This window comes from Methanospirillum hungatei JF-1 (genome assembly GCF_000013445.1).
In the GTDB taxonomy this organism is placed as follows: Archaea; Halobacteriota; Methanomicrobia; order Methanomicrobiales; family Methanospirillaceae; genus Methanospirillum; species Methanospirillum hungatei.
The window spans coordinates 1,785,438-1,840,366 of sequence record NC_007796.1 but is presented as its reverse complement, the minus strand read 5'-3'; the positions used below and the strand labels follow the sequence as shown (position 1 = coordinate 1,840,366).

Genomic DNA, 54,929 nt, shown 5'->3' with positions numbered 1-54,929 from the left:
GCCGACGGTCATTCCCCGGTCCTTAAATGATCCGGAGGGATTCATCCCTTCGTGCTTTGCATACAACTCCTTAATGCCAAGTTCATCTCCGATACGCTTGAGATGGTACAGGGGAGTTCCTCCTTCCTGCAGGGTAACCGGTTCACCAGCTACGGGAAGCAGTTCACGATATCTCCAGACCGAAATCGGGCGTTTTTGCCAGTCCTTCCTGGTAATATTGATATTGGCAAGGTCATACCTGACCTCAAGAAGGTGTCCGCACTTTTTGCAGGTGTATATAACGGCATCAGACTGGTATGTTGCACCACAACCGATGCACACGAGATCAAACATAGAAGAAGAGGTTAGCTTGTATTCTTACTTCATAGTGTGGGAGATGTCAGGAAGAAGTGGGGTGAAGAAGAGAGTGTCAGGCAGCTCCTGAAAATATCTCGCGGATCTGGATCAGGCGCTGCTCCTGAAATTTCATATTGGTTTCCATACTTTTTATGGCGATATTGATATCATCAGAGAACTTCATCGACGGGTCTGAGAGGTCATAGGTTGATGAGAGAAGTTTCAGGAGCCGTTTGGTGATCTCGGTACTCTTCACAAGCCTCCCATATTCATTGATGAGAGCATCCTCAAACCCACCTTCTTTTGCCCTGGTCATATCTTCGGCTATCTGCTTCCTCCGGTTGATGACCCCTTCAATTGCAGCGTAGAGTTCGGAATGCGTGACCGGTTTTAAGATATAGTCCTCGATATACATTCCATACTCCTGTGCCTCCTGTGGAGTCAGCTGTTTTGCCGTCAGCATCATGACCGGAATGTCTTTTGTTGCAAAGTTCTGCTTGATGGCGACAAGGGTCTCCCATCCGTCCATGGGTTCCATCATAATATCAAGCAGAATCAGGTCAGGTGTTACGGTTTTTAACAGATCAATTCCTTCAGGGCCGCTATTTGCCGAGTATACTGTATAGCCCCCTCTTTCCAGCATGGTTACAAAAATATCGACGATAAACGGGCTGTCATCGATCACCAGTATTGTTGACATCAGAACGTTCCTCCCACGTCTTCCGCAATCTCCCGGAGCATTCCGGTCATATGTTTCAGGTCCCAGGCAGGGTCTACCAGCGCTGCTAACAGTATCTTTTCTCCGGCTCCTATAATGATGAGTATCCCGTCAGAAGAATGGATGGTCACCATATCAGGAGACTGGACTTTCACGATGACGGCTGCTGACTCTGCAGAGGCGAGGAGCGTTGCACACATCGCAGCAAACCATGCTTCATTAAAGTCGCCGGCAGAGTACCGGCCAAGCATAATACCGTCACGGGATACGAGTGCACATAATCTGACCCCTTCAATCAACCTGATACTCTCAATTATTCCTGCAATCTTCTCTTTTAGCATACCCGGCTCCCGCTACCTGCTGATAATACGATATAGTCACAGAGCTATATTATTTAATGGTTTGTTGTTTTGCCTTATGAGGATATCAGCGGTGACATGATACAACTCCCATAGGGCGTATGCGTACCAGCGATCTTTCCCCCTTGGAATCCTGCTCCTGCCTGTTGGAGTGTAGAATACTATGGTTAAGTACATATGGGACAGCTGAGAAAATAGTATGGAACGGGGCCATAGGGTAGCCTGGCATCCTAGGAGACTGGGGGTCTTCTGACTCGAGTTCGAATCTCGATGGCCCCATTTTGTTTTTCGGGTAATGATATGATACATGACCCACGTTGTTATGACTGCCTTTTATCCAGAGTTGATCTGGAGATTGAACTGGCAAATGTTGATAAAAAGAAATATTCTGATATTCCTGAGCACGCAGAGGAGATTATCCGGTTTTTGCACAAAACTCCCTGGACCCATCCGATGGTTGCGTCTGCTCTGCATCGTGTTATCTATCAGCGGTTGAATAACGATGACCCTTTTTATGCGCTCAAGCAGGCATCCGAAGAAGTTTCAATTCAGATATTACAGGCTGTATCCGGGCGTCTTATCGGTTTTCGGGAGCATGTTATTGCCAGCGTAATCGGCAACATGTTTGATTACGGGGTGAAGGATCACGAAGTCAGGAGCGATTTTGTATCATACTTTGATGAGGAATTTACAAAGGGCCTTGTGGTTGATGATACTGATCGGATATTCCCGCTCTGCAGTGATATTGTCTATTTTACGGATAATTGCGGGGAGATTGTCTTTGACCAGGCTCTAATCTCCTGGCTTACTGCACATGGCAGCCGCATAACGTTGGTCGTTAGGGACAAGCCGATTCTCAATGATGCAACCATGGAAGATGCCATCCGTCTGGGTCTGGACAAGAAGGTTGCCCGGTTGCTTACAACTGGTGCAGGGGTTGAACACGGGATTCGGTTTGATCTGATGTCAGATGAACTCCTGCTCGCGCTTGACCGGTGTTCGCTTATCATATCAAAGGGCATGGCAAATTACGAAAGCCTTCGGGAAGAGCAGGGTCTTCCTCCCGTTGCGTATCTCCTGGCAGCGAAATGTGATCCGATTGCTGAAGAGCTCGGAGTGAAACGAGGGGATAAACTGGCTCTCCTGAGAAATTGAGATTCCAGTCTTAAATCACATATACACAACTTTTTCTTCCATCCTGACAAGAATACCATATGGTTTTTGAAGATTTCTCATATGGATGGATCATCGTCCTCTTTGGTGCATTGTTCTTTGTCCTTGAGGTCTTCTCGCCGGGTTTTTTTCTCCTGGTCCCGGGAACGGTCCTGCTCATTATCGGCGTGCTGGTGATACTCGGGGTAGATATCTTCTCATCCACGTATGGTATTGTATTGGGCATAGGTATCGCCCTTCTGGCAGCCATAGTGACGGTATATCTGTACAGCCGTCTGACCCCGGGGGATGAAAAACCCCTGACTATCAGTATGGATTCACTGGTAGGAAGAACCGGCAGGGTATTAAATCCTGCGGATGAAGAAACCCTGTCTGGAAAAGTATCTGTTGAAGGTCAGATATTTAGTGCGAAATCAAAGTCCGGCATCATCCCTGAAGGGGCAAAAGTGAAAGTTATTGCTTCGCAGGGTGTGCATATTGTTGTGGAGGAGGAATAAATGGCAGTTTTTGAAACTCTTGTAACCCTGTTTCTGGTAATTGTAATTCTGATCATCTTTGCCCGCGGTGTGATTATTGTCCAGCCATATGAGCAGGGCCTGCAGATCCGTCTGGGGAGATATATCGGGAGGATGAACCCTGGTTTCCGGTGGGTTATCCCGCTCATCACCCAGGTCGTCAAGCTGGATCTCAGAACTCTGGTGATGGATGTTCCAAGCCAGGAGGTGATTACGAAGGATAACTCCCCGACAAATGTTGACGCAATTGTATACATCCGTGTGGTTGATCCTGAGAAAGCTTTCTTTGAGGTTTCAAATTACCGGATGGCAACCGTTGCCCTTGCACAGACAAGTCTTCGTGGCATTATTGGTGACATGGAGCTTGATGAAGTGCTCTACAACCGTGAAAGCATCAATACGAGACTTCGTGACATTCTTGACCGTGAGACTGATCAGTGGGGTGTGAAAGTTGAACGTGTTGAGATCAAGGAAGTTGATCCGGTTGGGACGGTCAAACAGGCCATGACTGAACAGACCGCAGCAGAACGGGAGCGGAGAGCTGCAATTCTTCGTGCGGATGGAGAAAAACGCTCTGCTATCCTGAAGGCTGAAGGTCTGAAGAAGAGTATGATCCTGGAGGCTGAAGGAGAACGGCAGAGTAAGATCCTGAAAGCTGAAGGAGAACGGCTGTCACAGATCCTGCGTGCACAGGGAGAGTCACAGGGTCTGCGGATACTGGCACTCGGGTCCAGGTCTCTTGATAAGCGTGCAATTACGGTCCTTTCCTTTGATGCATTAAAAACGATGGCAAACGGCCAGGCAACCAAGATCATCTTCCCCTTCGAGATATCAAGTCTCATTAAGCAGGGAGCGAAGTATCTGGGTGCGACTGAATCCATGGATGACAAGGAGGTGTATGATGTTCCGCTAGACGAGAGTCTTCTGGGAGATATTCCCACTGCAGAGCGGATCATGGAAGTTGTCAAGTCCATTGAGGATGAGACCCGTGCCATCATGAAGGAGGATGTCAACCCTGATCAGGGTGTGGGACTCACCGATGTTGATGAGAAAAAACTGATATCATGATCGCGGACAATACTGTCTACAATAATACCGGGGTGCGGTGAACCGTATCAGGTCCCAGGGGTGGTGAACGATTGTGGGGAAAAGACTGAAAGTCCTGTATGTTGATGACGAAGCCCTCCTCAAGATGGCCTTTGTCGAAACCTTAAAGCAACAGGGGTTTGATGCCCGTGGTGCACTGAGTGGGCAGGAAGCCATTACTATGGTCTATGAGGATGTGCCTGATATCATCATCCTCGATGTCATGATGAAGCCGATGGACGGGTGGGAGACCCTTCTGCATATCAAGGAACATGAGCAGGCACGGACTGTTCCGATTATTATGCAGACCGGGAAAAGCCTGACAATAAAGGATGTCCTCCGGTATGGTGACCAGATTGATGATTACCTTATAAAACCTGTACGCCTTCCAGACCTTATCAGATCGATCGACGGAGTCGGAGCAAGGAATGCCGAGATAAATCGTGAAAAGGAGCGTGCCCTGCAGAATGGCGGTAGTCCTGCAGATGTTGACGAGTATGGGGAACTCTTAAAACGGGTGCAGGTAGAGCAGCGCCTTATTGAGATTCTGGGAAGAATATACCCGATTCAGCGGGACGGGACTATTGAGACTGATCTTGAGATTCCGGAATTGCATGAATTCGTCCACCGGTTTGAAACCCATAAGGCCCGGTGTGAAGAACTTAAAAATAAATTATTTTCCGGTTCTTAAAGAGGCCGGATATTATTTCATCTCTTTTAATCGTTTCTGCATAGCCGATCGGACGGTTTCCAGAACTGCTATTCGTGCATAATACTTATTGTTTGCAGGAATTATCGTCCAAGGGGCCTGTATGGTTGTTGTCCGACGGATCATGGCATTTACTGCACGTTCATACTGGTCCCATTTTTCCCGGTTTCTCCAGTCTTCTTCAGTTATTTTCCAGTTTTTCTCCGGGGTATTCTGACGTTCCTCAAATCGCCTGAGTTGTTCATCTTTGTCAATATGCAGCCAGAATTTTATGAGGATAGTTCCTTCTCTGGTAAGTTCATCCTCCATGACATTTATTTCATGGTATGCCCGCTGCCATTCGGACTCAGAACAGAATCCCTCAACCCGCTCCACCAGTACCCGGCCGTACCAGCTCCGATCAAAGATGGTGATATGACCTTTCCTTGGGAACCGTGTATAAAACCTCCACAGGTAATGATGCATCTTTTCCCAGTCATTTGGGGGACCGATGGGCTCTACAATATATCCCCTGGGATTAAATGACTCTGCAAGCCGGATAATGCAGCCTCCTTTTCCTGCAGCATCCCATCCCTCGAACACAATAGCAACCGGAATTTTGTGATTATATATCTCAACCTGAAGATTACGCAGTTCTTCCTGAAGATTCTGAAGGATCGGTTTATACTCAGGACGAGTATAGCTCTTTGTCAGATCAGTTTTTTTCAGAATCGACGATTCTTCGGTCTCTGCCATCGTTTTAATAAGGTAGGTCTGACCCAGCTCTTTCTTTCCTCCTTCTTTTTCAGTTAGCCAGCATTCCACTGCCGAATTAAAGGTCTGCAAAACTCTTACATACCCATACTTCATCGACTCTGCTTCAACTATGGTCCAGGGTGATGCCGGCATGTCTGTCTTCATCAGCATCCGGTCAATCATGAAAAAGTCACGATTTAAAACGTAGATGCCTTCTTTTCTGCGAAGATATCTGGCCTGCATGGTGAAGGGACTGTCTTTAATGACATTAAGACGCCTTTTCTGCTCTTCCTTACTGATATGGAGGAAAAATTTCAGAATGAGATTTCCATCACTGATAATCTGGGCTTCAAAATTATTGATATCTTCAATACATGATCCGGGGATCTCATCCATCCGGTCAGATTCATACCGCTCGACGATGGTTGAGGTATACCAGGACCGGTCAAAGATGGCGGTCTGACCATATGACGGAAGCCGTGACCAGAACCGCCAGAACATATCATGATCACGTTCGATGTCATTCGGTTCGGCGATTGGGTGAATACGGGTTCCACGGGGGTCAAGGACCGGCTGTAACAGGTTGATTATCCGCGTAATTCCTGATCCCCGCCACCCCTCCATCACTATGATGACCGATTTCCCCCGTTTTCTTACTTCCCGCTGCAGTTCTGCAGTCCGTGCTTCCAGGGGTTCGACGATCGATGAGTATTGTCCCTTTGGTATCCTTCCGGCAAGGTCAAAGGCTTCAAGCATGTAATTTCTGATTAGTGAATCTGGCTCTTATAGATTCGCCAAGGGTACAAAGGTGATTGGTCATCGTCACTACTATGCATCAGAATGGCTGAGTACTGAGAAATGTCTGATTCCTATATCGATCGGGAACTCTCCGGTCTCATGGTCGAGCAGGATCTTCTTCTGAAATGGCATGAGCAGGATCTGGCAGACATTATCAGCGATGTTGGATTTTCCTGTCTTTTGTGTGGCAGATGCTGTACGACGGAATTTAACTGTCATGTATTTTTACTGGATGCCGATGCAGAGCGGGTCATGGCCATGAATCCCTCCCTCCTGATACCGGCACCTGAATTTGAGCTGGCCGATGAAGAAGGGAATTTTTACGTATCCGGCTATGCCCTCAGGGTACGGGAAGACGGGTCCTGTATCTTTCTCACTGATACCCGGTGCAGGATATATGATGAGCGCTTTACTATCTGCAGGATTTATCCGTATATGCTTCACCGGGAACCAGACCGAAGGAAGAACCTGGAGTTCAGACAAATCAGCGGTCTGAATGAGCATGGTGAGTACCATTGTCCGATATCAGAGGATGATGCTCTGACTTTTGCCAGGGAGACCATCGCCTATGAGAAGGCCTATCTGGCACAGATGATCGGGTTTTACAGGGCAGTCCGGGCTCTCTTCGAGCAGAAGAATACCCGGCATATCAGGGCAGGGTATGACCGCCGGATACAGGAGTTTCGAAAGGGTGCACCTGTGGTAGTGAATGTCTGGTTCCAGGGAACGTTTGTTCCGGTAACCGTGCGCCGCGAGGACTATCTGGGTTTTGGATGGCCATAAGGGCATGAGACGTGTGGGATACTGGATAACCTTCTTATAGGTCGATGTATAATTTCATACATAGATGACTCAATATGTCCATCATCGTCGTCGGGGTGCATGTCCGGGTTCGCCCCGCTCTTGGCGATGACACCAAATTCTCATGTTTACGGTATTGCTTTTCTGAATAAATTCTGATATACATTCACGATAATTGATACTATGAAATCACAGGATATTGCCATTGTCGGCATTTTACTTGCGGTCGGTGCAATTGCACGGTTTGCCGCCTTATACGCACCATTACCGCCATTCCTTGTACCGAACTTTGTCATCGTTTTCTACTGTCTGGCTATCATGCTGGTTGTCCCGAAATTCTCCCAGGCTCTTGGGATTGGGTTTATTGGTGGCATCATCAGTGCTCTTATCAGTCACTCGATATTCCCGCCAGGAAATCTTATCAGTGAGCCAATCGGAGCCGTTGCCTGTCTGCTCGTCTTCCAGGCACTCAAAAACCGGTTTGCTGCAGCACCATCCGTTGCAACTCTGGTCGCAACCTTTGCAAGCGGGATCTCCTTCCTCTGTGTGGTTATGCTGCTGGTGATGGTCGCACCTGGTCTGCTGTTCAAGGCATTCAACTATGAAAGCCTGTATGCCTTCTTTAGTGCCATGATGGTTATGATAGTCATACCGACTGCAATTATCAACACCATTATCGCACAGATTCTGTATGTTCCTGCATCACGGGCATTATCCCGGAGATCATGATACTCGCAACAGCGCTCAGTTACACGTACCCGGTGGGAGTCCGCCCGGCCCTCCGGGACATCACTCTTTCTATCGGAGCCGGAGAACTTGTCCTGGTGACCGGTCCGACTGCAGCCGGAAAGACAACGCTTTGTTATGCCCTGTCCGGCATCCTTCAGCATGAGTTTGGCGGAACCTGTTCCGGGTATCTTGCTCTGAACGGCAGGCCGGTGACTGAGTATGCAGGTGTCGGTGAACTGAACCGGTATGTCAGCATGGTCTTTGATGATGCAGACTCCCAGCTCATCTTCACCAGTGTTGAGGAAGAACTGGCATCAGGCCTTGAGACAAGGATCGATTCGAAACAGGAGATAGAGGATCGGGTCAGAGATGTCATGGAACTCTGTGGTATCACCCATCTTCGTGAACGTCCACCCTATGCCCTCTCCGGCGGTCAGAAACAACGGGTTGCCATTGCCGCAGCCCTTGCGATGGATACTGATATCATCATCCTGGACGAGCCGACCTCAGAGCTGGATGTAGTGGCAACATCCCGAATTATTGAGATCCTGCAGGATCTGAAGGCCAGGGGGAAGACCATCATCATCGTGGATCATTCCCTTGAAGGATACCGGAATGTTGCAGACCGGGTTATCGTCATGGAAGAGGGTCATATCAGCAGGGAAGGGACATTTAATGAGATCTTCCCTGAGCAGCAGGGCTCGATGAAAGCCCTCTATACCGATCCTGATCTTGAGCCATATTCTCCGGTGAATCGTCCGGTTATCGCAACCATTGATTCCCTGATCAAACGATATGGCACAATAGAAGCGCTCAGTGGCGTCTCACTGACCCTCTATGAAGGTGAGTTTATTGCAATCCTTGGTGAGAATGGTTCAGGGAAGACGACTCTGGTGAAGCATTTGAACGGTCTGTTACGACCTGACGAGGGATCAGTGCATGTGCGGAGCCTGGATGCAGCTACGGCACCGGTCATCGATCTTGTCAAGCAGACCGGTCTTGTGTTTCAGAACCCAGATACCATGCTCTTTGCTGACAGTGTCAGAGATGAGATCATGTTTGGCCTTGAAAATATCGGAGCAGACTCCCCTGATCAGGTCATTGGAGGTGTGCTTGCCATGGTCGGGCTATCGGGCTCTGAAGCAACCTATCCCCGGCACCTTTCACGGGGGGAACGGCAGCGGCTTGCGGTTGCCTGTATTCTTGCCATGAAACCCGGACTTATCATTCTGGATGAACCGACCACCGGACTTGACGAGAAAGAGTCTGACCGGATGATGGATCTCATGCTGACTTTGCAGAAGAGCGGGCATACCATCATCATGGTTACGCATAATATGCGGATTGCCGAAGAGTATGCCAGCCGGATCATTGCGATGGAGAACGGCAGGGTCATCGGGGATTATCATAACCTGAAGGGGCGTGCATCATGAGTGAGATTCTGCAGTATATACCGGGTAACAGCCCGCTTCATCATCTGAATCCGGTCACCAAGCTGCTCCTGGTAATTCTTATCGTCGGGTTATGTGTAATGTCGGCCCAGGTGCCGTTTCTCTGTTTTCTCATTGGTGTTCTGGTGCTTGGTGCCCTTTTTTCTGGTCTTATCAAAGAGATAATCAATCAGGTACCGTTCCTTATCCTGTTGTCATTCTTCCTCGTGATACTCACCAGTCTGACGGTCCAGGAAGGTGACTTGTTACTCACCATTCTTCAGTCTGGTGAACCCGGAGGTCAGGGATATGGGATCACTCTTGGGGGACTTCTCTTTGGTATTATCCTCTCCCTCCGGTTTATCGTGATGATAACGGCATTTCAACTCTTTGTCGTGACTACAAAACCCAGTGATCTGGTGACCGGACTTTTGGCATTCCGCCTTCCGGTCGATTATGTTCTCATGCTCCTAATAGCGCTCCGGTTTATTCCAAGTCTTCAGCTGGAGGCCAGGCGGATCCATGAAGCACAGCTCTGCCGGGGTTATAACCCGGGAACTGGTATATCCGGAAAGATCAGAAGCATGAAACCGATTATGATACCACTCGTTGCAAATTCACTTGCAAAAACTCAGGTCCTTGGTCTTACTCTTGATATGCGGGGGTATCGGGCCCGAAAAAATCTCCCCCTTCATAAACTGGTCTTTGGTTTTGGTGATGTTATCAGTGCGGTGCTGATTGTGGTAATTCTTGTAGCATTTGCATATCTTCACTTTTTTAATGCATAGGGCAAGGGCAGACCTGTACCGCCCCTTTTTTGATCCTGCATCGCCATGATTAAAGTCCTTGAATGGCAATAAGTCTCTATTTATGATATCCGTCCTGCTTGTTGATGATGAACCCGTCATTCTGGATATTGCCCGTGCTTTTCTGGAAAGGCATGGGGAGTTTTCCGTAACCACTGTGCTTTCCGCCGAGGAAGGGCTTGCATTGCTGAATGAGCGGGGCTTTGATGCCGTGGTCTCTGATTATGAGATGCCGGTTATGAACGGGCTGGGTTTTCTCAAGGCAATTCGGGAAAAAGGAAATCATATCCCCTTTATCATCTTTACCGGAAGAGGCAGGGAGGATGTGGTTATCGAGGCCCTCAATGCCGGAGCTGATTATTACATTCAGAAAGGCGGGGATCCGCGTGCTCAGTTCACTGAACTTGCATATAAGATCCGTGAATCAGTACGAAAGAAAAAGGAGGTCCAGCCCCCGGCCGAACATGATATTATCAGGTCCAAGATTATCGGCCATCTTCATGCTCTTGAGACTCAGGTATCCATGCTAAAGACAGCAGGGGTTACTCCGTCACAAGAGCCCCTCATCAGGGAATGTGACTCCCATATCAGAGATCTGCTCATGCTCTTTGGAGAGTATAAATAGAAAATAAATTTTAATTTCTTTCAATCAGGCTTTTTGCCATTGCGAAAGCTTCATTTGCTTCATTGATCTGACCGAGGGCCAGGTGAATTTCTCCTTTTTTATTCCAGAGTTCCGGGCTGTCTGGTTCTAATCCAGTCATAACCTCATAGCATTTCAGGACTTCCATGTACCTGCCTAACTTTGTCAGGGTGTAAGCCTTATGCTGCCAGAGATCCACCCGTTTTGGATCTATCTCGATAGCCTTGTCAAACCTCTGCAAGGCCTCTTCATACTGTTCAAGCCGGTTGTATGCAAATCCAATCAGCAGCCATGAGTTCTCCTTTTTATCCTGGGGTCCTGCCAGTTCCAGTGACCGCTCTGCAGATTTTATGGCAAGTTTATACTGACCACTCTCTATATATGAGGATGCTTTCCCCTGCCAGGCGCCACTCTCATCAGGATTAAGCCTGATTGCCTCATCGAAGTCATTCATAGCCTCCTGCTGCCGACCAAGATGCTGAAGTGCAATGCCACGGTAGGTCCATACCTTTGGGTTTATCGGGTCAAGCCGGATTGAATGACTATATGCATCCACTGCCTCTGTATAGAGTCCGTCTTTTGCAAACCGGTTTCCCTGCTCTATCCAGTCCTGTGCACTCCATCCCTCAGTTCCCAGACATCCGCACAGGAGAATAAGCATCAGCACAGACAGGGCCAATACAACAGTTGAAACGAACTTCATGAAGATACACATTCCAGGTGCCTGAATGCACAATTCTCTCTAAAGGTTGTCAGAGAAATATGAAATGTCTTCCTGCCGGGTCAGGGAATAACTGTTATAGGAGTTTTTGGGATTTTACGGGCAATAACCTCTCCCTGCTTTTTATAGAGAAGATTTGCCTGACTTATGGCGATATCAGCCTCATCAGTTCTTCCCAAAACCCGCAGGACTGATGCCTTGTTTATCCAGTTCTCTGCATTGCCTGGATTTATCTTCAATGCTTCCTCAAATGAATCCAGCGCATCATTATAGTTCTTTTCCATAACATAGGCATACCCGCGTGAGCTCCAGGCCTTCTCCAGCGATGGGTTCATCTGAAGTATCTTATCAAAATGAGAGATGGCAAGATCATATTGTCCCCGGCCTGACAGAGCAAGGCCCCGATGATACCAGTACTCGGTGTTGGTCTCATCAAGTTCGATTGCCTTATAGAATGACCTGACAGCCTCATCATAATCACCCATCATATAACTGGCCCTGCCTTTCATGAACCATGCCTCAGGATAATCCGGTTGTATTCGTATTGCTGCCGTAAACGCATCTATTGCGTCTTTATATCTGACTAGTTCAAAAAGGGCCTGCCCTTTCAGGTAGTAGAGCTGACTATTGCTTCCTGACAATTCGATGGCCTGGTTATAGAGTGATACTGCCTCGGCATACCTTCCAGAATTATACGCGGTCTTTGCTTCGTCTGAAAGGCGGTCAGTCTCTGTGCATCCGGATATCAGAACGACGGCAATCAGAAGAGATACAAGGATACAGAGTGAAGTGATTCTGATCGTCCGGTTTTCTGAGTTCATTCCAGGTCACCAGTCAGATACTATTTTACTTCTTTTGTATTGAAACATCTGTTCAATGAACCGGAATGGAAAAAAGATGGTAAAACCAAAAAAAAATTATTCGTAGAGGTACTGTTCATCTATCCGGGTATATGAAACAAGTTCTTCCGGTTTGAAATGAATAGCAATCTCGCGATTTGCAGTTTCAACAGAATCAGAGCCATGGATGACATTCATCCCTATCTCAAGGGCATAGTCTCCACGAATCGTACCTGGTGCAGCACCGGCCGGATTGGTTGCTCCGATCATATCCCTGCTTATCTTTACGATATCTTTTCCTTCCCATACCATAAGGAAACACGGTCCGGACGTGATGTATGCCTTCAGACCTGGGAAGAAGGGTTTCTGCACGTGTTCAGCATAATGCTCCATGACCCGTGCATCAGGAAGTTTTTCAAATCGTGAGGCAACCATCTTGAATCCGCGGCGTTCAAACCGGGTGATAACCTCACCGATCAGTCCGCGCTGAACTCCGTCTGGCTTTACCATCAGAAATGTCCGTTCCATTGTTATACCTTGCCAAGAGCTTTCCGGCCAGCGGTGGTCCATCTGACACGGCGTGGAATACGTCCGAGCTTATGGTTCTTCTGGCACTTGGTGCTGCAATAATAGAAAATCTGTCCGTCCTTTTTGACGTACATCTTCCCGGTTCCAGGCTCCATCTGCAGGCCGCAGAAAGAACAGATATGCGTATCAATCATTGTTCTTACCTCCGGGAAAGTTTCTTTGCTTCACGTTCAGTCTCAAGGAGCATCAGAACATCACCTTCACGGATCGGTCCTACCGTGTTACGGGTGATAATCCGCCCCTTGTTCGGGCCATCAAGGATACGGGCTTTCACCTGCATGGCTTCTCCATGCATACCGGTTGACCCGATAACCTCGATTACTTCAGCGGGCGTTCCGTCCATGGTATTCACTCAGCTTTGAGAGCTGCTATCTGGGCAGCAATTTCATCGATGGTCTCTTTTGCTTTTCCGGACTTTACGATAGCTGCAGCAGCAGAGCCGACTTCCAGTCCGCAAGCAGCGCCGATATCATTCTGCTTGCTGATGAAGAGATACGGAATCTTCTTTTCTTCGCAGAGTGGTCCAAGATGCATGACGATCTCTGCTGGTTCAACATCTCCGCCAATAAGGACCAGCTGTGCGATCCCGCGCTCGATGGCCTTGGTGGCTTCGTTGGAGCCCTTTTTGATTTTTCCGCTTTCACGTGCGGCTTCGACGGCTTCAAGAGCCTTGTTCTGGATCTCTTCAGAGACTTCAAAGGTAACGTAGTTTGCCATGAATTCACCTCATTCAGGAGGGGCATGACCCTCCGTCATCACTCATCAGCAGATGACGAATGTGCCATATTAGTTACGATTGTGGGCGTTTAAAGGTTCGTAGATCTGGTTTTGTTTCCAAGGGAAATATCTCCCCGACTGGCCGGGTTTCATCAAGCCTGATGCTGGTAGATCACGACATCGCGATTCCGGTAGAGTTCCTGAAGGTCATGGGCAGGTATCGAAATAGTATATTTTTGTTGCTCTTCAGGGCCGACATAGAGCAGATCTGCCCGGTACCGTTCCATGAGGGGGATGGTCTGGTCCGGGTTTTCATATATGGTCCTGATATGATTGCCCCGCTCACCATACCAGCCTTCCGGATAATTCCCCCTCCACATATATTCATGGAACTGCCATCCGATGATCGTCGGGATTCCGGTGAATGATGAGACCCGTGAGGTATACTGGTAGTCATCCCCGGCTGCTTCCACGATAATATGCTCACCGGGGAGTGTTCGTAAAAATGCAAGAGCTTCAGCATCCTCCCTATGAGATTGTGAAAGCCATGCCATGCCATCCAGGGTAGGGGTATGTGGTCCGTGAATGGTTGAGACGATGACCGGGGGGACAATCAGGCAGAGACAGAGCAGGATTATGATAGATACACTGATGACCCGTGAAGTCCGCCCTGGTTTTCTGGTGATATATGCATCCAGCTCGTTTCCAATCATCAGGGCCGCAGCAGTTCCGCAGAGGAGCCAGGCACCGATATAGAGTTTGAATACCGTGTTCATCCGGTAATAGACCTCTCCCATGTTATCTGCCAGGTAGATAAGTTCACAAAAGAGCAGAATTGTAAGTCCTCCTGCAGCCAGAAGATCTGCAGATCCTGATCTTCGCCTGATGACAAAAATCAGGATCAGGGTTGCAAGTGCAGCGGAGAGGTACCCGGTCAGAAAGAACGGGAAGATAGCAAGAAGGATCCAAGGGACTTTTCTGAGTTCTGACCTGAAAGAGAATAAAAAGGCAGCAAAGAACCAGCCATGGACCATGATAAACTGCCAGATATCAGTCGGGGTATGGACAAACCCAATCCCTGCAATTCCCTGGGTATGCATCCCAAGGAGGAGCGGACTGATGAGGGCCAGACTCAGGGCCGGAACAAGGAGGAGATAAAATCCTGCAGCAATCACGGGTTTTTGGAACCATTGTCCCCCCCGCTCCCGGATCATTGTCTGCACAGTGTGCATAACAACCTGAATTGTAAGGGCTGGTGCCCCTCTATATTCACGTCCAATCAGACAAAAGCCTGTTACCAGAATCATCGGTGCCCAAATCAGGACATCCCAACTGTTGACTACCGGAATTACCGAAAGCCCGAGTGCAGTCAGGAGAAGAATTAAGATACGTGCCCTGGTTCCATCTCTCCAGCATACCAACGCAGCGGTTACCATGAGAACCAGAAATGACTGGGCCATGATACCAAGGACATGGGCATGGACATCACCAAACAGAAATGAGAAGAGTGGATATTCGTTGATAGTGTCCTGAATGACTCTGCTGCTATCCCAGAGAAGGGTAAAGGCCCTGGTTCCGGTAAGGCCAAGGTAGATGAAGTACGGATTTACGACAAAAAATGCCAGTACCGGGAGTAATCTGGTACGCCGTAGGGTCAGGTGTCCCACTCCGTAGAGATTGACGGCAGAAAGTGCGGCGATTGTGGGGAGAGCAAGGCTAAAGAGGATGTTTGAGGGGATCCCGGTGAGCATCGCCGGTGTTGCTATGATCCAGTGACCAAAATAGTAGTATACATTCAGAAACCCTCCGGCAAACCAGGGGTCAAGAGGGGGAACCAGGGGCGTTCTGAGAATCGATGCAAGAAATCCATGGTCCATGAATTTCTCCGCCCCGTTGATATCAGGATTGTATGCCCTGACGACGAGCATGGCAAGAAACACGCCGAAAAAGAGCAGGTAGTAGCGCCATTCTGAGGGGATGGCTTTGTAATGTCCCGTCTTATGAAATATTCCGGTGCAGAGATATGCAACAATGATCGGGATCAGACCAGTATAGGGAGGAAGACCACAAAAGACTGCATACCAGGTTGCAAGAGCGGTCAGGATAAATCCCGCAGTCCAGGATACGGGGACCGCAATTTTGGGCAGGTATTCTTTTATCAAGGGATAGAGAGAGAGATGGAATAGGAAAAGAAGGAAGAGCCAGGATAATACCGCAATAATCTGTCCTGATTCAATCATGCCTTATGATTCATCCTTCAGTCTTTTCTTAATACTTTCAGAGAGTTCGGGGATTACCCAGTCTCCTAAGTACATGATAGAGATCGCCCCTCCGATAAGGGTGATACCATTCTTAATCAGGTGGTCGATGACTGCGATAAGGGTGGATACTGCCGGACTTGTCCCTGCCAGTTCAAAGATGACGGCAAGGGCAAATTCATAGGTCCCGACTCCGCCGGGTGTGAGGGGGACTGCTTTTACAAGGTTTCCTGCAACTACTGCAAGCAGGACGATTGAAAAAGGGATATCCTGCCCGAACATAAGGGCAACAAGGGAACAGATGGCAGTATCAAGTATCCAGATACCAAGTGATGTAACTGCGAGAACACATGCGGATCGGGGAGTCAGGGATGCATTCCGCATCTCATTCATCATCGTCAGAACATACCCGATGTATTTATTGTCAGTCTGAACTTTGCCCGTGAGGATGAGAACCAGAAAGAAGATTCCCCCAAGCACGAGCGGAAGAACGAGCAGCATGAGAACCCAGGACGGGGCGTTCAGCACAAAGACCACTGCGCAAAGGCCCAGGACTGCTACCGATATGATATCAAAAACCCGCTCCACGATGATGGAGGAGAGACCCTGGGAGATGGTTGCATCATAATCATGCTTGAGCAGGACCACCCGGATCAGGTCTCCAAGCCGGGCTGGGACGATAAGGTTTACCGTTTGTGATATGTAGATACAGGCCGTTGAAAAGATGAGTGAAATGGATACATGCATCCGCGAGAGGATGGACTGGTACCGCCCTCCCCTGACAAACCAGGCACACAGGCAGATAAGACATGCCGGGATAAGATAGAGCGGTCTTACATAAGCAAGTGCATCGGCCAGGTCATTCCAGACTCTGATGACCATGACGGCCAGGATTCCTACTGCCAGAAGAACAGAGAAGATGATAGCACAGAGTTTACGATACATGGAGCTGCCACCAGAGTCGGAGAATTGCTCGTCCCATCTTCCAGATATCACCTGATCTGACTGTCGTCCCCTGTCCCTCTGTCCAGATTACCGGGATCTCTGCGATACGAAGCCCTTTATGCTGGGCACGTACAAGGATCTCGGTATCCCAGAACCAGTGGGTATCACACGTCTCCTGCAGAAGGTCCCTGAGCACTTCGGTTCTGAATGCCTTAAATCCGCACTGATGATCAGAGAGGGTGCTTTTCAGAATAAGCCGGACCAGGAAGTTATATCCCCTGCTTTTAATCTCACGGCTGCAACTTCTGATGATTCTGCTCTCCGGAAGAAGCCGTGAACCGGTTGCCAGATCATACCCTTCAGTAATTCGGCCAAGGAGTTCTTCAAGATGGGAGATGTCGGTTGCCATATCAACATCAAAATAACAGAAGATATCTCCACGGGCTATTGAGGCAGCACGAGACAGGGCCGATCCCCTCCCCAGCCGCTCATCCCGGTGAAGGTGGATGACCTGTGGGCTCTCCCGGGCAAACTTTGCTGCTAATTCAGCAGATCCATCGGTGCTGGCATCCTCGGCTATGATGAGTTCAAACTCTGTAGCAATGCAGGATAGCGTCTGCAGAACTCGTGGTACCGCCTCTTTTAGGGCATGAACATCGTTGTACACCGGAATGACAACTGTTACCGGATTTGATATTGTCACTCAGGTCACTTCCGGATTCTTTTCCATCCTGACGATCTCTTCTGCAGCCCTGAGTCCGGCACGAACCGATCCCTCAATACTCCGCTCCGGATAGTTCTCTTCAGAAAACATACCGGCAAGAACAAGTCCGGGAACTGATATCATGTTCATCTGCTCTTTATACCCGGCAAGATACAGCGGCCCGGCATAGGGGTCTCTAGTCATTTCTGCCCATAGTATCTCATCACTCCTGACTGAAAATTTTCTCTGGAAATCTTCTATCATCCGTTCCTTCAGGTCGGTGGGCGGCGTGCCGGTGTAATATGATGCAAGATAGACGATATCCTCACCATACCATGCTCTTGGGGCAAAACAGGTATGTCCGATGACAGCTCCATAGGGGGCATCATCATACAGATTAATCCAGTAAATACCCTGAGTGACAGGACGGACAAGCCCCATGGTCAGACAGGCCGCTCCCTGGTAGGGGATATCCGGAATATCAAGACCGGTTTTTTTCAGAAGACCGGGTGCGATGGTTGCAATGACGGCATCGAATGGTTCATCATTTATATACCATTCCCCCCCGGCTTTTTGTATGCTGGTAACCGGTGTGTTTATTCTTATCTCTCCTCCATATCCGGTTATCGTATTTGAAAGACTTTCGATGAAGGATGAAAACCCCCGCTCAAGATATCCGAGCCGCTCTCCCCCAAGACTTCTGTCCGAACGGATGGCCACCCGGCTGACAAGCCATGCGGCAGAGATTTTCTCTGCATTCTGACCAAATTTTGAATTCAGGAGTGGCCTGAAGAATGAGCGGTAAATTTTCTCTCCAAGCTGCTCTGTAAGGAATTTCTCTGCGCTTATGGTGTCAAGGTGTGACAGATCAAAGTGTTTGACTTTTTTGGTGAATAATGCGAGCCTGAATTTTTCAAATATGCTAAGGTGAGGATAGAGCAGTATTTCGAGGGGGGTGGTGAGGGGATAGATGGTCCCGTTTTGGTATGTACCGGTTGACCCTTTGAGCCAGAGTATCGTATCAGATAGGTTCAATTCATCTAAAAGGTGTAAAAATGCCCGATCTCCTGAGAAGAAATGGTGATAGTACCGCTCAATGGAATATGCCTTCCGGTGGTATGATGAGAGCAGCCCCCCTATCTCTGCTGACTTTTCGTAAATTGTAATTTTATGGTCTTTAGAAAGCCTGTATGCCGAAACAAGTCCGGATATGCCTCCTCCTATTATTGCTATCCGCATATTCTGTTATAATCCCTTAGATATTCCCATCCTGCTCATTGAAGAAGCTTTTTGAATGTATAAAGGAAAGATGTACCAAATAATCAGAATTCCGATATTTCATACAACTGGTGTACCTCCATGAAAGTGTTTTTTATAGGATTTGGTCAGGCTGGTGGCAAAATTGTTGACCGGTTCATTGAGTTTGACAATAGAACCAATGGCAGCAGTTTTCGTGCTATTGCGGTAAATACAGCCAGAACTGATCTGATGGGATTACAACACCTCAATTTTGAGGATCGTGTCCTGATCGGTCAGACGAGCGTCAAAGGTCATGGCGTGGGGACCGATAATGATACCGGTGCCCAGATTACTTTTGACGAGATTGATATCATCATGAATGCTATTGACCGCAAAGGTATTGGCGATACTGAAGCATTCATCATCGTATCAGGACTTGGTGGCGGAACAGGTTCAGGCGGTTCGCCTGTGCTTGCACGGCATCTGAAAAAGATTTATAAAGAGCCGGTCTATGTTCTGGGGATTCTCCCCGCTCCGGAAGAAGGACGGTTATATTCCTATAATGCTGCACGAAGTCTTGCAACTCTGGTAAAAGAAGCAGATAATGTTATTCTTTTTGACAACAGCGCCTGGAAAAATGAAGGCGAGAGTATCAAGGGCGCATTTGACCGGTTGAATGATGAGATAGTCCGCAGGTTTGGGTTATTGTTCCGTGCAGGTGAGATAGGTCAGCTGGGTATCGGTGAGATGGTCGTCGATTCCAGCGAGATTATCAATACCCTTCGGGGTGGAGGTATCAGTTCTGTCGGATATGCCATCAGTGAAGTTATCAATTCTGCTCCGGTTGAAAAGGACCGGAGTTTCTTTGATCGGATCATCGGAAGAAAACAGATAGAAGAACGACGTCCTGAGGATAAACTGCTTGGTGAGGATAAGACCTCACGGATTTTGTCTCTGGTCAGACGGGCGATGCTTGGGCGGCTTACGTTGCCCTGTGAATATACCACCACAAGTCGTGCTCTTGTTCTGGTTGCCGGACCGCCTGATGATCTTGACCGGAAAGGGATTGAAAAAGCCAAAAGCTGGGTTGAGGAGAATATCGCCGGTGTGGAGGTGCGAGGCGGAGATTATCCGGCCCAGAGCAGGTATGTTGCAGCTGTCGTTCTTTTAGCATCCATTGCAGATGCTCCACGTGTCACGAATCTGCTCGAGATTGCAAAGGAGACGAAAGCCACGTCAGAAAGAATTGATGAAGAGAATGTTTTGAAACTGGATGAGAGTATTGAACCACTCTTTGAGTGAGGGAGTTATGAAGACTGGATCATTAATCATCTTTTTAAGTATCATTTTTTGTTTCATTGCTATTCCGGCAATGGCCAGTGTTGAAGTCGGTCATGTGAATGTAAAGCCTTCCGGAGATCTTGAATCCGGTAAATCGAATGTTTCTGCAGATCTCCAGCTGAGTTTTGTCTCGATAGGGGGCACGACCTTTCCCAGTGATGAGAGTATATCCTTAAAAACCGAACTTGAAAATCCGGTCTGGACATACTCCATCATTCTTGATGGTGTGGAAAATCCCAGACCTGCGGTCAGTAAGAAACAACTTGATCTTTCCGGATGGGAACTCTCCTATGAGAACGTCGATGAAAGTGTCAAAGTCAATCTGAAAGGAATGGCACCAAAGGTTGACAGTTCCAAAGAAATAGAGATTGTTTCGGTGAACGTGGCAACCCCCGGAGGCCGGGTGAAAGAGACCGTAAAGAATGTCACAGCATTTGTTACGAATCCTGGGGAGCTGAAGGGCGACATTTCAACTGTAAAAGATGCCTACTCAAAACTTGAGAAGGATATTGCCCAGAACAAAGCTGATGGGATAGATGTTTCCAAGGCTGAAGCAAAGGCAAAGGAGGCATTAACCTCACTGAATTCAGCAGCCGGTGCAAGTTATTCAAATGCCCAGATCTATATCAAGAATGCAAATACCTACATCAAGGATGCCTATGCGATGCTTGACATGGGTCTGTCCCAGAAAGCAATTAAAGATGCAAAAGAAGCCATAGACAAGACTGACGAGTGGATCAATTACTTCAAGACCGAAAAAGAACTCGGAAGTGATCCACGGCTTGCTCCTATTATAACCAAGCGTGAGTTTGCTGCAGAAGACGCGAGTGATGCAAAAGAGCTCTATGATGCCGGTAAATACACTGAAGCCAGGAAAAAAGCTGAAGAAGCATATCAGAAGGCAGATGAAGTATTCACGGCAACTCAGGATTTGAATGCAGAACTTGAGGCCGCTCCCAAGGGATTCCAATTCCCTGACCTGTCTGGGATAATCCCCTATATTATCGGAATCATTGTTGTTGCAATTGTTGGGTTTGCTCTTTTCCGAATCATGAAGAACCGTGGCGGCAAAGGTGGCGGAAAGGGCGGCGGTGGCAGTTTCGGCTCCCGTGATAAACCAAAGAAGAAGTCAACTGCTCATCAGTACGATGAGCTCTTTTAATTATCTTTTTTGTCTTATAATTTGAATTGATTGACCCGGATCGTATCTTTTATTGGACTTAACAATAACTGTAACCCTCCTAAATTTTTTTGGAGGGATAAAATTTCTCTCCAACATCAGAATGTGTGCTGTAGTATCGCTCATTTCCCGCAAGTCCAATGAAATGGCATATGCCAGGGGGATATCCCTACTGAATGACCAGCGTGAATATGTGCTGGTAAGCAGACGATGAACGACAAAAAAGGCTGAAGTAGATTAATTTAGGTCAGTATTATTTACCTTGACAAATACGTCAAGATTCACCGTTCCCATCTTTCCATCCCGGAGGAAGTACCACTCCAGAGCCCGGTGCTGGTTGTCATACAAGGAAAACCAGTAGCTTAGGTGATACGCTCTCTTTTCATATCCGGGCAGGGATGCATAACTGTCGGTATCATGGGTGATGATAAGATCCGGTTCCTTCCCACTCCACATCATCGGATCAACCTTTTTGCCATAAAACAGGATCTTGTCCCATCTTCCACCCCGGTAGTACCAGGGAAGCGGCCAGTAGGAGTCGGATGCCACAACTACAGTCTTTGCAGTGTCGATCAATGCCATGACGTCACGCATGTCCTCAGAGTTCTGAACCTGAACGATGGGTTCGTTGATATCAACAGGTGTGAAGCAGACATGCATCGTCATTCCCACCAGGAAGAGAAGGGTGATAATTCCGGCGATTACTTTTTTCCCTTCTATCTTGTAGGATGCGAGAAATATGAGCGGAAATAACTGATGAATCAAAAGCCAGGGAACTTTCTCTCCTACCCACCCATAAAAAACCAGCGTACATCCGGTCCATATGATGAGAAGGATCATCAGGAGTGAAGTTTTTTCGTCAGAAAGTCCTTGATTTTTAGGATCCACATTTCTTAACAGACTCAGTCCCTTGTCTTTCCATCCCCAGTGCCAGATGCCGTATATAGCCAGGATAAGCAGAGGGATTTCATAGAGAATGAGCATGATGAGGTACCAGTATGGCGGACCACACAGCCTGCACTGGTCATGCATGGATGTCCAGTGTTCAATAGCCTTGAATGGTGCCTCAAAGAACATCTCCGGATGGTTGAAGAATGAGGTATAGAAGACAAATCCTATACCCGCCGCTATGAGAACCGTACCAATGAGATCCCGTTTCCAGGTATCCGGAAGGTGTATACGACGGAAATAGAGGAGAGCGATGAAAAAGACTCCAAATATTAGTATGGCTACCGGCATGTCCTCTTTCAGACACATACCACATGCTGCAGCAAATCCTGCCAGAAATGCCCATCCCGGTTTTTTAAATTCGATATATGCGAGGATTGCAAGGAGCAGCAGAACGGTGAAGAATAACTGGAAGATATCATGACGCAGAAATCGAGAAAAATATACCATATCCGGCGAAAAAGCAAAAAACAGTGCTGCCCAGATCGCATGATTTTTCGAGAGCCAGCCGGTTTTGTATATCCCGTATATGAGGAATATTATGGCCGACCCAAACACTGCCGGGAGTAGTCTTACAAGCAGATCAGAATCTCCGAAGATCCTGAACAACGCTGCAGTGATGTAATAGAGAAATGGCCCATGATACATGGGATCATACTGATATACTCCTTTGGTCAGGAGTTCATAACTGAACCATGCATGGATGGCCTCATCATGATGGAGTAATTTAAGATTTGGCAGGATCACCCGGAGAAGAAGACCTGCAAGAAAAATGATCCCGAAGATCTGTGCACCAGAACATTGTGCATATCGTTCCCGTAATACCTGAATATTCATTGTTATTCTGCCTCGGAAGGTATACCGTACAGTTCCATAGAACAGGTATATTTGTATGAAAAAAATGCGTCCAGTAGATATTTACATCTGTTCCCTGTTCGCCCAATAAATAGGAAAAGAAAGGTATCCTCCTGAGGAGGTACTGTGGACGATATTGGGATTATTGCGGCTTATTATGAAAAGCCACCCATATTTGTCTCAGCTTTCAAGGACAATCTCAATACCGATGTCCTTTGGTACCTGGGTACGCATGAGCTGACGGAGAGCACGCTCATCAGCATCAAGATCAATGAGACGCTTATGAACCCGCATCTGCCAGCGGTCCCAGGTTGCTGTCCCTTCCCCATCCGGACTTTTTCTGATGGGTACTACCAGCTTTCTGGTAGGAAGGGGAATAGGACCGGCCAGATTGACACCGGTCCGCTCAGCGATCTCTTTAATCTTTTCGCACACTTCTTCTACTTTCTGATAGTCGGTTCCGGTGAGTCGGATTCTGGCCTTCTGCATGATAACACCGAATTCTATCAGCGCATCTGCTTCTTGACAACGTTGATACACATGCCGGCAGCAATGGTCTGACCCATATCACGGATTGCAAACCGTCCAAGCTGCGGGAATTCCTTGGCGTTTTCAAGACAGAGCGGCTTGGTCGGGTGGCATTTGATGATTGCTGCATCTCCGGCCTTCAGGAAGGTCGGGTTCTCTTCAAGGGTCTGACCAGTACGTGGGTCAAGCTTCTTGACGAGTTCAGTGAATGTACAGGCGGTCTGTGCAGTGTGACAGTGGAAGACCGGAGTATATCCGACGGTGATTGCACTTGGGTGCTGGAGCACGACGATCTGTGCGGTGAATTCCTCTGCGACTGCCGGCGGGTTGTCAGATGCACCACAGACGTCACCACGGCGGACATCGTCCTTACCGATACCACGGACGTTGAACCCGATGTTGTCACCTGGAACTGCCTGTGGGATTTCTTCGTGATGCATCTCAATGGACTTTACTTCTCCAGACTTGTTTGCCGGCATGAAGGTAACGTTCATACCTTTCTTGAGGATACCGGTTTCAACACGGCCGACCGGAACAGTTCCGATACCTGAGATGGAGTATGCATCCTGAATCGGGACACGAAGCGGCTTTTCGGTTGGCTTGTCCGGAACTTCGAGCTCATCGAGGAGTCCGAAGAGCGTCTTCCCCTTGTACCAGGGCATCTTGTCAGAGTTCTTGGTGATGTTGTCACCTTCGAATGCACTGATCGGGATGAACTTGACGGTGTCAGGGTTGGTTCCGACCATTTTCAGGAGAGCACCGACATCAGACTTGACCTGGTTGAAGCGTGCTTCATCATAGTTGGCTGCATCCATCTTGTTGACTGCAACGATAAGCTGCTTGATACCGAGGGTCTTGGACAGGAAGACGTGCTCCTTGGTCTGTTCCATGACACCATCAGGTGCTGCAACGACGATGACTGCTGCGTCTGCCTGTGAGGCACCGGTGATCATGTTCTTGACAAAGTCTCTGTGTCCTGGACAGTCCACGACAGTAAAGTAGTACTTGTCGGTGTCGAAACGCTTGTGTGCAATATCAATAGTGATACCACGCTCACGCTCTTCCTTCAGGTTGTCCATGACCCAGGCAAAAGCGAATGAACCCTTACCCTTTGATTCTGCTTCCTTCTTGTACTGTTCAATGATGTGTGCCGGAACGGCTCCGGCTTCGTACATCAGTCTGCCGACGGTAGTTGACTTACCATGGTCGATGTGACCAATAACAGCGAGGTTAATGTGGGGCTTTTCAGTTGCCATATATACAAATCCTCCAATACCTCCGCACGATATCAGAACTGCAAAGCACAGCCCGGTTATGCGAGTATTACATATTTGATAGAAGTCCTTTTAATATTTTTCACTATGAATCTCATAGAGAATGAACGCCTGAAATTCTGTTATCAGGTGGGAAACGAAGTGGTTAATAGGTTTTCAGGGGAATGATCAGATTACGAATGAAGTCTATTCCGATTATCAGGGAAGAAGGTTCTGACCGGGCTTATGTCGAATGCGCCTCTGGAAAACTGCCAGTGCACACAAGGTGCTCATATTGCATGAATTGTAAAGGGATTCAGGTAGGGGCGCGGGTTATGCCTTCTCCTTACGAGATTGCGTATTCTCAGATAAAAGGTGGTTCAGTTCCGCCTGAGATCCTGATGGAAGCTGCGATGCAGTTCAATAGTCTGGTCCGGGACGGGTCTGCCGTGGCATGCGATGATGAAAAAGGTCACGGATATACTCCCCGATTCAAATCACGACTCTGATAGTCATAGACGTAATTTTCCGGGGTATCGCAGGGGTGTCAGAAAAGGGTGATGACAAGTAGTGTCAGAAGAGCGCAGCGGCTTATCTCTCCGGTGGCACCGGTCACATCTCCGTTGACTCCCCCAAATAACCGGTCGGCAAGATATCTCATACCAAAGGGGAGCAGGATCAGTCCAATTCCAGCAGCTCCCTTCGCCTCCCAGGAGAGGGGGAGCAGAAAAGCAGGAATCAGAAGCAGCGTTGCCGGGATGACAAACCAGATTTTTGCTCTCTCATGAAGGGTTGCATGAAGTCCCTCATGGAATGGTCTTCCGAATATTGTCAGTATCGCCATACTCCATTTGCCCCCTGTTTCTGCGAAGATGAGTGCTGATGCAGCAGTCAGAATATCAGGGAATGAACTGAGCGAGGCGATGGCCAGGAGAGTTACCATCATCCCGAGAGTCAGAGCTCCGGTACCGATCTGCCGATCTGTCAGTGCCTGAATCCTCTTCTCCTGGGATCCATGTGCCATAAGCCCATCTCCGAAATCCAAAAGGCCGTCCAGGTGATTGGCACCGGATATCAGCAGCACCATTCCGATTGCCATTACTGCCAGAACGAGTGAAGGAGCCGGGAGCAGGAGGATTATGATCGCTCCCATTCCGCCTGTGATATATCCTGCCAGGGGGTAGAGCCAGGTATTATGTGCGAATGCTTCGAAGGGGGCTGTTTTTCCAAGGGGAAGGACGGTGGTGAACTGGAGCAGGGCACGGATAGCCTCAAACATGACTACTCAGATCGTTTGGATACCTTCTGATATGGGCGTATGGGAGGGAGCGAGAGATTGATGGTGGATTCAGAGTAACGGATGTTGATGGTTTTTCTCTCCCGTCCATATTCGATAACACCAAAAAGGCCATTATTTATCGGTATACTGGCTAATACGATGCTTTCAACCGTTCCCGGATTATCAGGGGCCGGTCCGAATCCGATGGGCTCTCTTCTCGTACCGGTCCTTGATGCCGAACTCATCTGGCAGGGGATCATAACAAGTACAGATGCGACCCCGAACACACCTACCGGATGTCCGACACCGGCTTCAATAACAAGGGCTGTTCTTGACCGTATTGGGGTTTCCCCCCTGTTTATAAATGCCGGCCTTGTTCACCGCCCTACTGTGCCGGTTCTGGATCTTCTTGGGCAGGCAGGCGGGGATCCACGTGATGGTCCTGCAGTCCCTGATGCAGAACGCCTGTATAAAGAGGGGGTCCGTATCGGGAAACTTCTGTCAGCCCATGATCTACTTGTTGTCGGTGAATGTGTTCCTGGTGGGACCACGACCGCTCTGTGTGTTCTCAGAAGCCTTGGATATGATGCAAAGGTGAGTAGCGCGTCAGTTACCAGCCCTGACTCGATGAAGGAAGAGATATATGCTGCAGTGACCCGGCGTATTGGCAGATCAATTCCAGATCCCATGGATATCATCCGGGAGACGGGTGATCCGATGATGGCCGTTGCAGCAGGACTTGCTGATGGTTTTCCCGGAACTTTGATTCTTGCAGGCGGGACACAGATGCTGGCCGTAGCGGCTATTATTAAGGCCCTCGGAAACCCTCTCCCCGAGGTTGTCACGACCGTATATGTCAGGGATGATCATGCAGCAAGTTGCGATAAAACAGCACAGGATATCGGAGTTCCGATAACCTATGTTGATCCCGGTTTTGGTGAGATTGGACACTCCGGTCTTGTCCGTTATTGTATCGGTGAAGTAAAGGAAGGTATGGGATGTGGCGGAGCAATGATGCTTGCAGCCTTGCTTGGCTATAGTCCGGAGGAGATTACCCGCTCGATCATCTCTTTTGTTTCAGGGTACAGTCCCTGAATGCATATCTACTGAAGGGTCTAATAGATAGGGCAGATGCTCCCTTTATATGTGGTCAATAATTATGGTCAGTTTAATCATCTTATCCTGAGAGCTCTTCGGGATCTTGATATCGATGCAAAACTGATACCAAATACCACCCCTGTCAGCGAGGTTCGTGAAGGTTGTCAGGGAATTATCCTTGGCGGAGGCCCTGATATCTCCCGCGCCGGATTGTCCCATGAATATGTTCGTCTTGGAAAACCTGTTCTTGGCATATGCCTGGGCTTGCATGTGATTGCGCAGGAGTTTGGCGGGACGGTTCAGTCCGGACAGAAAGGCGGATACGGAGCTGTTGAAGTTACCATCACCGACCATGACGGAATTCTGCAGGGATATCCACAAACGATGCAGGTATGGGCATCCCATGCCGATGAGGTCGTCACCCTTCCTGGTGATTTTGACCGGCTTGCAACCTCTTCAATATGCGGCAACGAAGCCATCGCCCATAAACATCTGCCGATATTTGGTATCCAGTGGCATCCGGAGGTAAGTCATACCTTTGAAGGCCACCGGGTCTTTGAGAACTTCTTTTCCATATGCACGGGTCAGAACAAAGGATGACCTCTTCAGTTTCACTCGCTGAACAGATCCGTGGCACGGGGTTTTCCTGCCGTCGGTGCGGTTCCTGTTGCCGGGAGACTGAACCAGGTTCTAATCTGGTCATGGTCGGGCAGGAGGAGATCACCCGGATAATGAAAGCAACCGGTCTTTCATTTGAAGAGATTGCAGAGCCATATCCTGACCGGATTTGTGAAGGAGATCGCGACTATACCTTTGGATGGGTACTTCGCCGGATTGGGGACAGATGTAGGTTTCTTGACGGATCAACCTGCCAGATATATGAAACCCGACCCTGGATATGCCGCACCTATCCGTTTATGCTTGATGAGAACGGGCTTTCTGTCTACCCGTGTGAAGGGATAGATCAGGATTTCCAAACACCCGATGCAGTGATTATCGCCTTTGATCTCTGTAGACGATATGCATACGAACGGGAACAGGATGAGAAAATCCGAATGATAATACAGTCAGAAACCATTCCGGCAGGAAGGCCGGTTGTGATTGATGCAGAAGGAATAAAGGACTATTATGGGTGAAATCCGTATAATCGGTACGGCACATGTCTCGCAACACAGTGTCGATGAAGTACAGCAGGCGATTGATGAATGGCAGCCGGATGTGGTAGCAATTGAGCTTGACCAGGGACGATATCTGGCCCTGAAACAGCAGCAGAAAAACCCGGAGATAGAAGACATTCTTCAGGCCAAAAACTTCACCCAGCTCCTGGTTCAGTGGATATTAGCCTACATACAGCGCAGAATCGGTATGGATGTCGGGGTTGAGCCAGGGGCTGAGATGAAGGCTGCGATAAACGCTGCAGAAGAGAGACAGGTAAAACTTGCTCTCATCGACCGGGACATCCGGGTGACACTCCACCGGTTCTGGGCATCAATGTCCTTATTTGAAAAGTTCAAGATGTTTTATGCCCTTATCGGATCAATAGCCGTTGCTGATAAGACCGGGGATCTTATCGACATCGAGGAACTGAAGAAGGAGAATGTAGTAGAGGCTGCCATGGAGGAGTTTTACAAATATTCTCCCCGTGGTGCCATGGCCCTGATTGGTGAGCGGGATGCATACATGTCTCACCATCTTATCAGGCTGGGATCAGCAAATGAGCGGGTTTTAGCCGTTGTTGGTGCCGGACACCGGAAGGGGATTGAGCAGTACCTGCAAAATCCGGCAACTCTTCCTCCTTTCGACAGTCTTACCTCACAGATGAAATCCCGCCCGTGGGGACTGATCTTTGGTATTGTGGTAACTGCCATATTCGGCCTTCTGCTTCTGGCCATTGTCTTTTCAGGAGTCGGAACCGAGGTACTTCTCCAGGCTCTGGTATACTGGGTCCTGATTCATGGTGTTCTGACGTTCGTATTCACTCTGCTTGCAGGAGGTCACCCGATATCCGGTCTGGTGGGGTTTGTTGTCAGTCCTCTGTCATCACTTCATCCCCTTATCGCAGCCGGATGGTTTTCAGCGATTGCAGAAGCAAAGATTCGAAAACCACGGGGTTCTGATATCAAAAAGATCATGGAAGCGGAATCAATCATGGAGATGCGTACCATTCCGCTCTTTAAAGTAGTCCTTGTTGCAGCACTTGCAAATGTCGGGTCGAGCATCGGAACCTTCGCATATTTCATATTCATCTTCCCCATCCTGGGTATTGATCCAAATGTGATCCTTGGGGACGGTTTTGCGAATATGTGGTCGGCAATCACCGGCCTGTTCGGACAATAGTAAAATCGGATTTCGGCGGAAATAATGGAAAACTTCTCAGATCTGATGGAGAACGAAGAGGCCTTCAGGTTTTTCTTAGAGTTATATGCAGATCTTCCCCGTCAGGGCCCGGGCGATGACCGGATCACCCGGCATACCTTCGGTCTTCTTACCAGTCTTCCTCCCCGTCCGGTAACCATTGATATGGGATGTGGGAGCGGGGCCCAGACACTTGAACTTGCCAGGGCCGGATGTCAGATAACTGCAGTTGATCTGCACCAGATATTTCTGGACCATCTTATTCAGAGGATGAAGAAGATCAATCCTGAACCCCTCATCACTCCTGTTTGTACCGGAATGGAATCATACTCGCCTCCTACTCCCGTTGATTTGATCTGGAGTGAAGGAGCGGTATATAACATAGGATTTGAAAACGGCCTCTCTCTTTGGAAAAATCATCTGAAAAATGGTGGATTTTTGGTTGTCTCCGAGATGACCTGGTTGATTCAAAATCCCCCGGCTCCTGTCAAGGAGTTCTGGGACCGGGAGTACCCTTCCATGCAGACAGTTTTGGATAACCAGAAATGCATCGAAAAGGTGGGGTACCGCTGGATAGGCTCTTTTCTTCTTCCTGAATCTGCATGGGATGCCTTTTACGCTCCGCAAAAAGAAAATATTGCCCGCATTCGCATGGATGGGTCACTCTCACCAGTACAGGAAGAGGTTTTGGCAATAATAGAAGATGAAATACGGATATTTGAAGAGTACCGGGGTACGTACGGGTATGTCTTTTACCTTATGCAGCGTGTGGCATGAGAATCGGTGCCCTGATATCCGGAGGGAAGGATTCCCTGTACGCTGCCTGGCGGATGATTCAGACCGGACATGAGATCTCATGTTTTATCACAATACAATCACGCAATCCCGAAAGTTACATGTTCCATACTCCCAATATCGGGCTTACCCGGCTTCAGGCAGAGGCTGCTGGCATTCCGCTCGTTGTTCAGGAGACGGACGGCCTCGAAGAGAAGGAACTTTATGATCTCACGGTGGCTATACAGCGGGGAGCCCGTGAGTATGGTCTTGAGGGTATAGTGACCGGAGCAATCCAGTCAGTATACCAGGCATCCCGGATCGAACGGATCTGCCACCTGGAGAACCTCTGGTGCTTCTCCCCTCTCTGGCTGTGTGATCAGGAGCAGTACCTCTCCTCTCTCATTACAGACGGATTTGAAGTGATTATTGCCGGGGTGTTTGCTGAACCCCTAGATGAAACCTGGCTTGGAATACCCCTTGATCTCTCTTTTCTTGAGCGAATGAAGAAGATAAACAAGAAGTACCATGTCTCACTTGCCGGGGAGGGGGGGGAGTATGAGAGTTTTGTCTGTAATGCTCCGTTTTTCAAAAAGAGGATTACCATCATGGATGCAGAAACCTGGTTTCTTCATGGGGCCGGAGGATACGTGATAACCCAAGCAGAACTGGTCTGATCATGATGCTGATTCTTGATATTACAAACCCGGACCTTCCGGTTCTTATTGATGAATTTGTCTCTCCGATATCCCGTATTGTGCACCGGTTCGGTCATGAGACTCGTATTGTCAGGATTGAATCGGCAACGATCCATTCTTCCTGTACTGGGATCATCATATGCGGGACTGCTCTTGCTGATAGCTGGTACAGATCACACCACCTGATGTCACTTCTGAACGGGTGGACCGGCCCCATATTGGGTATCTGCGCCGGAATGCAGATGCTTCTCTCAGAGACCGGGGGAGAGATAGTGTCTTGTACCGAGATCGGAATGACTCCCATTTATCTCACAGAAATGGGGAGACAAGATATCCTGATGAATGAAAGAGAGGAGTTTTCAGGATATGCTCTCCACCAGTATACTGCCACCCTTACCTCACAATGGATTCCTCTTGCTCTTTCTGGTTCCACGGCCCAGGTCGTGAAACATACCACACATCCCTGGTATGGAGTGCTATTCCATCCGGAAGTCCGGAATGAATGGATTATTGAGCGGTTTGTCGCCGTGTCAGTATCTTCTCATACATGAAAAGACTCATAAGGCAGGGGGATATGATATGAAATCAGGTTCAATCAGATACTGGTTTCATGTTTCACCCATCGTATGTAATCCCCCTGATGAACCTGCACGGGGATTCTTTATCATCACTCTCTTGTCTTCTTATCAGGACTGATGGTCAGGTTCTGCAGGGGTCGGAAGGATTCATCTTTTCAGAAATCCCTGATGAAATAAAGGAAAAGATTCACAGCAGGATACCTATGGGGAATTATAATGACCAAGCCTGGGTAGCTCTTGGGATACGGGCAGACAATGTTCCCCCTGGCTACACCTCACATACCCTCCGGGAAATCGCAGGGCATGTATCTGGTAATCTGCCCGGTCTTTTTTGTCGCGGGGTACAGCTGATCCGCTTTGATCTCCTCACCCGGTTTTGCGGGTTTTGCGGCAGCAGGGCCTCCATGAAACATGATGAGATAGCAAAAGTCTGCTCCTCATGTGGGAGGGTTGTGTTTCCCCGGCTTTCACCTGCCGTCATCGTCCGGATTACCGATGGAGAGAATATACTCCTCTCCCGGTCTCCTCATTTTCCTCCCGGGATGTATAGTGTTCAGGCAGGGTTTGTTGAACCTGGAGAATCGCTTGAAGCAGCAGTGCACCGGGAGGTCAGGGAAGAGGTCGGGATAGAGGTTACTGATATCAGGTATTTTGGCTCACAACCCTGGCCATTTCCAGACTCCCTGATGATCGGGTTTACCGCTCGGTATGCCGGAGGCGAGATTATATCTGATAAAAAGGAGATAGAAGATGCCGGATGGTTTACAAGATCAACGATGCCGCACCTTCCGGGACATGACAGTATCGCATATGGATTAATTCACGACTGGTTGTCATCAGAAAATTAATCCTCTTCCCACCGGTGGGAGAGGTTCTCACTTGCCGAAATGACATAATGAGGGACTTCAGAGATGATGACCAGTAAAATCCGGTGTGAACAGAAGGGACAACTTCCGGCCCTGAGCGATTTCATCTCCATCATCTCTTCCGAACTGAGTGACCGGTAATCGACGATCTCTCCTGATGTATGAGGAAGATTTATCAGGACTGCCGGACTGAACTGATGATGACACCGCTGGCAGAATCCCCAGAGGCCGTACTGAATTATGATCCTGGTAATACCCTGCTCATCAAGTTCATGAATGACCGGATGGTTCCAGTAAAAAAGCGGGAACTTTCGTATTGCCACGGGAAGCCCGGCATATACCTTTAACTTTGGAACCTCTGAACGGGTCTGATACCCGCCTGGTATGTGCAGGACGTCCTGGCAATGCATACACATCGTCTCTCCTCCCAGGATGGGATCCAGTTCATAGAGGTCTACGGTATTTAATTCACTACAGATGGGGCAGGGAAAAACGATGGAATTCTGAACAAATTTAACCTCACTAGTCGTTTTATTCAGAGGGATCTTTACTTTTTTCACGGGTAGGCAGGCCGGGTCTGGTTTTACGATCGGTTTTTCAGGCTTCTTTGCAATCTGCTTTTTTTCTGAACAGGTAGTTTGTGCATCAGCATCTGATTTTTTTCTGTTCCAAAATCCCATAATCCCCACCGCCCTGATATCTCTTGTTGATACTGGTACGAGAGAAGGTAATAACTTATCTTTTAGGATGCCCAAACGTGAGTCTTTTATAGTGTTGGTAAAAAGTCAAAAGAAACATGGTTAGATAATATCGGGGCGGGGCCGGTGGGTGCCCTGATGGGATGCTGTCAGGGGGGATGTGAATGATGATTATGCCCGATGAAATGGTATACAGAATGCCGGGGGGTTTTCCGACTCTACCTAGTGCTGTCTGGTGGGGTTGATGTGTCTGGTAGGTGATCCATGTGTGCAGACCGGATGGCACCAGTAGTACCGATCCGTTGCAACAGTTGTAATGGCATACCGGTGAAATCACCGGTGGATCATATTTTCCGGAATCCAGCTCTGTATACCTTGCGGATGGGCTATAGCGGATGTAACCGGCCCCGAACCCGCGAGGCACCGCTCCGGGGGATCCGTCACGAGTACCTCTGATCCAAAGGGTCATCGGTTGTACAATTAAAGTTTACTTCTTGTAATCGTGAAATAAAAATCATTCAATAAATTTCAGGGAGAAATTGTTCCCTGTTCTGACCTCATAAGAAAATCAGATCACCCTGAACTCCCTGCATCGGTGAGTCATGATTAAACAGATGATATCGTCAGGTTAAATCGAATTTCAGAGTGACATGGCTCATTAATAAAAATTGAATGAGTATTACCGGTCTATTCCGAATCTCATATTTTCGCAGGTGGATCATGACAATGGCTGTTTTAACCGTCATGGGCAGAAGTGCGTGCCACATGAAGACCATTATACAGTCATATTTTGTTTTCATGGGCATTAGTTCGATTTTCGGTCTCACTCTTCCATTGAAAATATCCTTGAAATGTCCCAGGATCTCCTCTTGTCAGGGGATGGATGGTTGTCACCCACATGATCCTATAGTTCTCTCCTCCGCACGGGTTTTGGTGAAAACGAATATTAAGATACCATATTGGTATATGACGTCAAGATCAGTGTATGGTACGATATTCCATCATGATTCTTGTTCTGTTTGCAGGGGTACTCCTGGCCGGGTGTGTTCAGCAGGCTCCCGTCACTCCGGTTGGACCTGAAGTACCTGTCATAGAGATACCAACGACAGAACCCACTTTAGCAGTGGAAGAAGAAATGGTGAATCAGACTCCGGAGCCTGTCCAGGTAAAAGAGCCTGATTTACCGGAGACACAAGTTCAGCCAGTCATAACCGAAAAGCCTCTGCCTACCCCGACTGCAGATCCGAACCTGGCATTTCGCGATCTTGTCCTTACGAAACTGGATCTGATTCAGGAAGGTAAGAAGAAGGTACTGAGTGCATGGGAAGCGGAAGATCCTGCTCTTACCAGTTCACGGGTTGATGACCTTCGTCACCTGATTCGGAATAATAATGATGGCAGTACATTTCCAAAGAAGATGGACTATGTCCGGCTGAACTACTATGATTTTATTGACCGGATGACCCAGTTTGCCGATAATTTCAAACAGGCTGCATCACTCATGGAGCGGGGAGAGAAGAGTAGTGCCAATTCATATGTATCGGCAGGCATAATGGCAGGAGATCGGGCTGATATTTCTGATAAACGGATTCGTGTCTTCCTCATTGATCACCCGGCCCTTTTATAAATTTTTCACCGGAAGGATGATGTCCTGAACGACTGAGTATACATCTGGTGTATAATCATGTACCGGATGATTATCTTTATCCTGGTTATCGGTCTTCTGTTCTCTACCGCATCAGCGGATGTGGCGGTCGAAGGGGTGTCCACCTATTTCTATCAGTATGCTATCTCGAATTTCGAGGAGTTCAAAGACTATATCTTCCTTACCAGCAGTGCAATCTGGGGATGGGAGTATCCTTTTATCATACAGGATGGAACATTTGGGGGAGGATATAAACTGGATGGATTTGTATTGCATGCCATTCCATCAGCAGATATCGATCCTGATACCATTGCCGATATAAATGCCGGTGATGCGCTCACCGATGAAACACGTGATAGTGGGGTTTCTTCGTACCTTGCAAGCCTCCCATTTCTTACGGCAAACATCAGTCTGCCAAAAGGGGCCTTTTTTGAAGATGATCTGGAGATTGAAAATGTCACTGTTGTCCTGAACATAACAGCCCTGAATGAAACCAGCTTTGATGTGAAAAAAGATGCTGCTTTATTCGGGTACAGGGATGGGACCGTGATACAGGTCCCTATGTCAGGTGATGATGAACCGGTTCCCCCGGCAGCTTCCTGATTCTCTTCAGGTATGGATCTTATTCCCCTTTTTATTCATGCTCTGTTTCTGACAATTATCTGTGAATGTCTTGTTCTCTCACTTCTCATCAGGAAATCATATCTGAAAATCTGTGTAGTTATCCTGCTTATCAATTGTGTGACCAATCCGGCGATAAACTATCTGTATCTCATTCATGACATCCCCCTATTTCTCCTTGAATCCGGAGTGGTGGTTTGTGAGATATATCCTCTGAAACTGGCATTTTATCTTGCCATAAAAGATGCAATCCTGTATAGCATACTGCTGAACGCCTGTTCCTATTGTATGGGATATTTCATATTTACTTTTTTATAAAAATTTATTCGATGGTAATAACCAGTTTAACCTGCGCTGCAGAAGCAGGCTCTGAAGGTTCACCAAAGTAGTATCCGACTTCATCTCCGGCCTTGATTTTATAGATATTCAGACCTTCTTCATCATAGAGATAGTCTTTTAAGAGGACATTGTTCACCAGGACAAACCAGGTTTTGTCGCCTGTAAACTGATAATCATTTATTCCTTCCAGGATCAGAATACCCCCCTTTTTCATTGCCTTATCGCTTACCGTCAGATCGGATATCTTGTCATCTTCCAGAAGTTCGTGTAATATTCCCAGCGGAGTTGCAGCATTGATGTCATAATCTCCGCCGGTTGTTTCAATTGTGATGGTTCCGGATGGTAATGACATAGAACCGGTGTATATTACTTCCTGACCTCCACTCGTGGTCTTTTCAGGTTTTTGATCTTCAGGGGTCTCATCTGAAACGTGTTCAGCTTCGTCATCAGATTGCTGAGGTTTAGTATCGGTGTTAATATCAGTAATCTCCGCACTCTCATCATTTTCTTCAGACGTATTCACAGCTGATGGTTCTTTCACCGGTTCAGGTTCAGCCTCATCCACCATCCCGATTGTCACGGTCAGGTATGCTTTCGATTCGGAAACCATCCCTTTTGGATCGCCAAGAGTATACAGAACAACATCTCCTTCTTTCAGGGTATATCGTGAAAGACCCATGGTTTCAGCAAGAACGACATCTTCAAGTCGCTCACCGTTCACTTTTACAAACCAGCCATTCCCGTTTCCTGATGAGAGGTTGCCGATTCCATATAGAAGAAGAGTACCCTTCTTTTCCATAAGTTCATCGCCAATGGAGAGTTCCTCTATTGCTCCGGAGTTCATCAGGACCTCAAGCACTCCAATCGGGGTGTTCCCTGGTATCGTATATGATATACCGGAATCAGCAACTACTGATATTGAGCTTTTTACATCAACAGTGCCATTGTAGATCAAACCAAGAATCGGATCGGATGGTACCGGCGTCTGAGTTTCTTCGGGTTCAGAGATTATTTCATCAGGTCCTTCTGCCAGCACCCCACCTGGGATGCACACCATGAGTAGAAGGAGCAGAGAGAAGATTGAACATAATGCATGATTTTTCTGCATAATATGGCTCCGAAATCTGACATGAGTCAGCACCAGAGATTGGTTCTGATACCATGAGAAGATGACCCCTGGGGAATTCTGTACTGATGTATGCAGCAAATCCGGCATTACTCCCCGGCTGGATTCCAGTTGCCGGCATCATCGGGTTTATCTGGTCATTATTCATTCTTATTCAAAGACTGAAGGTATGTTCTGGATTGTCATATCTCCACTCGATATTGATTGTCATGGTGCTCATACCTCTTCTGGTAATTCTCCTGATTCTGTTGCTGGGGCTGACAGAGTCCTTCACCGTAGTCGGTTCTGATAAATCCTCTGTATTGGATGTGATGATGGCGACCTGCCCCTTCATCTGACAGGAGCATGAGATAAAAATCATGATAACATTTTACGGGCAACGTTGATAGTATGTCTGCAATGTCAGTTCTTTTCAGAATAACCCTCATAAATATTCTGTTTATCGCCTCATTTTCCGGTATCAGCTTTGCTGATGGATCATGGGAGGGCTCTGAAGGGATTCTGATCACGAGTGATGCATGGGATGAGGTCAGGTATGATGAGTATACCACGATATTCGATGTGGTCTCACTTCTTGACCGGATGGGAGGGTTATCCCTTGGATCAAACCTGTCTGTGCAGGTATTCACATCAGAGGACGGAGGTATTCTCTCACCTGATGCTATCCTTCCGGTTCCTGAGGTCATTTATATTACAGAGGGTTCACTCAGGCTGAACGTCGATGATGAAGAGGTTCTGGCCGAACGTGGCCAGGCAGTATACATCCCGCCCCAGACCATTCGGAGGTTTGAAAATGCCGCAAATGATACTCTTCAGTTCATTTCAGTGATTGACTGGGCATCACCAGCTGGCGAAATACATTCATCTAATGAGAATAAAACCATACAAGAGATCTTCAATCATCAGGAACCCTTGAATCAGACAAAAGTTGTCTATGAGGATATGATTCCAGCCTTGGAACTGGGTGATTCTGGTACAAACAGGACTTTCCGGTTCTCACGATTTGTCCATCCCCGTGAAGGTCCGTACGATATTACCTATGATCTCGGGACCGCCAGAATTGATGCCGGCTCAGGTATTCCGGATCACTATATAGATGGAAGGTACCAGCTGATAACCGTCCTTACTGGCTCAGGGAATATATCAGTGGGATGCCATGAGTATGCCGTGAGCAGGAATGACATCATCTATGTGGCACCTGGTGCTGTAATGAACCTGACGGCATCGGATGATATGAATCTTCTGGTTCTAACCAATCCCTATTATATGGAGATGTTTGACTGGTCAATGCCCTATGCCTGTGATTACCTGTATTAATGTACCGGCAATTTGTTGACCCGTAACGATATACCTGTATGATATGATGATCCAAAAATCCGGCTTTCTCATTTTTATACTTCTTATCCTGTTTTTTTCAGGTTATGGAGCGGCAGATGCTATAATAACGGATGATACTATGACGCATGATGATCCTGCTGTGTCTGTTTCTGCCAGCGATGGTCCTGATTATCTGGTGAGGTTTGTTGATGTACCGGTTTATGAGAGCACAACATACCGGGGAGGAGTGATACATCCATCACTGGGAGTAAAAAATACCGGTATGAATGACACTTCCGGCGATATGGTAAATGTAAGTGGGTATCTTGGGAGTTATCTGCTGCTTCCGGTAATCAGCACATTCCCGGCACTCATGTGCGGACAGGAGCAGACAATAACCCTTGAATATAAACTTCCGGACACGATTGAGTACGGAGGATATGTCTTTTCCGTCATGATCGATCCTGACAATCTCACCCATGATACCAATACCACGAATAATATGAAGAAGGCAGGGGGGATGATCAGTATTACCTCTCCGGATGATGATTCATTTATCGGTTGTGAAGCCTGCTGGGAAGGATACCGGTAAATCCGTACCTTTGGTGATACTTGATATACTTCTGCGTCAATTATTGTATAGCAGACGTTCGAGCAATTCTGAAATAGTCCCTGAGCATCCTTCGGTCTGAAGTGTTTTGTGTCACGCTATTCTCGGTTATGTCTCTGGCAGCGAGGATCCCAGGATCCGTTTCTGCCAATTACACGGATGCAAAAGAAAAGTGATTGATAATGGAAGGAAAGAGATTATACGTTGGGAACCTCCCCTACTCTGCAAACGAGACCCAGATCAGAGAACTGTTCGCTCCATTCGGTACTATTGAAAATGTGAAACTTATCGAGCAGAAGGGCTTTGGCTTTGTAGAGATGAGTTCCTCTGAAGAGGCACAAAACGCAATGGATTCTCTGAACCAGACCGAATTTGGTGGACGGACCCTCCGGATTGATGAAGCACGTCCAATGCAGCCACGCCGTGAATTTGGCGGAAGTGGTTCATTTGGTGGCAACCGTGGCTATGGTGGCGGTGGAAGAAGCAGCGGTGGCTATGGTGGCGACCGCAGAAGATACTAAATCTTTTTTTCTCTCCCGTTCACTGGGGTATTGTGTGCAAAACCGGATATTTTTGCTCAAGTTCTTCCAGTTTCGAGCGTTTTTCCCGGATCATCTGATCAACCTGTGCATTTAACTGATCCCTGCACTCTTCTTCGGTCCGGTTCAAATCCGGCAGACAGATAATAGCTGCCTCTGCCCGAAGGTCGGTAATCACTCTTACCTGCCGTGAGAGATCAAGCCAGAGGGCAATGTCCTCCGGTGGTACAGAATCGGTACTGATTTTTTCAGCAGCTTCATGCAGCGATTCATACCAGCGGAAAAATGAGTATACACCGGCACATATCTCTTCCCGTGTAAGGGGTTTTGCCATATATCCATACAACCGTTCCCCATACCTGATAACCTCGACAAGATCCATCTTCTTTGATGACACCATGATAACCGGGGTTTCATAGCCATAAGTGAGACTTTTAATCAGGTCAAGGGTGTCCCAGCCATCAAGCGGTTCCATCATGATGTCAAGGAGGATAAGATCAAAGGTATCAGTCTTTAAATATCGCATTCCTTCTGACGGAGATTCTGCAGTCTTGCACACATATCCACAATAAGAAAGGTTTTCCTTTAATATTTTCCGAAAGACTGCTTCATCGTCTATGATCAGGATCTTCTTCTTTTCCGTCATCAGGAAGTGACCTCTCTCCGAATCTTGTGATTTTAAACCTTGGGTCAGGACGTCTTTATACATTCTTGAGGCTTATCATTTATCATAGTTGTCCCCATCAGAGTGCTCAGTTTTGCAGGAGGTAAAGTCAGAGAGACGAGTCTGCTGTTCTTTCATAAGACTCCTGAGCAGACGTCCGGATTTTATGAAGTACTCAGGCTCCAATGTCATGGTCCCTGACACATAGGAGAATGCATCCTTAAATGATTCAAACTCCTTTCCCCTGGTAAGCATCGCATTTCTGACATTTTCGCGGACGTTAAATACTCCGAGTGGCACATACCCTTCGGTTGCCTCCCTGAGAACGATTGCTCCGGCCTGTTTTTGTTCTTTTAGGAGTGCTTCAAGCACCGCCATTTTACATGAGTAATAACAACCACCGACAGATGAGTATTCTGTCTTTGGCCGCTTTACTTCAGAGTCTGAAAATACCAGTTTCTCGTCTCCAAGAACCCTGATAAAAGCCTCGGTCCATTCATACTGCCACCCGGTCGGGGTAAGGATGATTGCATACCGGTTATGAAGGCTTGAAAATTCATGAACCCGCCAGGTATCAATGGGACTGAATTGTTTCACCCGGTTATAGAGAGAATCGGCAAGGGTGCTGTCCACCGCCGTAATAGACCATCTGGTCGGGACAAGATGACGTTTCTTGCCGTTTCCCATGGTTCCAGCAGAGAATGCCTTTTGAATTGCAGAGAATGGAACCTTCTCCTGATGGAGGTTTATCACAGCATCCCGTGCCAGCAGGTCGGTGTCATAAAAGACCCGTTCAAGGTGGTGGTTCCATCTCACCGGTTCACATGAGAGTGTATCTATTGATGCACTTGGTCCGAAAGGTGCATGCTCCTCACTTAATGAAAAACCTGTCGGGACTTCGAGAAATGCAGCTTCACTCTCAACAGAAGTGTCTGACAGTACGATCTCCTGCAACTGGCTGACAAATCTGCTATGGATATCGGTGGTCTCAACCAGTCTTTTTCCCCGCACCAGACTAAGTCGGTATCCGATAATCTCCTCCTGTGACTTCTGTGCCGGGATCCATGACTCCGGTGTGTCATATATACCCGTATCTCCATGTTCGGGGGTGATAAGAGGGCCGGCATAGACCCTCGGGTAACCGGCACTTCCGATGAAGATGGACGGAGGGGAGCTTCCATCGAGTTCTGTACCGACTGGTACCGATCTGTTCTGAAGCGTTGAGACCGTAAGAGTACGGAGATATTCAGCCTTTCCGATGCTCATTTTGTATCATACATCTCAACAATATGAGGAAGGACTTTTAAAACACCTGATATACCACTGACGGTTAGAGTCAGAAGGACTGCATCAACCATCTCCTCTCTTGTCGCTCCAAGTGCTTTTGCCATTGGAAGGTGAGCCCGGACTGCCCGGTCATCGCCCATAGCCGTTTTCATGGCGATATAGATGAGCTGCTTTGTCTTCTGGTCTAATCCCTCTCTTGCAATAAGTGCCTGAATCAGACTATTGAATGCTGCTGCACATTCCGGGGCCTCTTTCTGAAAAAGTTCCATGGGGCTGAGTTCCATAAACAGTATTCATCTCCCGTGCTTAAGAATGATACAGGGTATATGAATTTACCTCTCATTTATTCATATGTACATCCATCTGGGGGAATGGAATCTCGATCCCCTCTCTCTCAAATTCCGTCTGAATACGACAGTTTATAAAATCCCGAATCTCATACGTCATCGTGTATTTTTCTGTCCATACAATCATCTGCAGATTCAGGCTCGACTCTGCAAATTCAAGGAAAAATACGGAAGGTTTTGGATCACCCAGGCAAAGACCGGTTTTAATGATCTCATCTGCGATTCTGAAAAGTATTGTCTTTACTTTTTGAATATCACTGCCATAGGCAACTCCGATATTTACTCGCACCTTGATCTTCAGATCCGGTTCGGCATAATTGATCACCACATCATTCGTGAGGATGGAGTTCGGAATGGTTATCAGCTGACTGTCAAGAGTCTGAATTCTTGTACTCCTGGGCCCTATGGCAATAACATCTCCGATATAGTCCTGCACCTGGATTCGGTCACCGATACGAAACGGTTGATCCGCAGCAAGGAGTGCCCCTGAAAAGAAGTTACCCAGGATATCCTTTCCTGCAAAACCTGCGGCAATTCCCACAATACCTCCGGCAGCAAGAAGAGGGGTGATATCAACATTGAGTATCTTAAGGATAATGATTCCGGCGATTATCCAGACAATGTAACTGAATGTCGATCGAAAGAAATGATAGAACCTGATTCCTGCTTCATTTGTCGCTGATTGGAGTATGTACTCTTCGTACTGGTTTGCAACATTCTTTACAAATGACCAGAAGATCCAGGTTGCAAGGATGGTAATACAGACCAGAAGGTATCTGTTGTCCAAAATCCAGGTGTATTCAGGAGGTATGAGGGTGCTCGTTGCCAGAGTAGAATAGACGGTGATGATAATAAGGAACAGGATAAGGGGTTTTCCGATAGAGGATAAAATGATGTCATCAATTACACTTTCTGTTCTTTTTGCCCGCGATTTCAGGAGATTTCCGACAGCTTTTATAATGATGATGCCGATAATTCCACTGATGAGTATGATGAGAGCAAGAATATTCGAAGGTTCCATCTCCTATATGTCTTCTTGGAAAGGTTATAGTAATGGACACCGGTCTTCAGTCTTTGCTTTCAATAGGGTCGTTGCATGAAACTATATTGTATCTCCGGTTTCATGTATAATCAGTGATTACAGAACGGGTCTGCTGTGGGATGACAGATCCAGAGCGATCAAAGATAGAATCAATCGTCGCACGGCTTGCTGGAGCGGCGAACAAAGGTGAACTTGGCACTATCGTTGCAGAAGAAATTCAGAAGTACTCGGTATTTGAGCTGCAGGTGATCGGCGGGAGATTACATCTTGAGATTGAACGGCTACCTGCACATTACCGGCATAAAATCAGATCCTATTTCAAAGACCAGATATTCGGTGCCCACCACATACTCCTGTCCAGGTATAGAAGTGGTTATTTCAGGAAATGTACTGATCAGATTCGTGATCCTGAGCTCTTTCTCTCGTACTGCCGGATGATACCTGACGGGTGTATGGCATGGGATGAGGGTATGTGGAAGAACCCGGAGATCTGGAGCCCGAGGCACCGGCTTTTTTACTATCTGATTGCAGCATATACGATGTTCGTTGAAGACCTCCCCGGTCACCCGGTTGGGATGCCGTTTCCTGGCGGTCAGGTTGTAGAAAAACGGGGTAATGAGTACTATTGCCCCATTCGTGACAAGGAAAAGGATGTATTCTTCTCAATCTGTAACTTCTGTCCTGCCAGGCAGACTGATTAATCATGGAATCCATTCCCTTGGTGCTGGTGCATGGGTGGAAGAGTCATCCAGGTATCTGGAGAAGACTTATTGAGCAGGTTCGAATCCCATCTGAACAGATCTGGCTTTTTGATTATTCTGGTCTATATGAATCGACGATCTCACAAATCGCTCACCAGCTCAGGTCCTTCCTTCATGAGAAACGAAGGGTAGCCGGATATCATGGACCGGTTGACATTGTCTGTCACTCTATGGGTGGTTATGTCACCCGGTATTATGTCGAAGTGCTTGACGGGAAAAAAAGGGAGGAGAAGGTTCGCCAGTTGATCGAGATAGGGGTCCCAAACCGGGGCTCTTCAATGGCCGAGATTTTTAATGATCCGGTACATGGACCAGAGGTCATAGATGTCCTCTCTGGTGAATTTGTCCCGCAGAAATATGAACCGGAGAAGGATGTCAATGTTCAGGGTCTTCGGATCAGAAGCCGGGAGACCAGAGAATTATGCAATGCGGGAATCAGGCCTGACATCAGGTACAGGAACATTCTTGCTGCAAACCGGACCGGAGATCCGGCATTCTTCCCAAGTTTTAACGGACGGACCTGGGTGCTCGGGCATGATGAAACCTGGCGAACCACCTGGCTTGGAGATGGGGTGATTCCTCATTATGACTCATACCTTCCAGGAACGGAGTTTGATCTTGTCCCGACTGACCCGGTTAGTCTGCAGGCTGATCCCTATCAGTACTGCCATATTTTCCTGCCAAAGAATCCCGAAGTCATCAGGCTTATCATCCGCTATATTACCAACCCGGCAGCCCCCTCATCAGAAAGGTTTCCTGATCACCGCTAAGAAGAAGTTCGGCTCTCTTCAAAATTTTTGAATAGGATATTCGTATAAAAAAAGGTGATTACCTTCTGCCACCTGGCCAGAACCGGGTCTTTTTCTTTGGCGATGATTTTTCATCTGCTGATGATGATGTCTTTGGCTTTTTCCTAATGGCAGTTTTCTTATCATCACGGGGTGGCCGGGTTACACTGGTTAATACCCGTTCTGTATACTCAGTCTCTCTCTGTCGTAGTCGTCCGCTCCCTGCTCCTCCCCTGCCTGGTGGTGCCCCTCCTCTCTGCTGTACCGGCCCTTTCTTCCCCTGTTTTCCGGCCGGTCCGGTGGATGGGGATCTTCTCCCCTGAAATTTCCCCCCTGGTCTCTGCTGGAATCCTGTCTTTGGTTTCGGCGGTCTTACATCATCAATAAGAAGATTTCTCCCCTGAAATTCGGTCTCATTCAGGGCATTTCGTGCAGCCCGTGCATCTTCATAGCTTTCCATCTCTACAAATCCGTATCCTTTCCCTTCAATGACACGGACACCGACAACCTCACCATACCGTGAGAAGAGTCCCCATAGTTGCTTCTCATCAACGGAATATGTCAGGTTTCCAACAAACAATCGTCTTGGATTCATATTCTTACCGCCAGTCTCTGTTCTGTGTGTATTTCTACCAGCCAGGTAACATGAATCAGAGATCTGTATTCCAGCTGATCAATTACCGGTATAACTTTAAGTATCTCTCTTCTGTTTTTACCTATGCCCCCTAAATTCAAAATTTTTTCTTTCCTATCTCCTGAGAATCTGATAATTGCGCATAGGTACGTCCTTTGATATCGGTTGGGCAGAATATATCGAATAACTGTGTAGAATTATCAGGAAAATATGGGAGAATTTTCTGTCCTGGTCTGCTGCATGACAGTCCTGGCACAGAGGCGTGCAACTCTGAGAGGTTCAGGTATCTTCCCATGCAGGGTGAAGATCCTGCAGAGGTGCCTGACCTCCTGCTCGGTGCATCCATATCCCCGGGCGAATAGAGATAAACCGGTTTTTACCGGTATGGATAAACGTTCTCCAAGGTTTTCGTAACGTCTGACCCGCTCTTCATCTCCGGGAAAATGATGCCTGATATGACCAGTCAGACCCTCTGAATCCTTATATGAGACACAAATGACCGGTAATCCGGTTATTTCCATAATTTCCACCGGATTAATCACATTATACCAGGCAATGACACATCCGTTCAGCATGATGGCATTTACGTCCTGCCGGTCAAGAACGGCTGTCATCCTGATTATCTCTGCCGTTGCATCCATCCCCCCTACTCTGACCTTTCCAAAGCAGAACCCGTCAATATGCAGGTCCCGACGCATAACAACGCCGCAGAGGACCGACCAGTCCCGAGAAGCAAAGGACTCGGAGATCCCAAAAACCCTGATACCCTGCTTTTGGAGCTGCATACCAATAGATCGTCTGTTCAGGTACTAGAATTCTTGTGAGCCTGAAAGGTATTTATCATCATGACTGAAGTTCAATCCTATGAGAGGTACCAGATTCGGGAGAAAAGAGAATGACATCACCAGAGAGTTGTGCAGGGATTGTTACGCACATCAGGGAGCATGTTCCCGGTGAAAAAGGTCAGGTAATGGAATACCTCATCGATATGGAGCATCATTATACAGCCCATCCATGTCAGAAGGCGATATCTGACGTTATAGCATCTCTGGCTGTCTTATCATTCTCTCAAACTGAATTTCAGACCTTCGTATCCCGGGTTCAAAACCCTGATCTGATTGTAGAGGCAGTTCTTGCATCTGTCCGTTCACTCCTGGACGAACGAGATGGAACGGCTGCAGAGTCAGCATTGTCATATATCCTTCCCTATGCTGAACATCCGGATGAGGAGGGGGGAAAATATCGTTCATTTCGGGACTTTATAGAATATGCATATTACATCACCTATGTCACGCCTGAACAGGATTTTACGGTTCATCCCTATCTGAACTGTGATATCCTGCTACAGTCCGGACGGCTCGCTGCTTTGAAGGGAGAGAAGAATAGAGCCCGTGCCATTTTTACATCACTTTCAGTATTAAGTCCGGTCAATGATTCCATATTGTTTGCACGTGCTGATTTCTGCCGGGAAGAGGGAAACCTGGATGAATTTCGCAATCTCACGATCCACTGTTTTGAGTATGCCTGGAAACCTGAAGACCTTGCCCATGCCTATCGGAACATGGGATATTACCTGATAGAAACCGGTGATTATACCGGTGCCGTCACCTGTTACCTGATGGGCACCACGTGGGAGGATTCGACAGAGACTGCCCGTGAACTGGCATATATCAAAGAAAAGTCCCAGATAGAGTTGGATGTGTCGTATATCCTCTCTCATGGCCGGGAGATCCTGGATGAACGGAATATTCCGTTTGGTCCGAATCTGAAGATCATCGATCTGATGGTCACGTATGCAGATGAATGTAAACAGGATGGAGATTTCTTTGAAGCCAGAAGGTATCTCAGCCGGGCAAAAGCGCTTGAATTAAGTGACAGTCTTGAACGGGAAATAGAAGTGATTGAGCGGTTTATTGAGGATAATACGATATTTTAATCAGGTCATGTATTTTTCTCTCTCCAGGTTCCGGGGGGAAACAGGATCTCAAACCGTGCTCCGGATCCTGCTTTTCCAGTTTCTCTTATGGAAATCCCAGAATAATTGAGAATATCCTGGCAGAAAGAAAGTCCGAGACCCGTATTCTTCCCAAATCCCGGTTCAAAAATTCTTGACTTTTCCTCCTCAAGAATCCCCTTCCCATTATCTTCCATAACCAGGATAAATGAATCGTTTAAGATGGCTGATTCACAGGTAATCAGAGTTGTATTCTCTCCGTGCCTGACGCTGTTTTCAGCAATATTATAGAGTACTTTGTACATGAGAGGGTCGGCACGTATCTCAACCGGCTCGATATCGGCTGTTATCTGAACCGTATTGCTCATCTCCTGTATCAGTCGTCTGATAAGTGAATCCAGGGATTGCCATATCGGTTCTCCTGACTCGTGTTCATGATATGTTCCGGTGATCCGGATATGATCTGCAATCCTCTCAGCTAGGTCCTGGCAGGTCCGAATATCGCTGGTAAGCGATGCATCAAGGGATTCAGCCTTGTCCTCAGCAATACACAAATATCCTGTCATCGCGGTCAGGAGGTTTAAGATATCATGCCTGGTGATCTTAAACATCAGGGCCAGTTTCTCTCGTGCCTGAACAAGGGCCCTTTCTGATGCTTTCCGGTCGGTTATATCCCTGATAATAAATACAAGACCTGCGGGTTTTCCATCCAGGTCCTTTACCTCTGATGCAGCAATACTGACCGGCACCGGCCCAAACCCTCCCCTGAACAACATCTCCTCGTCTGATACAGATCCGTTTCGTTCAATCTTTTGTAATATCTGAAGAAATTCAGTTTCCGGAATAAAATTCCTGATTTGCCTCTCCTGGTTATTGCCCCTCCCAAGTCCCGTCAGATGCAGACCGGCAGGGTTTGTAGTGATGATCTCTCCATCATGAGTGGTTAGGATGAGGGCATCTGGGATCGTTGTGATGATCGTCTCCGCTGCTGTTGTTGCAGAGACAATGAACAGGCCGTATCGTAATATTGCGATACTGATACAGATGACAAATCCAAGATAACTTATTGCGACGGCTACGGAGAGTCCATTGGAGATATTTGAGAAGAACACTATGCCGATAAGCCCTGCACCGGATGGGAAACTGATACCCATCAGAACCAGAAGGATCTGTCTTCTTAATTTTTTGTATATTTGGGGTGTTTTGAGATATGACCTGATACAGGTGATTATTGCAAAAAAGGCAACAATAAATGCGAAAATAATTTCAGGAATATACAGAAGGTGAGAAGGCTTGGGGGATGAATCAAAGCCATATCCTTCAATGAAGGTAAAGTGGTATGTCCATGCATGGGTCGCATCATAGATAAAAAACACGAGGGCAGGGGCGTAAAATAATAACAGAATGATGGGAAGATGTGATTTTTTGCTCAATGGATGACTGGTAAACAGCAGGATAAAATGGATTGCGACAGGGATGGTGATGATCCACTCTGACCCGATCATATTCCAGTAATATGCAAATGAAGGATCGGTTGCCTGCCTCAGCATAAATTCAAAAAATGCCCAGAATGCTCCGGAACAGCAGAGGAGAAGGAATAACTGGTGGACATGGCTCTTCGGATTTCGAGCAAAAACAAAAATCCCAAGACTAAAAGTGATAGCCGCTGATATCAGGCATAACAAGGAGATGGCCGGGAGTGAATATGTCACCAATACTCCCTCCTTTTCACCATGCCCGCCTCATTCATTCTTATTGATGTCTCCTGTAATCTATATGATGTACCTGTTTTTGTCCTGTCTATTTCCAGTCCTTTTTCATTGCCTCCGCCCGTCTCTCCTTTGGCATGAGCTCAATTGCATAACGGAGTGATGTTCGTGGCATTTCCCGCTTGTGAGCCTGAACATACTCAAAAATGGTGTCCTCATGCTGTCTGCTTGCTTCTTTTAAGAGCCAGCCGTATCCTTTCCTGACCATATCATCCTCATCGGTCAGGAGAGCATCTGCAATCTCAAGGACATCATCAAGGTATTTTCCACGCTTTGCCGGTATGATAAGAGATACGGCAGCTGCCCGTCTCATCCACCGGTTTTCAGACTGTGTCCAGTTTTTCAGTTCATTTATGGATTCTGGGTATTTTTCGATAAAGTCACCCATCGAATGGTTACAAAAACTGTCACAGGTTGCCCAGTTGGTGATATAGTTCAGAATCCAGTATCTGAAGGTTTTGATATCCTCCGGTTCAAACTGGTCTTTGAGGTTTGGAACCCAGGAGGATACAATAAAGGCTTCCTCCATGTATCCTGACTGATAGAGTTCTTCACAGAGAGAGAATATTTCGTGTTTACTTCTTGTACTGACTATTTTCCAGTATTTTTTAGCTATCTTTGATACTGCAGCGGTCTTACATCCGTATGCGTTCACCTTTTCCTTGAAAAACCGTTGGTAACTATTTTTGGTCTTTTCGTCTATCACCCCGATCAGTTCTTTCTGAATTGTGCTGATTATCGGATCCATGAACACACGTATGCAGGTCCCCCATAAATGAATTCTGAAAGAGAGTTTGCCGTATCGGTACGAGTTGGTACATTGATTGCGAAAATCAAAAAAGGAATGCTCACCGATTTTAATTCAGTGTCCGTACAGCATAATCACAGGCTCCTTGTGCAAATGACTGGACCGGAGGTTTATCCACCGGGTTAATATGCCAATCAATGGCGGTGGGTTTGCCGGATGCAATCGCTTCAGAAACCCGTGCCTGCTCACCAGGTATATTTATTCCACCTCCCTGGTACATCTTCATTACTCTTCCCGGTATATTGGATATGATACACTCATGGCATTTACTCGATCAGATTCCCGGTACCTTGAACTGCTGAAAACCCCGGACCAGGCAGTCCTCCCAATTCAGAGCGACGAGACTATCGTATATGGTATGTCCATATGTCAGCCGCCGGCACTTCTCAAAGCCCTTGCTGACAGGATTCTCTCTGAAAACCTTCAGAATATTAACATCTACACATTTCTTCCTCGTGAACACACCCAATCGACCGTACTTTCTCCTGAACTCTGTGATCAGATCACCCATCACTCATGGTTTAGCGGAGTTGCTGACCGGACCATGACCAGATATGGTCTGAGCTATTTTGTTCCTTCTTATCTTCACCAGATACCTCGCCTTTGCCAGGACTTTATGGATATAGACACTGTGATCACCACGGTTTCACCGATGGACAAAGCCGGATTTTTTAGTTTTGGGACCGGAAATGACTATATATCAACAGCCGCACGATGCGGGAAACGAATTATCGTTGAGGTAAACAAATACATGCCCCGTGTCTTTGGTGACTCACAGATTCATCTCTCTGATGTTGATGGGATTGTGGAATATGACACTCCTCTTCTTGAGCTACAGATCCCTGAAAAAAAGCCGGAAGATGAGATTATCGGACGAATGATTGCAGATCTGATTCCAAACGGAGCGACCATTCAGCTTGGTATCGGCGGACTTCCAAACGCGGTTGCAGGTTTCCTTCAGGATCATACGGATCTTGGTATCCATACCGAACTCTTCACCGAAGGAATGGTGGATCTTATTGACATGGGTGTTGCCACCGGAAAGAAAAAGACAATGCATAAAGAGAAGCACGTATTTACCACAGCCGCAGGAACCAGACGGATGTATGAATTCATGGATGATAACCCCTCCATAGAGAGTTATCCGGCATCCCATGTCTGTGATCCACGAATCATTGCACAAAATGATAATATGATATCGATAAATTCGATACTTGAGGTTGATCTTCTCGGTCAGGTTAATGCCGAGTACCTGTCAGGTTCTCTCTTTAGTGGTACCGGCGGTCAGCTTGATTTTGTCAGGGGAGCATTTGACTCAAGGGGTGGAAAGTCTATACTTGCGTTTTATTCAACGGCTAAGGGTGGGAAGATATCAAAAATTGTGCCTCGGCTTGAGGCAGGTGCAGCAATAACCACTCCACGTGCCGATGTTCATTATCTTGCAACCGAATATGGGATGGCCAATCTGAAAGGAAAGGATACCCGGCAGCGTGCGCTTGCGATAATTGATCTTGCCCATCCACAGTTCCGCGACTCTCTTATGATGGAAGCCGACCGAATGGGACTTATCTAATTTTTAGGTCGTTGGGTTAGTACCTATTCAGGAGAATAGTGGTGGACTGATGAAAACCCCTTTCCATATCATGCTTATCCCGACCCTTGGCTGCCCGTCCAATTGTAAATACTGCTGGAGTTCTGAAGAAGGATCTCCGGTGATGAATATTCAGGTTGTGAAGGACGTCGTATCCTGGCTTTCAGATTTTCGGGATGATCCGGTCACGATAACATTTCATGGCGGCGAGCCTCTTCTTGCCGGACCTGACTTTTACCGGCAGGCTCTGCCTCTTCTTGCTCAGGGTCTTGCGAAAAATAAACCCTCATTCGCGATTCAGACAAACCTCTGGCGGATGACTCCGGAACTTGCGGACATCTTTGCAGAATACCATATTCCCATCGGGTCTAGTATTGATGGTCCTGAGGATATTACTGATTATCAGCGGGGAGACGGGTATTTTCAAAAAACTATGGCAGGGTACCGGGTTGCACGGGAGCATGGCCTGAATATCCGGTTTATCTGCACGTTTACCGGTTACTCTGAAAAACAGCGGGAATCTATCGTGCAGTTCTTCATCGATCAGGGCTTTACCATGAAACTGCACCCGGCACTTCCTTCATTACGAAGTGAGAGCCCGAACGAGTGGGCCCTGGCCCCGGAGAAATTTGGCGATCTCCTGGTTTACCTTCTGGATCAGTCACTTGACCACTATCATGAGATTGATATTATGAATATCAATGACCTGGTCAGGTGTGTCTTTACGAGAAGAGGGAATGTCTGCACCTTTGCCGATTGTATGGGGAACACCTATGCCATTGGTCCTGACGGGAGTATCTATCCCTGTTATCGGTTCGTGGGGATGGATGAGTATGTCATGGGCAATGTCCGTGACCGGCCGACGCAGAAGGATCTTGATGAGTCAAAGCCTGGCAGACTCATGAATGATTTCAAGGCCTACGTGGATACCCATTGCTCATCCTGCTCCCACAACAAATATTGCCGGGGGGGATGCCCCTATAATGCGATTGCCCCGTCCGGAGGGGAGATAACCGGTGTTGATCCTCATTGTATCGCATATAAGCGGATATTTGATGAGATCACCGACCGGATGAATACCGAGATGTTTGAAGCTCCTCCGATGTTCGGGGGTTTTGGACCTGGGCAGACCGGCACCGGTATGGGAAAAACAAAACCTGGAATCATGGCTCTCATGCAGAAGATTGCTCTGCAATAATCATTCCACCGATCTGTGATCAATTCGGATTTATTGATGATGGAACAACCTTCCTGTATGCATATGATCTGGGTGAGCAGGGGTATATCCCAAAAGGCCGGAGTGGTCGCAATACTCATCGGTCTTCTGATGCTCGTCTTTTCTCCTTTTATCCCAGGTATTATCGGGGTATTTCTTGCCGCGATAATCTTTCTGATATCGCTGATTATTGTGGGTATTGGTTATTCGGTGAGGGGATCAGGGTTTTCTGTACCGTTCATTCTATTGGGCCTCATCGGTGTATGTGTCAGTCTTTTTGCTCTCTTCAACCCTGACATGACGGTCTCACTGATGGGAATATTACTGGGGGTCGTGATCCTCATGATGGGTATCATGCAACTCGGGTTTTCATCAGGGTTCGTTCAGGACCGGTTATCCTGGTTTTTTCTGATCATCGGAGGGGTGCTCAGCATTGTTATCGGGTTTTATCTTATACTCTATCCCCAGGACGGGATGAAACTCCTTATCGTATTTATCGGGTGTTACCTGATTGCATATGGAGTGATCGGGGTTATCAGGGGCAGATCATCGCAGAGATATATCTACTGAGGTCAGCTCACTATTTTCAAAAATAATAATTTCAGGTAGAGGCCGGAACACTCCTTATATCTGTTCTTAAATCGAAATACTCATGAGATAATGGAAGAGATCACCGTAATTTTTCATGGAACAAACGGGTGGTACACCTCAAAAACCGGGTACACCACCTGCATCACCATTGATACCCCTGACTGTTTTATCATTCTCGACGCCGGAGAGGGATTTACGAAGATCCCGGATGTGTACCTCTGTATCAAAAAACCCGCCCTCCTGTTCTTCTCCCACTTTCACCTGGATCATATATCCGGGCTGCATACCCTGGCACGGTGCCGGTTTGAAGGAGGCCTGTCCATCTATGGTCCGCCCGGGGTTCAGATACTATCCGGATTTATCGGGTATCCCTACACCGTCCCGATTGATGAACTGACCTATCCGGTAACTATCACTGAGCTTCCGGAGGGCAGGTCTGATCTCTGCATCCCGGTACAGACTGCATTTCTTGTCCATACCCAGCCGGTCTTCGGGTATCGGTTTGAGTTTTCAAAAACGATTGCATTCTGCACCGATACCGGACCCTGCGAGGGAATACTCACACTTGGGGCAGGAGCAGATCTATTGATCACTGAATGTGCTTATCTCCCCGGACAGGAAAACCCCGGATGGCCTCATTTAAACCCAGAAGTAGCCGTTCGTCTTGCAACAGAGGCAGGGGCGGACCAGCTGGCACTGGTTCATTTTGCTGCCGATCTGTACACCACCCTTGATCAGCGGCTCTCAATCAGGAATATTGGACCTCAGTTCTCGGATGTAATCATCGGTACTGATGATATGGTAATCAGGCTGTAATTTATCCGGACAGGGAGGGGAGGATCATGGTGGTGATCGCTCCGGTAATCCCATCCAGTGTCAGCTGGACTGCAATCGCTGCAAGGACCAGTCCCATCAGCCGGACTAGGATCTCAATTCCCTGGTTCCCGAGCACCTTCCCGATATAATCTGAGCTGAGGTTGAGGATGGTTATGAAGATGACAATAAGAAGGATGACGAGCAAACCTCCAAGAAACGCCGTCTCGGTCGGTGCATTACTGCCAAAGAGGATGGCTGCAGCAATCGATCCAGGTCCGACATAGAGTGGTATACCCAGCGGGACAATTATTGTGGGGAGAATAGATTCGTTCTTCTCCAGAAGCATCTCTTTTCCGGTGTCTGATATGACCCGGTTCATCGTTATCGTGTGAGTACCGCTCATCATGGAAAGAGCAACGCCAAACAGAATAATTCCCCCGGCTATCTGGAACGCAGGGAGGGATATGTGGAAAAAACTCAGGACCATCTGGCCTGAGAAGAGAAAAACTGCCATCGCGACGAAGATGAAAGCCGAGAGGACCAGAGCGGTCTTTCTTCGTACCGGGGCACTGAGGGTATTCGTGTATGCAATAAAAAACGGAAGGTTTCCGAACGGATCCAGGATTGCAAAAAAGGTCCCGATTGCGCCGACCAGATACCCGACATCTGAAACCATCTTATACCTGAAATATTAGTCTTTCAATATATTGATGTGTGCCTGTTATCTGTTACCTCCTGCTCTTGTTTTGGAGTTCATGAAAAAAGGAGCTTTGAGGACTCTGACATAGCTCAGGGTAACTTATGAATAAGGCTATACATCTGTTCAGGTGGCATTGCCATCAGCGTTTCAGAACTGACGGTGCTGAACCTGCCGATTTCGAGAAGAATCAGTCCCATGATCTCCTGAGACGGGGCTTCAATAATCGCCACAAAATCATACTGACCAAAGGTGTAATAGAGCGAAACCAGATTACCTCCGGCATTTTTGATTATTTCGGCAGCCCTTTTATCTCTCTCCTGTAATTCACGGGTTTGTTCAACGGCAAGATTTGTCAGTCTGCCAAGCAGGATGAAGGTGAGCATGGAGAGTAGTTGGTGACTGGGTATTTAAATTTCGTGTTGATGCCGTCCAAGGACATTGGTGGTCTCTCTCTGAAAATCCCCT

At 47.5% G+C, this 54,929-nt stretch carries 65 protein-coding genes and 1 tRNA gene (1 of these 66 only partly in view); 35 read left to right on the top strand and 31 right to left on the bottom strand.

The genetic code is table 11. The annotated features are described in order from the left end of the window. The 3 genes from thrC to MHUN_RS08450 form a co-directional block, all read right to left on the bottom strand. A protein-coding gene (thrC, locus tag MHUN_RS08460) for a threonine synthase (protein WP_011448615.1) crosses the window boundary here: on the bottom strand, window positions 1-333 show its beginning. Its footprint begins 876 nt before the window's first position; only the first 333 of its 1,209 coding nucleotides appear in the window; its start codon is at window positions 331-333; its stop codon lies off the left edge, out of view. Window positions 334-409: 76 nt separating this feature from the next. Beyond that, on the bottom strand, window positions 410-1,036 hold the full coding sequence (locus tag MHUN_RS08455) for a response regulator (RefSeq protein ID WP_011448614.1): 627 nt from the start codon (window positions 1,034-1,036) through the stop codon (window positions 410-412). After that, a complete protein-coding gene (locus MHUN_RS08450; RefSeq protein ID WP_011448613.1) occupies window positions 1,036-1,395 on the bottom strand; it encodes a roadblock/LC7 domain-containing protein in 360 nt (119 codons plus the stop codon). The genes MHUN_RS08455 and MHUN_RS08450 overlap by 1 nt, the downstream gene beginning before the upstream one ends. Window positions 1,396-1,619: 224 nt before the next feature. Between MHUN_RS08450 and MHUN_RS08445 the strand changes: the two genes are divergently transcribed. From MHUN_RS08445 to MHUN_RS08425, 5 genes are all read left to right on the top strand, one after another. Beyond that, window positions 1,620-1,692 (top strand) — tRNA-Pro (locus tag MHUN_RS08445). Window positions 1,693-1,713: 21 nt separating this feature from the next. Further along, window positions 1,714-2,568, top strand: a complete 855-nt coding sequence (locus MHUN_RS08440; RefSeq protein WP_011448612.1) for a damage-control phosphatase ARMT1 family protein — start codon at window positions 1,714-1,716, stop codon at window positions 2,566-2,568. 59 nt (window positions 2,569-2,627) lie between these two features. Then, on the top strand, window positions 2,628-3,083 hold the full coding sequence (locus tag MHUN_RS08435) for an NfeD family protein (protein WP_011448611.1): 456 nt from the start codon (window positions 2,628-2,630) through the stop codon (window positions 3,081-3,083). Continuing rightward, window positions 3,084-4,169, top strand: a complete 1,086-nt coding sequence (locus tag MHUN_RS08430; RefSeq protein ID WP_011448610.1) for an SPFH domain-containing protein — start codon at window positions 3,084-3,086, stop codon at window positions 4,167-4,169. A 73-nt stretch (window positions 4,170-4,242) separates the two neighbouring features. Continuing rightward, window positions 4,243-4,878: a response regulator gene (locus tag MHUN_RS08425; RefSeq protein ID WP_011448609.1), complete on the top strand. Its 636-nt coding sequence runs from the start codon at window positions 4,243-4,245 to the stop codon at window positions 4,876-4,878. Between the two features lie 12 nt (window positions 4,879-4,890). On the opposite strand, the gene pap is transcribed toward MHUN_RS08425, so the two are convergent. Continuing rightward, window positions 4,891-6,387, bottom strand: a complete 1,497-nt coding sequence (gene pap, locus MHUN_RS08420) for a polyphosphate:AMP phosphotransferase (protein ID WP_011448608.1) — start codon at window positions 6,385-6,387, stop codon at window positions 4,891-4,893. Window positions 6,388-6,489: 102 nt separating this feature from the next. Here pap and MHUN_RS08415 point away from each other — a divergent pair, with 102 nt between their 5' ends. The 5 genes from MHUN_RS08415 (at window position 6,490) to MHUN_RS08395 (ending at window position 10,820) form a co-directional block, all read left to right on the top strand. After that, a complete protein-coding gene (locus tag MHUN_RS08415; protein WP_011448607.1) occupies window positions 6,490-7,212 on the top strand; it encodes a YkgJ family cysteine cluster protein in 723 nt (240 codons plus the stop codon). 201 nt (window positions 7,213-7,413) lie between these two features. Next, window positions 7,414-7,959 (top strand): tryptophan transporter, encoded by a 546-nt coding sequence (locus tag MHUN_RS19505; protein ID WP_011448606.1) that lies wholly within the window; start codon window positions 7,414-7,416, stop codon window positions 7,957-7,959. Further along, window positions 7,956-9,392: an ABC transporter ATP-binding protein gene (locus MHUN_RS18700; RefSeq protein ID WP_011448605.1), complete on the top strand. Its 1,437-nt coding sequence runs from the start codon at window positions 7,956-7,958 to the stop codon at window positions 9,390-9,392. The genes MHUN_RS19505 and MHUN_RS18700 overlap by 4 nt, the downstream gene beginning before the upstream one ends. Beyond that, window positions 9,389-10,177, top strand: coding sequence for an energy-coupling factor transporter transmembrane component T family protein (locus MHUN_RS08400; protein ID WP_011448604.1), 789 nt, complete (start codon window positions 9,389-9,391; stop codon window positions 10,175-10,177). The genes MHUN_RS18700 and MHUN_RS08400 overlap by 4 nt, the downstream gene beginning before the upstream one ends. A gap of 82 nt (window positions 10,178-10,259) precedes the next feature. Then, entirely contained in the window at window positions 10,260-10,820 is a 561-nt protein-coding gene (locus MHUN_RS08395) for a response regulator (RefSeq protein ID WP_011448603.1), read from the top strand. Window positions 10,821-10,830: 10 nt separating this feature from the next. Here MHUN_RS08395 and MHUN_RS08390 read toward each other — a convergent pair whose 3' ends face one another. The 10 genes from MHUN_RS08390 to MHUN_RS08345 all read right to left on the bottom strand — a co-directional run bounded on the left by MHUN_RS08390 (window position 10,831) and on the right by MHUN_RS08345 (window position 18,848). Further along, window positions 10,831-11,541 (bottom strand): tetratricopeptide repeat protein, encoded by a 711-nt coding sequence (locus MHUN_RS08390; protein WP_158498196.1) that lies wholly within the window; start codon window positions 11,539-11,541, stop codon window positions 10,831-10,833. 80 nt (window positions 11,542-11,621) lie between these two features. Beyond that, window positions 11,622-12,380 carry a tetratricopeptide repeat protein gene (locus MHUN_RS08385; protein ID WP_011448601.1) on the bottom strand — a complete coding sequence of 253 codons (759 nt, stop codon included), beginning with the start codon at window positions 12,378-12,380 and terminating at the stop codon, window positions 11,622-11,624. Between the two features lie 96 nt (window positions 12,381-12,476). Further along, a complete protein-coding gene (gene ndk, locus MHUN_RS08380; RefSeq protein WP_011448600.1) occupies window positions 12,477-12,926 on the bottom strand; it encodes a nucleoside-diphosphate kinase in 450 nt (149 codons plus the stop codon). Window positions 12,927-12,928: 2 nt separating this feature from the next. Beyond that, window positions 12,929-13,120, bottom strand: a complete 192-nt coding sequence (locus MHUN_RS08375) for a 50S ribosomal protein L24e (RefSeq protein WP_011448599.1) — start codon at window positions 13,118-13,120, stop codon at window positions 12,929-12,931. 5 nt (window positions 13,121-13,125) lie between these two features. Then, complete coding sequence (locus tag MHUN_RS08370) at window positions 13,126-13,329, bottom strand: 30S ribosomal protein S28e (protein ID WP_011448598.1); 204 nt, start codon at window positions 13,327-13,329, stop codon at window positions 13,126-13,128. Between the two features lie 5 nt (window positions 13,330-13,334). Then, on the bottom strand, window positions 13,335-13,703 hold the full coding sequence (gene rpl7ae, locus MHUN_RS08365; protein ID WP_011448597.1) for a 50S ribosomal protein L7Ae: 369 nt from the start codon (window positions 13,701-13,703) through the stop codon (window positions 13,335-13,337). 152 nt (window positions 13,704-13,855) lie between these two features. Continuing rightward, window positions 13,856-15,943: a DUF2298 domain-containing protein gene (locus tag MHUN_RS08360; RefSeq protein ID WP_011448596.1), complete on the bottom strand. Its 2,088-nt coding sequence runs from the start codon at window positions 15,941-15,943 to the stop codon at window positions 13,856-13,858. Between the two features lie 3 nt (window positions 15,944-15,946). Next, window positions 15,947-16,906 carry a lysylphosphatidylglycerol synthase transmembrane domain-containing protein gene (locus MHUN_RS08355; protein ID WP_011448595.1) on the bottom strand — a complete coding sequence of 320 codons (960 nt, stop codon included), beginning with the start codon at window positions 16,904-16,906 and terminating at the stop codon, window positions 15,947-15,949. Further along, on the bottom strand, window positions 16,896-17,609 hold the full coding sequence (locus MHUN_RS08350) for a dolichyl-phosphate beta-glucosyltransferase (protein ID WP_011448594.1): 714 nt from the start codon (window positions 17,607-17,609) through the stop codon (window positions 16,896-16,898). The genes MHUN_RS08355 and MHUN_RS08350 overlap by 11 nt, the downstream gene beginning before the upstream one ends. Further along, window positions 17,610-18,848: an NAD(P)/FAD-dependent oxidoreductase gene (locus MHUN_RS08345; protein ID WP_011448593.1), complete on the bottom strand. Its 1,239-nt coding sequence runs from the start codon at window positions 18,846-18,848 to the stop codon at window positions 17,610-17,612. Window positions 18,849-18,968: 120 nt separating this feature from the next. On the opposite strand from MHUN_RS08345, the gene MHUN_RS08340 reads away from it, so the two are divergent. Together MHUN_RS08340 and MHUN_RS08335 are read left to right on the top strand one after the other, a co-directional pair. Beyond that, window positions 18,969-20,150 carry a tubulin/FtsZ family protein gene (locus MHUN_RS08340; RefSeq protein ID WP_011448592.1) on the top strand — a complete coding sequence of 394 codons (1,182 nt, stop codon included), beginning with the start codon at window positions 18,969-18,971 and terminating at the stop codon, window positions 20,148-20,150. Between the two features lie 7 nt (window positions 20,151-20,157). Continuing rightward, window positions 20,158-21,351 carry a hypothetical protein gene (locus MHUN_RS08335; protein ID WP_011448591.1) on the top strand — a complete coding sequence of 398 codons (1,194 nt, stop codon included), beginning with the start codon at window positions 20,158-20,160 and terminating at the stop codon, window positions 21,349-21,351. A 255-nt stretch (window positions 21,352-21,606) separates the two neighbouring features. On the opposite strand, the gene MHUN_RS08330 is transcribed toward MHUN_RS08335, so the two are convergent. From MHUN_RS08330 to tuf, 3 genes are all read right to left on the bottom strand, one after another. Next, entirely contained in the window at window positions 21,607-23,154 is a 1,548-nt protein-coding gene (locus MHUN_RS08330; RefSeq protein ID WP_011448590.1) for a flippase activity-associated protein Agl23, read from the bottom strand. A 198-nt stretch (window positions 23,155-23,352) separates the two neighbouring features. Beyond that, window positions 23,353-23,661, bottom strand: coding sequence for a 30S ribosomal protein S10 (rpsJ, locus tag MHUN_RS08325; RefSeq protein WP_011448589.1), 309 nt, complete (start codon window positions 23,659-23,661; stop codon window positions 23,353-23,355). A 17-nt stretch (window positions 23,662-23,678) separates the two neighbouring features. After that, a complete protein-coding gene (tuf, locus tag MHUN_RS08320; RefSeq protein WP_011448588.1) occupies window positions 23,679-24,956 on the bottom strand; it encodes a translation elongation factor EF-1 subunit alpha in 1,278 nt (425 codons plus the stop codon). A gap of 182 nt (window positions 24,957-25,138) precedes the next feature. Here tuf and MHUN_RS08315 point away from each other — a divergent pair, with 182 nt between their 5' ends. Next, window positions 25,139-25,462, top strand: a complete 324-nt coding sequence (locus MHUN_RS08315) for a hypothetical protein (protein ID WP_011448587.1) — start codon at window positions 25,139-25,141, stop codon at window positions 25,460-25,462. 38 nt (window positions 25,463-25,500) lie between these two features. Here the strand turns inward: MHUN_RS08315 and cobS are convergent, their stop codons facing one another. Beyond that, complete coding sequence (gene cobS / locus MHUN_RS08310) at window positions 25,501-26,232, bottom strand: adenosylcobinamide-GDP ribazoletransferase (RefSeq protein WP_011448586.1); 732 nt, start codon at window positions 26,230-26,232, stop codon at window positions 25,501-25,503. A gap of 87 nt (window positions 26,233-26,319) precedes the next feature. Here cobS and cobT point away from each other — a divergent pair, with 87 nt between their 5' ends. The 8 genes from cobT to nudC are packed head-to-tail and all read left to right on the top strand — an operon-like array spanning window position 26,320 to window position 32,583. Beyond that, window positions 26,320-27,327, top strand: a complete 1,008-nt coding sequence (cobT, locus tag MHUN_RS08305; RefSeq protein WP_143709432.1) for a nicotinate mononucleotide-dependent phosphoribosyltransferase CobT — start codon at window positions 26,320-26,322, stop codon at window positions 27,325-27,327. Between the two features lie 36 nt (window positions 27,328-27,363). Next, on the top strand, window positions 27,364-27,930 hold the full coding sequence (locus tag MHUN_RS08300) for a GMP synthase subunit A (protein ID WP_011448584.1): 567 nt from the start codon (window positions 27,364-27,366) through the stop codon (window positions 27,928-27,930). Continuing rightward, window positions 27,927-28,466 (top strand): YkgJ family cysteine cluster protein, encoded by a 540-nt coding sequence (locus MHUN_RS08295; RefSeq protein WP_011448583.1) that lies wholly within the window; start codon window positions 27,927-27,929, stop codon window positions 28,464-28,466. Before MHUN_RS08300 ends, MHUN_RS08295 begins: the two co-directional genes overlap by 4 nt. Beyond that, complete coding sequence (locus tag MHUN_RS08290) at window positions 28,459-29,667, top strand: TraB/GumN family protein (protein ID WP_011448582.1); 1,209 nt, start codon at window positions 28,459-28,461, stop codon at window positions 29,665-29,667. The genes MHUN_RS08295 and MHUN_RS08290 overlap by 8 nt, the downstream gene beginning before the upstream one ends. A 24-nt stretch (window positions 29,668-29,691) precedes the next feature. Continuing rightward, a complete protein-coding gene (locus MHUN_RS08285; protein WP_011448581.1) occupies window positions 29,692-30,462 on the top strand; it encodes an SAM-dependent methyltransferase in 771 nt (256 codons plus the stop codon). Beyond that, entirely contained in the window at window positions 30,459-31,136 is a 678-nt protein-coding gene (locus tag MHUN_RS08280; RefSeq protein ID WP_011448580.1) for a diphthine--ammonia ligase, read from the top strand. Before MHUN_RS08285 ends, MHUN_RS08280 begins: the two co-directional genes overlap by 4 nt. A 2-nt stretch (window positions 31,137-31,138) precedes the next feature. After that, window positions 31,139-31,708 carry a glutamine amidotransferase-related protein gene (locus tag MHUN_RS17520; protein WP_011448579.1) on the top strand — a complete coding sequence of 190 codons (570 nt, stop codon included), beginning with the start codon at window positions 31,139-31,141 and terminating at the stop codon, window positions 31,706-31,708. A 59-nt stretch (window positions 31,709-31,767) separates the two neighbouring features. Continuing rightward, entirely contained in the window at window positions 31,768-32,583 is an 816-nt protein-coding gene (nudC, locus tag MHUN_RS08270) for an NAD(+) diphosphatase (RefSeq protein WP_052288858.1), read from the top strand. On the opposite strand, the gene MHUN_RS08265 is transcribed toward nudC, so the two are convergent. Beyond that, window positions 32,580-33,281, bottom strand: coding sequence for a hypothetical protein (locus MHUN_RS08265; protein WP_011448577.1), 702 nt, complete (start codon window positions 33,279-33,281; stop codon window positions 32,580-32,582). The genes nudC and MHUN_RS08265 overlap by 4 nt on opposite strands. 1,021 nt (window positions 33,282-34,302) lie before the next feature. Here MHUN_RS08265 and MHUN_RS08255 point away from each other — a divergent pair. From MHUN_RS08255 to MHUN_RS08245, 3 genes are read left to right on the top strand one after another with little or no spacing between them, the layout of a single operon-like run. Next, window positions 34,303-34,926, top strand: a complete 624-nt coding sequence (locus tag MHUN_RS08255; RefSeq protein ID WP_143709430.1) for a hypothetical protein — start codon at window positions 34,303-34,305, stop codon at window positions 34,924-34,926. A gap of 57 nt (window positions 34,927-34,983) precedes the next feature. Beyond that, a complete protein-coding gene (locus tag MHUN_RS08250) occupies window positions 34,984-35,547 on the top strand; it encodes a hypothetical protein (RefSeq protein WP_011448575.1) in 564 nt (187 codons plus the stop codon). A gap of 12 nt (window positions 35,548-35,559) precedes the next feature. Next, window positions 35,560-35,883 carry a hypothetical protein gene (locus MHUN_RS08245; RefSeq protein ID WP_011448574.1) on the top strand — a complete coding sequence of 108 codons (324 nt, stop codon included), beginning with the start codon at window positions 35,560-35,562 and terminating at the stop codon, window positions 35,881-35,883. Between the two features lie 4 nt (window positions 35,884-35,887). Here MHUN_RS08245 and MHUN_RS08240 read toward each other — a convergent pair whose 3' ends face one another. Continuing rightward, on the bottom strand, window positions 35,888-37,012 hold the full coding sequence (locus tag MHUN_RS08240; RefSeq protein ID WP_011448573.1) for a hypothetical protein: 1,125 nt from the start codon (window positions 37,010-37,012) through the stop codon (window positions 35,888-35,890). 86 nt (window positions 37,013-37,098) lie between these two features. Here MHUN_RS08240 and MHUN_RS18695 point away from each other — a divergent pair, with 86 nt between their 5' ends. The 4 genes from MHUN_RS18695 (at window position 37,099) to MHUN_RS08215 (ending at window position 39,478) form a co-directional block, all read left to right on the top strand. Next, window positions 37,099-37,368 carry a hypothetical protein gene (locus MHUN_RS18695; protein WP_011448572.1) on the top strand — a complete coding sequence of 90 codons (270 nt, stop codon included), beginning with the start codon at window positions 37,099-37,101 and terminating at the stop codon, window positions 37,366-37,368. A gap of 52 nt (window positions 37,369-37,420) precedes the next feature. Beyond that, entirely contained in the window at window positions 37,421-38,347 is a 927-nt protein-coding gene (locus MHUN_RS08225) for a cupin domain-containing protein (protein WP_011448571.1), read from the top strand. Between the two features lie 43 nt (window positions 38,348-38,390). Beyond that, window positions 38,391-38,939 (top strand): CARDB domain-containing protein, encoded by a 549-nt coding sequence (locus MHUN_RS08220; protein ID WP_011448570.1) that lies wholly within the window; start codon window positions 38,391-38,393, stop codon window positions 38,937-38,939. 200 nt (window positions 38,940-39,139) lie between these two features. Further along, window positions 39,140-39,478 (top strand): RNA recognition motif domain-containing protein, encoded by a 339-nt coding sequence (locus tag MHUN_RS08215; protein WP_011448569.1) that lies wholly within the window; start codon window positions 39,140-39,142, stop codon window positions 39,476-39,478. A 19-nt stretch (window positions 39,479-39,497) separates the two neighbouring features. Here the strand turns inward: MHUN_RS08215 and MHUN_RS17515 are convergent, their stop codons facing one another. The 4 genes from MHUN_RS17515 to MHUN_RS08195 form a co-directional block, all read right to left on the bottom strand. Then, window positions 39,498-40,142 (bottom strand): response regulator, encoded by a 645-nt coding sequence (locus MHUN_RS17515; protein ID WP_011448568.1) that lies wholly within the window; start codon window positions 40,140-40,142, stop codon window positions 39,498-39,500. A gap of 75 nt (window positions 40,143-40,217) precedes the next feature. After that, window positions 40,218-41,426: an Nre family DNA repair protein gene (locus MHUN_RS08205; RefSeq protein WP_011448567.1), complete on the bottom strand. Its 1,209-nt coding sequence runs from the start codon at window positions 41,424-41,426 to the stop codon at window positions 40,218-40,220. After that, window positions 41,423-41,731 (bottom strand): carboxymuconolactone decarboxylase family protein, encoded by a 309-nt coding sequence (locus MHUN_RS08200; protein ID WP_011448566.1) that lies wholly within the window; start codon window positions 41,729-41,731, stop codon window positions 41,423-41,425. Before MHUN_RS08200 ends, MHUN_RS08205 begins: the two co-directional genes overlap by 4 nt. A gap of 55 nt (window positions 41,732-41,786) precedes the next feature. Further along, window positions 41,787-42,815 (bottom strand): mechanosensitive ion channel family protein, encoded by a 1,029-nt coding sequence (locus tag MHUN_RS08195; RefSeq protein WP_011448565.1) that lies wholly within the window; start codon window positions 42,813-42,815, stop codon window positions 41,787-41,789. Between the two features lie 113 nt (window positions 42,816-42,928). On the opposite strand from MHUN_RS08195, the gene MHUN_RS08190 reads away from it, so the two are divergent. Both MHUN_RS08190 and MHUN_RS08185 read left to right on the top strand, forming a co-directional pair. After that, the gene (locus tag MHUN_RS08190) at window positions 42,929-43,537 is read left to right on the top strand and encodes a DUF2115 domain-containing protein (RefSeq protein WP_239441509.1); all 609 of its coding nucleotides are present in this window, start codon (window positions 42,929-42,931) and stop codon (window positions 43,535-43,537) included. Between the two features lie 2 nt (window positions 43,538-43,539). Continuing rightward, a complete protein-coding gene (locus MHUN_RS08185) occupies window positions 43,540-44,367 on the top strand; it encodes an esterase/lipase family protein (RefSeq protein ID WP_011448563.1) in 828 nt (275 codons plus the stop codon). Between the two features lie 58 nt (window positions 44,368-44,425). On the opposite strand, the gene MHUN_RS18265 is transcribed toward MHUN_RS08185, so the two are convergent. Next, entirely contained in the window at window positions 44,426-44,980 is a 555-nt protein-coding gene (locus tag MHUN_RS18265) for an RNA recognition motif domain-containing protein (protein ID WP_011448562.1), read from the bottom strand. 239 nt (window positions 44,981-45,219) lie between these two features. After that, complete coding sequence (locus MHUN_RS08175; protein ID WP_011448561.1) at window positions 45,220-45,804, bottom strand: DUF99 family protein; 585 nt, start codon at window positions 45,802-45,804, stop codon at window positions 45,220-45,222. Between the two features lie 110 nt (window positions 45,805-45,914). Between MHUN_RS08175 and MHUN_RS08170 the strand changes: the two genes are divergently transcribed. Continuing rightward, window positions 45,915-46,955: a tetratricopeptide repeat protein gene (locus tag MHUN_RS08170; RefSeq protein ID WP_011448560.1), complete on the top strand. Its 1,041-nt coding sequence runs from the start codon at window positions 45,915-45,917 to the stop codon at window positions 46,953-46,955. A gap of 5 nt (window positions 46,956-46,960) precedes the next feature. Here the strand turns inward: MHUN_RS08170 and MHUN_RS17510 are convergent, their stop codons facing one another. The 3 genes from MHUN_RS17510 to MHUN_RS18990 all read right to left on the bottom strand — a co-directional run bounded on the left by MHUN_RS17510 (window position 46,961) and on the right by MHUN_RS18990 (window position 49,776). Beyond that, on the bottom strand, window positions 46,961-48,685 hold the full coding sequence (locus MHUN_RS17510) for a histidine kinase N-terminal 7TM domain-containing protein (RefSeq protein ID WP_011448559.1): 1,725 nt from the start codon (window positions 48,683-48,685) through the stop codon (window positions 46,961-46,963). A gap of 88 nt (window positions 48,686-48,773) precedes the next feature. Further along, a complete protein-coding gene (locus MHUN_RS08160; protein WP_048067391.1) occupies window positions 48,774-49,490 on the bottom strand; it encodes a DNA alkylation repair protein in 717 nt (238 codons plus the stop codon). A gap of 109 nt (window positions 49,491-49,599) precedes the next feature. Further along, window positions 49,600-49,776 carry a hypothetical protein gene (locus tag MHUN_RS18990; RefSeq protein WP_158498195.1) on the bottom strand — a complete coding sequence of 59 codons (177 nt, stop codon included), beginning with the start codon at window positions 49,774-49,776 and terminating at the stop codon, window positions 49,600-49,602. A 33-nt stretch (window positions 49,777-49,809) separates the two neighbouring features. Between MHUN_RS18990 and MHUN_RS08155 the strand changes: the two genes are divergently transcribed. The 4 genes from MHUN_RS08155 to MHUN_RS08140 all read left to right on the top strand — a co-directional run bounded on the left by MHUN_RS08155 (window position 49,810) and on the right by MHUN_RS08140 (window position 53,764). Continuing rightward, on the top strand, window positions 49,810-51,123 hold the full coding sequence (locus MHUN_RS08155; protein ID WP_011448557.1) for an acetyl-CoA hydrolase/transferase family protein: 1,314 nt from the start codon (window positions 49,810-49,812) through the stop codon (window positions 51,121-51,123). Between the two features lie 49 nt (window positions 51,124-51,172). Then, on the top strand, window positions 51,173-52,339 hold the full coding sequence (locus tag MHUN_RS08150; RefSeq protein WP_011448556.1) for a TIGR04083 family peptide-modifying radical SAM enzyme: 1,167 nt from the start codon (window positions 51,173-51,175) through the stop codon (window positions 52,337-52,339). A gap of 36 nt (window positions 52,340-52,375) precedes the next feature. Continuing rightward, window positions 52,376-52,927, top strand: coding sequence for an HdeD family acid-resistance protein (locus MHUN_RS08145; RefSeq protein ID WP_011448555.1), 552 nt, complete (start codon window positions 52,376-52,378; stop codon window positions 52,925-52,927). 90 nt (window positions 52,928-53,017) lie between these two features. Then, complete coding sequence (locus MHUN_RS08140; RefSeq protein ID WP_011448554.1) at window positions 53,018-53,764, top strand: ribonuclease Z; 747 nt, start codon at window positions 53,018-53,020, stop codon at window positions 53,762-53,764. Window position 53,765: 1 nt separating this feature from the next. Here the strand turns inward: MHUN_RS08140 and MHUN_RS08135 are convergent, their stop codons facing one another. After that, window positions 53,766-54,440 carry a MarC family protein gene (locus MHUN_RS08135; protein WP_011448553.1) on the bottom strand — a complete coding sequence of 225 codons (675 nt, stop codon included), beginning with the start codon at window positions 54,438-54,440 and terminating at the stop codon, window positions 53,766-53,768. A gap of 113 nt (window positions 54,441-54,553) precedes the next feature. Next, entirely contained in the window at window positions 54,554-54,847 is a 294-nt protein-coding gene (locus MHUN_RS08130; RefSeq protein ID WP_011448552.1) for a GYD domain-containing protein, read from the bottom strand. Window positions 54,848-54,929: the final 82 nt, after the last annotated feature.

Excerpts from the sequence above, each read along its gene's own strand:
- MHUN_RS18990 (WP_158498195.1), bottom strand. The coding sequence starts at position 49,776 with ATGAAGATGTACCAGGGAGGTGGAATAAATATACCTGGTGAGCAGGCA.
- MHUN_RS08450 (WP_011448613.1), bottom strand. The coding sequence starts at position 1,395 with ATGCTAAAAGAGAAGATTGCAGGAATAATTGAGAGTATCAGGTTGATT.
- MHUN_RS08395 (WP_011448603.1), top strand. The coding sequence starts at position 10,260 with ATGATATCCGTCCTGCTTGTTGATGATGAACCCGTCATTCTGGATATT.
- ndk (WP_011448600.1), bottom strand. The coding sequence starts at position 12,926 with ATGGAACGGACATTTCTGATGGTAAAGCCAGACGGAGTTCAGCGCGGA.
- MHUN_RS08315 (WP_011448587.1), top strand. The coding sequence starts at position 25,139 with ATGATCAGATTACGAATGAAGTCTATTCCGATTATCAGGGAAGAAGGT.
- MHUN_RS08135 (WP_011448553.1), bottom strand. The coding sequence starts at position 54,440 with ATGGTTTCAGATGTCGGGTATCTGGTCGGCGCAATCGGGACCTTTTTT.
- MHUN_RS18265 (WP_011448562.1), bottom strand. The coding sequence starts at position 44,980 with ATGAATCCAAGACGATTGTTTGTTGGAAACCTGACATATTCCGTTGAT.
- MHUN_RS08265 (WP_011448577.1), bottom strand. The coding sequence starts at position 33,281 with ATGGGATTTTGGAACAGAAAAAAATCAGATGCTGATGCACAAACTACC.
- MHUN_RS17515 (WP_011448568.1), bottom strand. The coding sequence starts at position 40,142 with ATGACGGAAAAGAAGAAGATCCTGATCATAGACGATGAAGCAGTCTTT.
- MHUN_RS08290 (WP_011448582.1), top strand. The coding sequence starts at position 28,459 with ATGGGTGAAATCCGTATAATCGGTACGGCACATGTCTCGCAACACAGT.
- MHUN_RS08285 (WP_011448581.1), top strand. The coding sequence starts at position 29,692 with ATGGAAAACTTCTCAGATCTGATGGAGAACGAAGAGGCCTTCAGGTTT.
- MHUN_RS08205 (WP_011448567.1), bottom strand. The coding sequence starts at position 41,426 with ATGAGCATCGGAAAGGCTGAATATCTCCGTACTCTTACGGTCTCAACG.
- MHUN_RS08370 (WP_011448598.1), bottom strand. The coding sequence starts at position 13,329 with ATGGACGGAACGCCCGCTGAAGTAATCGAGGTTATCGGGTCAACCGGT.
- MHUN_RS08250 (WP_011448575.1), top strand. The coding sequence starts at position 34,984 with ATGTACCGGATGATTATCTTTATCCTGGTTATCGGTCTTCTGTTCTCT.
- MHUN_RS08360 (WP_011448596.1), bottom strand. The coding sequence starts at position 15,943 with ATGATTGAATCAGGACAGATTATTGCGGTATTATCCTGGCTCTTCCTT.
- MHUN_RS18700 (WP_011448605.1), top strand. The coding sequence starts at position 7,956 with ATGATACTCGCAACAGCGCTCAGTTACACGTACCCGGTGGGAGTCCGC.
- MHUN_RS08145 (WP_011448555.1), top strand. The coding sequence starts at position 52,376 with ATGATGGAACAACCTTCCTGTATGCATATGATCTGGGTGAGCAGGGGT.
- MHUN_RS08225 (WP_011448571.1), top strand. The coding sequence starts at position 37,421 with ATGTCTGCAATGTCAGTTCTTTTCAGAATAACCCTCATAAATATTCTG.
- MHUN_RS08150 (WP_011448556.1), top strand. The coding sequence starts at position 51,173 with ATGAAAACCCCTTTCCATATCATGCTTATCCCGACCCTTGGCTGCCCG.
- MHUN_RS18695 (WP_011448572.1), top strand. The coding sequence starts at position 37,099 with ATGTATGCAGCAAATCCGGCATTACTCCCCGGCTGGATTCCAGTTGCC.
- MHUN_RS08300 (WP_011448584.1), top strand. The coding sequence starts at position 27,364 with ATGCTCCCTTTATATGTGGTCAATAATTATGGTCAGTTTAATCATCTT.
- MHUN_RS08185 (WP_011448563.1), top strand. The coding sequence starts at position 43,540 with ATGGAATCCATTCCCTTGGTGCTGGTGCATGGGTGGAAGAGTCATCCA.
- MHUN_RS08130 (WP_011448552.1), bottom strand. The coding sequence starts at position 54,847 with ATGCTCACCTTCATCCTGCTTGGCAGACTGACAAATCTTGCCGTTGAA.
- MHUN_RS08160 (WP_048067391.1), bottom strand. The coding sequence starts at position 49,490 with ATGGATCCGATAATCAGCACAATTCAGAAAGAACTGATCGGGGTGATA.
- MHUN_RS08435 (WP_011448611.1), top strand. The coding sequence starts at position 2,628 with ATGGTTTTTGAAGATTTCTCATATGGATGGATCATCGTCCTCTTTGGT.
- MHUN_RS08455 (WP_011448614.1), bottom strand. The coding sequence starts at position 1,036 with ATGTCAACAATACTGGTGATCGATGACAGCCCGTTTATCGTCGATATT.
- MHUN_RS08195 (WP_011448565.1), bottom strand. The coding sequence starts at position 42,815 with ATGGAACCTTCGAATATTCTTGCTCTCATCATACTCATCAGTGGAATT.
- MHUN_RS08330 (WP_011448590.1), bottom strand. The coding sequence starts at position 23,154 with ATGAATATTCAGGTATTACGGGAACGATATGCACAATGTTCTGGTGCA.
- rpsJ (WP_011448589.1), bottom strand. The coding sequence starts at position 23,661 with ATGCAGAAGGCCAGAATCCGACTCACCGGAACCGACTATCAGAAAGTA.
- MHUN_RS08340 (WP_011448592.1), top strand. The coding sequence starts at position 18,969 with ATGAAAGTGTTTTTTATAGGATTTGGTCAGGCTGGTGGCAAAATTGTT.
- tuf (WP_011448588.1), bottom strand. The coding sequence starts at position 24,956 with ATGGCAACTGAAAAGCCCCACATTAACCTCGCTGTTATTGGTCACATC.
- MHUN_RS08215 (WP_011448569.1), top strand. The coding sequence starts at position 39,140 with ATGGAAGGAAAGAGATTATACGTTGGGAACCTCCCCTACTCTGCAAAC.
- MHUN_RS08440 (WP_011448612.1), top strand. The coding sequence starts at position 1,714 with ATGATACATGACCCACGTTGTTATGACTGCCTTTTATCCAGAGTTGAT.
- MHUN_RS08280 (WP_011448580.1), top strand. The coding sequence starts at position 30,459 with ATGAGAATCGGTGCCCTGATATCCGGAGGGAAGGATTCCCTGTACGCT.
- cobT (WP_143709432.1), top strand. The coding sequence starts at position 26,320 with ATGGTTTTTCTCTCCCGTCCATATTCGATAACACCAAAAAGGCCATTA.
- rpl7ae (WP_011448597.1), bottom strand. The coding sequence starts at position 13,703 with ATGGCAAACTACGTTACCTTTGAAGTCTCTGAAGAGATCCAGAACAAG.
- MHUN_RS08295 (WP_011448583.1), top strand. The coding sequence starts at position 27,927 with ATGACCTCTTCAGTTTCACTCGCTGAACAGATCCGTGGCACGGGGTTT.
- MHUN_RS08345 (WP_011448593.1), bottom strand. The coding sequence starts at position 18,848 with ATGCGGATAGCAATAATAGGAGGAGGCATATCCGGACTTGTTTCGGCA.
- MHUN_RS08335 (WP_011448591.1), top strand. The coding sequence starts at position 20,158 with ATGAAGACTGGATCATTAATCATCTTTTTAAGTATCATTTTTTGTTTC.
- MHUN_RS08385 (WP_011448601.1), bottom strand. The coding sequence starts at position 12,380 with ATGAACTCAGAAAACCGGACGATCAGAATCACTTCACTCTGTATCCTT.
- MHUN_RS08170 (WP_011448560.1), top strand. The coding sequence starts at position 45,915 with ATGACATCACCAGAGAGTTGTGCAGGGATTGTTACGCACATCAGGGAG.
- MHUN_RS08240 (WP_011448573.1), bottom strand. The coding sequence starts at position 37,012 with ATGCAGAAAAATCATGCATTATGTTCAATCTTCTCTCTGCTCCTTCTA.
- cobS (WP_011448586.1), bottom strand. The coding sequence starts at position 26,232 with ATGTTTGAGGCTATCCGTGCCCTGCTCCAGTTCACCACCGTCCTTCCC.
- MHUN_RS08155 (WP_011448557.1), top strand. The coding sequence starts at position 49,810 with ATGGCATTTACTCGATCAGATTCCCGGTACCTTGAACTGCTGAAAACC.
- MHUN_RS19505 (WP_011448606.1), top strand. The coding sequence starts at position 7,414 with ATGAAATCACAGGATATTGCCATTGTCGGCATTTTACTTGCGGTCGGT.
- MHUN_RS08255 (WP_143709430.1), top strand. The coding sequence starts at position 34,303 with ATGATTCTTGTTCTGTTTGCAGGGGTACTCCTGGCCGGGTGTGTTCAG.
- nudC (WP_052288858.1), top strand. The coding sequence starts at position 31,768 with ATGTTTCACCCATCGTATGTAATCCCCCTGATGAACCTGCACGGGGAT.
- MHUN_RS08390 (WP_158498196.1), bottom strand. The coding sequence starts at position 11,541 with ATGAAGTTCGTTTCAACTGTTGTATTGGCCCTGTCTGTGCTGATGCTT.
- MHUN_RS08175 (WP_011448561.1), bottom strand. The coding sequence starts at position 45,804 with ATGCAGCTCCAAAAGCAGGGTATCAGGGTTTTTGGGATCTCCGAGTCC.
- MHUN_RS08400 (WP_011448604.1), top strand. The coding sequence starts at position 9,389 with ATGAGTGAGATTCTGCAGTATATACCGGGTAACAGCCCGCTTCATCAT.
- MHUN_RS08200 (WP_011448566.1), bottom strand. The coding sequence starts at position 41,731 with ATGGAACTCAGCCCCATGGAACTTTTTCAGAAAGAGGCCCCGGAATGT.
- MHUN_RS08355 (WP_011448595.1), bottom strand. The coding sequence starts at position 16,906 with ATGTATCGTAAACTCTGTGCTATCATCTTCTCTGTTCTTCTGGCAGTA.
- MHUN_RS08375 (WP_011448599.1), bottom strand. The coding sequence starts at position 13,120 with ATGATTGATACGCATATCTGTTCTTTCTGCGGCCTGCAGATGGAGCCT.
- MHUN_RS08245 (WP_011448574.1), top strand. The coding sequence starts at position 35,560 with ATGGATCTTATTCCCCTTTTTATTCATGCTCTGTTTCTGACAATTATC.
- pap (WP_011448608.1), bottom strand. The coding sequence starts at position 6,387 with ATGCTTGAAGCCTTTGACCTTGCCGGAAGGATACCAAAGGGACAATAC.
- MHUN_RS08415 (WP_011448607.1), top strand. The coding sequence starts at position 6,490 with ATGTCTGATTCCTATATCGATCGGGAACTCTCCGGTCTCATGGTCGAG.
- MHUN_RS17520 (WP_011448579.1), top strand. The coding sequence starts at position 31,139 with ATGATGCTGATTCTTGATATTACAAACCCGGACCTTCCGGTTCTTATT.
- MHUN_RS08430 (WP_011448610.1), top strand. The coding sequence starts at position 3,084 with ATGGCAGTTTTTGAAACTCTTGTAACCCTGTTTCTGGTAATTGTAATT.
- MHUN_RS08220 (WP_011448570.1), top strand. The coding sequence starts at position 38,391 with ATGATGATCCAAAAATCCGGCTTTCTCATTTTTATACTTCTTATCCTG.
- MHUN_RS08140 (WP_011448554.1), top strand. The coding sequence starts at position 53,018 with ATGGAAGAGATCACCGTAATTTTTCATGGAACAAACGGGTGGTACACC.